This is a genomic window from Collinsella sp. TF08-11AT (genome assembly GCF_003437035.1).
Classification (GTDB): domain Bacteria; phylum Actinomycetota; class Coriobacteriia; order Coriobacteriales; family Coriobacteriaceae; genus Collinsella.
The window spans coordinates 1-57671 of record NZ_QSRL01000007.1; the positions used below are offsets into that span (position 1 = coordinate 1).

Annotated in this window: 46 protein-coding genes and 1 tRNA gene (1 of these 47 running past the window's edge); 18 read left to right on the forward strand and 29 right to left on the reverse strand. The window is 60.6% G+C overall.

From position 1 onward, the window contains the following. Window positions 1-306: 306 nt before the first annotated feature. The 9 genes from rplT to recJ form a co-directional block, all read right to left on the reverse strand. Window positions 307-666 carry a 50S ribosomal protein L20 gene (gene rplT / locus DXC79_RS05775; protein ID WP_006234421.1) on the reverse strand — a complete coding sequence of 120 codons (360 nt, stop codon included), beginning with the start codon at window positions 664-666 and terminating at the stop codon, window positions 307-309. Window positions 667-712: 46 nt separating this feature from the next. Further along, window positions 713-904: a 50S ribosomal protein L35 gene (rpmI, locus tag DXC79_RS05780; protein ID WP_006234422.1), complete on the reverse strand. Its 192-nt coding sequence runs from the start codon at window positions 902-904 to the stop codon at window positions 713-715. A 32-nt stretch (window positions 905-936) separates the two neighbouring features. Continuing rightward, window positions 937-1506, reverse strand: coding sequence for a translation initiation factor IF-3 (gene infC, locus DXC79_RS05785; protein ID WP_117635460.1), 570 nt, complete (start codon window positions 1504-1506; stop codon window positions 937-939). A gap of 431 nt (window positions 1507-1937) precedes the next feature. Then, window positions 1938-2024: transfer RNA gene (locus DXC79_RS05790), tRNA-Leu, on the reverse strand. 39 nt (window positions 2025-2063) lie between these two features. Beyond that, a complete protein-coding gene (locus DXC79_RS05795) occupies window positions 2064-3497 on the reverse strand; it encodes a transglutaminase-like domain-containing protein (protein WP_117635461.1) in 1434 nt (477 codons plus the stop codon). 352 nt (window positions 3498-3849) lie between these two features. Beyond that, window positions 3850-4716 (reverse strand): class II fructose-1,6-bisphosphate aldolase, encoded by an 867-nt coding sequence (gene fba / locus DXC79_RS05800; RefSeq protein WP_035137086.1) that lies wholly within the window; start codon window positions 4714-4716, stop codon window positions 3850-3852. 194 nt (window positions 4717-4910) lie between these two features. Next, entirely contained in the window at window positions 4911-5594 is a 684-nt protein-coding gene (locus DXC79_RS05805) for an MBL fold metallo-hydrolase (RefSeq protein WP_117635462.1), read from the reverse strand. A gap of 84 nt (window positions 5595-5678) precedes the next feature. Further along, entirely contained in the window at window positions 5679-8039 is a 2361-nt protein-coding gene (locus tag DXC79_RS05810; RefSeq protein WP_117635463.1) for a bifunctional (p)ppGpp synthetase/guanosine-3',5'-bis(diphosphate) 3'-pyrophosphohydrolase, read from the reverse strand. 15 nt (window positions 8040-8054) lie between these two features. After that, window positions 8055-11342, reverse strand: a complete 3288-nt coding sequence (gene recJ / locus DXC79_RS05815; protein ID WP_117635464.1) for a single-stranded-DNA-specific exonuclease RecJ — start codon at window positions 11340-11342, stop codon at window positions 8055-8057. A 275-nt stretch (window positions 11343-11617) separates the two neighbouring features. On the opposite strand from recJ, the gene DXC79_RS05820 reads away from it, so the two are divergent. Then, window positions 11618-12616: a bile acid:sodium symporter family protein gene (locus DXC79_RS05820; RefSeq protein ID WP_117635465.1), complete on the forward strand. Its 999-nt coding sequence runs from the start codon at window positions 11618-11620 to the stop codon at window positions 12614-12616. 30 nt (window positions 12617-12646) lie between these two features. On the opposite strand, the gene DXC79_RS05825 is transcribed toward DXC79_RS05820, so the two are convergent. The 8 genes from DXC79_RS05825 to DXC79_RS05860 form a co-directional block, all read right to left on the reverse strand. Further along, the gene (locus DXC79_RS05825; protein WP_117635466.1) at window positions 12647-13444 is read right to left on the reverse strand and encodes a DUF4931 domain-containing protein; all 798 of its coding nucleotides are present in this window, start codon (window positions 13442-13444) and stop codon (window positions 12647-12649) included. Window positions 13445-13447: 3 nt separating this feature from the next. Continuing rightward, on the reverse strand, window positions 13448-14125 hold the full coding sequence (locus tag DXC79_RS05830; RefSeq protein WP_117635467.1) for a copper homeostasis protein CutC: 678 nt from the start codon (window positions 14123-14125) through the stop codon (window positions 13448-13450). A gap of 325 nt (window positions 14126-14450) precedes the next feature. Next, window positions 14451-15152 (reverse strand): ABC transporter ATP-binding protein, encoded by a 702-nt coding sequence (locus DXC79_RS05835; protein WP_117635538.1) that lies wholly within the window; start codon window positions 15150-15152, stop codon window positions 14451-14453. A 12-nt stretch (window positions 15153-15164) separates the two neighbouring features. Further along, window positions 15165-16025 carry an ABC transporter ATP-binding protein gene (locus DXC79_RS05840; protein ID WP_117635468.1) on the reverse strand — a complete coding sequence of 287 codons (861 nt, stop codon included), beginning with the start codon at window positions 16023-16025 and terminating at the stop codon, window positions 15165-15167. Continuing rightward, entirely contained in the window at window positions 16015-17094 is a 1080-nt protein-coding gene (locus tag DXC79_RS05845; RefSeq protein WP_117635469.1) for a branched-chain amino acid ABC transporter permease, read from the reverse strand. The genes DXC79_RS05840 and DXC79_RS05845 overlap by 11 nt, the downstream gene beginning before the upstream one ends. A 9-nt stretch (window positions 17095-17103) precedes the next feature. Further along, complete coding sequence (locus DXC79_RS05850) at window positions 17104-17985, reverse strand: branched-chain amino acid ABC transporter permease (RefSeq protein ID WP_117635470.1); 882 nt, start codon at window positions 17983-17985, stop codon at window positions 17104-17106. A gap of 139 nt (window positions 17986-18124) precedes the next feature. Beyond that, complete coding sequence (locus tag DXC79_RS05855; protein WP_117635471.1) at window positions 18125-19312, reverse strand: ABC transporter substrate-binding protein; 1188 nt, start codon at window positions 19310-19312, stop codon at window positions 18125-18127. A 271-nt stretch (window positions 19313-19583) separates the two neighbouring features. After that, a complete protein-coding gene (locus DXC79_RS05860; protein ID WP_117635472.1) occupies window positions 19584-20750 on the reverse strand; it encodes an ABC transporter substrate-binding protein in 1167 nt (388 codons plus the stop codon). A gap of 250 nt (window positions 20751-21000) precedes the next feature. Here DXC79_RS05860 and DXC79_RS05865 point away from each other — a divergent pair, with 250 nt between their 5' ends. Continuing rightward, a complete protein-coding gene (locus DXC79_RS05865; protein ID WP_117635473.1) occupies window positions 21001-22344 on the forward strand; it encodes a homoserine dehydrogenase in 1344 nt (447 codons plus the stop codon). A gap of 223 nt (window positions 22345-22567) precedes the next feature. Then, entirely contained in the window at window positions 22568-23317 is a 750-nt protein-coding gene (locus tag DXC79_RS05870; RefSeq protein WP_117635474.1) for an SDR family NAD(P)-dependent oxidoreductase, read from the forward strand. A 121-nt stretch (window positions 23318-23438) separates the two neighbouring features. Here DXC79_RS05870 and DXC79_RS05875 read toward each other — a convergent pair whose 3' ends face one another. Beyond that, window positions 23439-25001: a cation:proton antiporter gene (locus tag DXC79_RS05875; protein WP_117635475.1), complete on the reverse strand. Its 1563-nt coding sequence runs from the start codon at window positions 24999-25001 to the stop codon at window positions 23439-23441. 184 nt (window positions 25002-25185) lie between these two features. Between DXC79_RS05875 and DXC79_RS05880 the strand changes: the two genes are divergently transcribed. Both DXC79_RS05880 and DXC79_RS05885 read left to right on the forward strand, forming a co-directional pair. After that, complete coding sequence (locus DXC79_RS05880) at window positions 25186-28932, forward strand: phosphoribosylformylglycinamidine synthase (RefSeq protein WP_117635476.1); 3747 nt, start codon at window positions 25186-25188, stop codon at window positions 28930-28932. Between the two features lie 99 nt (window positions 28933-29031). Continuing rightward, the gene (locus tag DXC79_RS05885; RefSeq protein WP_117635477.1) at window positions 29032-29967 is read left to right on the forward strand and encodes a DMT family transporter; all 936 of its coding nucleotides are present in this window, start codon (window positions 29032-29034) and stop codon (window positions 29965-29967) included. A 99-nt stretch (window positions 29968-30066) separates the two neighbouring features. On the opposite strand, the gene DXC79_RS05890 is transcribed toward DXC79_RS05885, so the two are convergent. The 4 genes from DXC79_RS05890 to DXC79_RS05905 form a co-directional block, all read right to left on the reverse strand. Then, window positions 30067-31203, reverse strand: a complete 1137-nt coding sequence (locus DXC79_RS05890; RefSeq protein WP_158550976.1) for a diguanylate cyclase — start codon at window positions 31201-31203, stop codon at window positions 30067-30069. A 190-nt stretch (window positions 31204-31393) separates the two neighbouring features. Further along, window positions 31394-32416 carry a 2-keto-3-deoxygluconate permease gene (locus DXC79_RS05895; protein WP_117635479.1) on the reverse strand — a complete coding sequence of 341 codons (1023 nt, stop codon included), beginning with the start codon at window positions 32414-32416 and terminating at the stop codon, window positions 31394-31396. Between the two features lie 150 nt (window positions 32417-32566). Then, on the reverse strand, window positions 32567-32890 hold the full coding sequence (locus tag DXC79_RS05900; protein ID WP_117635480.1) for an AzlD domain-containing protein: 324 nt from the start codon (window positions 32888-32890) through the stop codon (window positions 32567-32569). Continuing rightward, the gene (locus DXC79_RS05905) at window positions 32880-33572 is read right to left on the reverse strand and encodes an AzlC family ABC transporter permease (RefSeq protein WP_117635481.1); all 693 of its coding nucleotides are present in this window, start codon (window positions 33570-33572) and stop codon (window positions 32880-32882) included. The genes DXC79_RS05900 and DXC79_RS05905 overlap by 11 nt, the downstream gene beginning before the upstream one ends. 126 nt (window positions 33573-33698) lie before the next feature. Here DXC79_RS05905 and DXC79_RS05910 point away from each other — a divergent pair, with 126 nt between their 5' ends. Continuing rightward, the gene (locus DXC79_RS05910) at window positions 33699-34511 is read left to right on the forward strand and encodes an HD domain-containing protein (RefSeq protein WP_117635482.1); all 813 of its coding nucleotides are present in this window, start codon (window positions 33699-33701) and stop codon (window positions 34509-34511) included. Here DXC79_RS05910 and DXC79_RS05915 read toward each other — a convergent pair. Genes DXC79_RS05915 through DXC79_RS05925 form a run of 3 tightly spaced genes read right to left on the reverse strand, consistent with a single transcriptional unit; the run spans window position 34508 to window position 38133 of the window. Further along, window positions 34508-35713, reverse strand: coding sequence for an electron transfer flavoprotein subunit alpha (locus DXC79_RS05915; protein WP_117635483.1), 1206 nt, complete (start codon window positions 35711-35713; stop codon window positions 34508-34510). The two genes, DXC79_RS05910 and DXC79_RS05915, sit on opposite strands and share 4 nt — an antisense overlap. Beyond that, window positions 35714-36529: an electron transfer flavoprotein subunit beta/FixA family protein gene (locus DXC79_RS05920; protein WP_117635484.1), complete on the reverse strand. Its 816-nt coding sequence runs from the start codon at window positions 36527-36529 to the stop codon at window positions 35714-35716. Between the two features lie 2 nt (window positions 36530-36531). Continuing rightward, entirely contained in the window at window positions 36532-38133 is a 1602-nt protein-coding gene (locus tag DXC79_RS05925; protein ID WP_117635485.1) for an FAD-binding oxidoreductase, read from the reverse strand. A gap of 346 nt (window positions 38134-38479) precedes the next feature. On the opposite strand from DXC79_RS05925, the gene DXC79_RS05935 reads away from it, so the two are divergent. The 9 genes from DXC79_RS05935 (at window position 38480) to DXC79_RS05975 (ending at window position 48222) form a co-directional block, all read left to right on the forward strand. Next, window positions 38480-38776, forward strand: coding sequence for a hypothetical protein (locus DXC79_RS05935; protein WP_117635486.1), 297 nt, complete (start codon window positions 38480-38482; stop codon window positions 38774-38776). After that, window positions 38773-39282: a hypothetical protein gene (locus tag DXC79_RS05940; protein ID WP_099431401.1), complete on the forward strand. Its 510-nt coding sequence runs from the start codon at window positions 38773-38775 to the stop codon at window positions 39280-39282. The genes DXC79_RS05935 and DXC79_RS05940 overlap by 4 nt, the downstream gene beginning before the upstream one ends. A 90-nt stretch (window positions 39283-39372) precedes the next feature. Further along, window positions 39373-39972, forward strand: coding sequence for a hypothetical protein (locus DXC79_RS05945; RefSeq protein ID WP_117635487.1), 600 nt, complete (start codon window positions 39373-39375; stop codon window positions 39970-39972). Further along, window positions 39956-40237 (forward strand): hypothetical protein, encoded by a 282-nt coding sequence (locus DXC79_RS05950; RefSeq protein ID WP_117635488.1) that lies wholly within the window; start codon window positions 39956-39958, stop codon window positions 40235-40237. Before DXC79_RS05945 ends, DXC79_RS05950 begins: the two co-directional genes overlap by 17 nt. 18 nt (window positions 40238-40255) lie before the next feature. Further along, complete coding sequence (locus DXC79_RS05955; RefSeq protein ID WP_117635489.1) at window positions 40256-41686, forward strand: hypothetical protein; 1431 nt, start codon at window positions 40256-40258, stop codon at window positions 41684-41686. 118 nt (window positions 41687-41804) lie between these two features. Continuing rightward, window positions 41805-42521 carry a DUF554 domain-containing protein gene (locus DXC79_RS05960; RefSeq protein ID WP_199408654.1) on the forward strand — a complete coding sequence of 239 codons (717 nt, stop codon included), beginning with the start codon at window positions 41805-41807 and terminating at the stop codon, window positions 42519-42521. Window positions 42522-42609: 88 nt separating this feature from the next. Next, window positions 42610-44364: a TerB N-terminal domain-containing protein gene (locus DXC79_RS05965; protein ID WP_233503024.1), complete on the forward strand. Its 1755-nt coding sequence runs from the start codon at window positions 42610-42612 to the stop codon at window positions 44362-44364. Further along, the gene (locus DXC79_RS05970; RefSeq protein WP_117635490.1) at window positions 44357-45661 is read left to right on the forward strand and encodes an ATP-binding protein; all 1305 of its coding nucleotides are present in this window, start codon (window positions 44357-44359) and stop codon (window positions 45659-45661) included. Before DXC79_RS05965 ends, DXC79_RS05970 begins: the two co-directional genes overlap by 8 nt. Before the next feature lie 116 nt (window positions 45662-45777). Continuing rightward, window positions 45778-48222, forward strand: coding sequence for a DEAD/DEAH box helicase (locus DXC79_RS05975; protein ID WP_117635491.1), 2445 nt, complete (start codon window positions 45778-45780; stop codon window positions 48220-48222). Between the two features lie 27 nt (window positions 48223-48249). Here the strand turns inward: DXC79_RS05975 and DXC79_RS05980 are convergent, their stop codons facing one another. The 4 genes from DXC79_RS05980 to DXC79_RS05995 all read right to left on the reverse strand — a co-directional run bounded on the left by DXC79_RS05980 (window position 48250) and on the right by DXC79_RS05995 (window position 52749). After that, a complete protein-coding gene (locus DXC79_RS05980) occupies window positions 48250-49128 on the reverse strand; it encodes a spermidine synthase (RefSeq protein WP_117635492.1) in 879 nt (292 codons plus the stop codon). Next, window positions 49129-51036 (reverse strand): elongator complex protein 3, encoded by a 1908-nt coding sequence (locus DXC79_RS05985; protein ID WP_117635493.1) that lies wholly within the window; start codon window positions 51034-51036, stop codon window positions 49129-49131. It lies immediately after the preceding gene. Between the two features lie 97 nt (window positions 51037-51133). Further along, the gene (locus tag DXC79_RS05990) at window positions 51134-52033 is read right to left on the reverse strand and encodes a DUF4097 family beta strand repeat-containing protein (RefSeq protein ID WP_158550977.1); all 900 of its coding nucleotides are present in this window, start codon (window positions 52031-52033) and stop codon (window positions 51134-51136) included. Further along, a complete protein-coding gene (locus tag DXC79_RS05995; protein WP_117635495.1) occupies window positions 52033-52749 on the reverse strand; it encodes a helix-turn-helix domain-containing protein in 717 nt (238 codons plus the stop codon). Before DXC79_RS05995 ends, DXC79_RS05990 begins: the two co-directional genes overlap by 1 nt. A gap of 267 nt (window positions 52750-53016) precedes the next feature. On the opposite strand from DXC79_RS05995, the gene DXC79_RS06000 reads away from it, so the two are divergent. From DXC79_RS06000 to DXC79_RS06010, 3 genes are all read left to right on the forward strand, one after another. Further along, complete coding sequence (locus tag DXC79_RS06000; protein ID WP_117635496.1) at window positions 53017-53889, forward strand: class I SAM-dependent methyltransferase; 873 nt, start codon at window positions 53017-53019, stop codon at window positions 53887-53889. A gap of 120 nt (window positions 53890-54009) precedes the next feature. Continuing rightward, window positions 54010-54849, forward strand: coding sequence for a tRNA (guanosine(46)-N(7))-methyltransferase TrmB (locus tag DXC79_RS06005; protein WP_117635497.1), 840 nt, complete (start codon window positions 54010-54012; stop codon window positions 54847-54849). Between the two features lie 309 nt (window positions 54850-55158). Then, on the forward strand, window positions 55159-57671 hold the 5' portion of the coding sequence (locus tag DXC79_RS06010; RefSeq protein WP_117635498.1) for an RNA helicase. 169 nt of this gene lie beyond the right edge of the window; 2513 of the gene's 2682 nt are visible here — the first part of the coding sequence; its start codon is at window positions 55159-55161; the stop codon falls past the right edge of the window.

The following is a 57671-nucleotide window of genomic DNA, read 5'->3' on the forward strand; positions in this document are numbered from 1 at the left end:
CGGCTGATCCGGTCCGACCGGGCCGCGCGGCAAGGAGATATATTGCCAGACCGCGAAGCCCTGTGGGACGTCAATTCCACTCTTCACAAGTCCTACACAACATATCGCTTTCTATAGCTAATAGAAAGACTGGTGCGGATCTTCCGCACGTATCAGATGATGACCCTTTGGTTCAGGAATATATAGAGATCGGTCACCTGTAAGTGTCTATCTACCCGCGCTTTTAGCAATGTAAACCGCGCTTCAGATAAAAAGAGGGAGCGCCGCGCACAACGCGACACTCCCCTAGCGATTCAAGAGAATCTATTAGGCCTCGAGAGCCTTCTTGGCGATGGTAGCCAGCTCGTTGAAGGACTCGATGTCCTCGTAAGCCATCTGAGCCAGGACCTTGCGGTCGAGCTCGATGCCAGCAACCTTCAGGCCGTGCATGAACTGAGAGTAAGAAATATCGTTCAGGCGAGCAGCAGCGTTGATACGAGTGATCCAGAGAGAACGGATCTCGCGCTTCTTGTTGCGGCGATCACGATACTGATACTGCAGGGAGTGCTGGACCTGCTCTTTAGCATGCTTGTAAGTACGCGAAGCGGCACCGTAGTAACCCTTCGCACGGTGCATAACGGTACGGCGCTTCTTCTTGGCGGCAACAGCGCGCTTAATACGTGCCATGTTCTATCAACTCCTAGACGGTAAAACGAAAAACGGGAACGCGAACTTAGGCGAGACGCGACTTGATGACCTTGCGGTCGGCAGCGGCGATCTCGGTCTCCTGACGGAAGCCACGCTTACGCTTGGTGGACTTCTTGCTCAGGATGTGGCTCTTGAAAGCCTTGGCGCGCATAAGCTTGCCGGTACCAGTCTTGCGGAAACGCTTCTTGGTGCCGCTGTGGGACTTCATCTTAGGCATGAAATACTCCTTAATCGGTTACAGAACACTAGTTACTTGCTATCGCTTGCCGCTTTATCCTCATCGAAGGCGCCCTTAATCGGGGCGAGCAGCATAAGCATGTTACGGCCTTCCATCTTAGGCTTGGACTCGACCGTAGCGTAAGACTTGAGATCCTCGGCGAGACGCTCGAGAACGTTAAGGCCCTGCTCCGGGTGAGCCATCTCACGGCCGCGGAACATGATGGTGATCTTAACGCGTGCGCCCTTCTTGAGGAAACGCAGAACGTGGCCCTTCTTGGTCTCGTAGTCGCCAACGTCGATCTTGGGTCGGAACTTCATTTCCTTGACCTCGACCTTGGACTGGTTCTTACGAGCAGCCTTGGCCTTCATGGCCTGCTGGTACTTGAACTTACCGTAGTCCATGACCTTGCAGACCGGCGGCTCCGCGTTGGGAGCGATCTCGACCAGGTCGAGACCCTGATCGTCGGCGACGCGCTGGGCATCGCGGATGGCGAACAGGCCGAGCTGAGAGCCATCGACGCCAATCAAACGACACGAAGATGCAGTGATCTCGTCGTTGATGCGGGTGTCATCAGACTTAGCTATTTTCCCTACCTCCATTCATAAAAAAATAACCCGGCGCTTCTCAGCAACCAGGTCGTACACATAGACTTCCTCGATTTGAGGAAGGGAATCTAAGTTGTATGACCAGTCAGCTGCTCATTGACGCCAAAAGGTGGGAACCCTCAGGTTCCTCTTCAGGGCATTGCGGGAACAACGCCTTGCGAATAATAACACGTACAGCGCGTTATCACATTACGTACACGAAAAAGGGGCCTTGACCCCCTTGAACACTCGCTTGTATGTATGGTGCCCGAGGCGAGACTCGAAGGGCCTTCGCTTCGCGAAGCCCCGGGCTTCGGGCGCGTGGCGCCCTCGCCACGCTCCGCTACAAACAGGCCACAAGCCTGTTTGCTTAACGCTTCGCGCGCTCACGCGAGTTCGGCACGAAAAAGGGGGCCGCAACCCCCTTGAACGCTCGCTTGCATGAATGGTGCCCGAGGCGAGACTCGAACTCGCACGTTGTTGCCAACGGTGGATTTTGAGTCCACTGCGTCTGCCAATTCCGCCACTCGGGCACACAATGCGTGAGTTAGTTTATCACAGCTTTCTACCGATTAGTCCGAAAATGGAACTTCGAGCATTTCGATGAGTTCGACCGTGCGGAGCATCTCGCGCCAACGGCATCCGCGACCGTCAACCGAAGCCTCACCCATCTGGTTATCGTAAGGGTCCTCGCGCATGCCGTCGAAAGAGGGCTCAAACTCTGCCTGGAATCGATTGTTGGCCACCATACGCCACGGGTCGAGATTGCCAAAGTAGTGACGGCGGCGCCACTCCTCCCCCATCCTGCGAGCAGAAGATCCAAATGACACGTCGGCGTTGAGCCAACCGGTCTGCGGCGTATAGAACTCTGCCCAGTCGTGCGACCCCACCGAATCGGGCGCAACATACAGGCCGCTCTGCCAACGGGCAGGCACGCCCGCGATACGGCACATGGTGATAAACGTGAGCGCCATAACGCCGCAATCGCCGCGGAGCGAATGCGCGCAGTCATCGGCAATAGATCCCAAAAGCAAGTACGGCGGCTGATAGCGATAGTCGATATACTGCGTCAGGTAATCATAGATAGCACGGGCGCGATCGAGCGGATCCTCGAGCCCGTCAATGACACGGGCCGTCAGCTGCTGCAGATACGGCGTGAATGCAATGTGCGGACGGTCCTCGGAAATATCCTCGGGCAGAGGCGCATCCATAAGCGGGTGAACCGGAAGTGTGCCACCGTAGACATCACAATAAGCAGCATCGATGTGATAACGATAGGTCACCGAAAATAAGTGCTCGCTCGAGGAAGACCACGAGACGGTACGCGCCGAAGCATTCGCGGGAGCAACAGCACCCTCCGGCGTCATGTCGAGAATCTCGACCCGAGACTGCTGACGGCAGGCAGCCGCGACGGGAAGCCAAGCGCAAACGGCCTCCCCTTCCAGAGCGCCGGGGACAGACACGGACGCTTTAAGCGTAATGACGCGAGCCAATCCGTTTTGCGACTCCATCTCCTTGAGCATCTCGTTGCGCAGTGCTATTCCGTCCGCAGAATCGGGCCGCATGCCGGGAACCTCTTTGGGATATACGCGAAGCGAATCGAGGAAGTTGTCGAGAACGAACAGCTCACCATCGATAAAGCGCCAGTCAATACGCTTACGATTAATCAGGTCATCAAACTGCTCTTCGGTAAACTCTGGCCACTCCTCGCGAATCATCGCAATAGCCTGATCGCGAGACACCGAAAAATGAAGCGGCGTCTCGAGCATGCGATACCGCTCGGCACGAACACAAGCAGCCAGCGAAGGCTCGGGGTTCTGCTCCAAAAGGCGATCGCAGGCAGCAACAGCCTGCGTCAAATACCCGGCATCCTTAAGACGAAGAATCTCGGGCGGCAGTCCAACATCGAGATGACGAAAGTCATCACAGCAAACATCAACAGAGCAACCAACAGGACCCTCGTCAATAACCTTCCCATCCGAAGGCAGTACATTAATAACAGCCATACCAAAACTCCAAGTCACTAGAACGCTTGAAACCCATTGTAGCGAGATAAAAAGAAAGCCCCAACAAGGGAGCCATCAACACCGCTGAACGGTAGTCAAATAAATAATTCAGCCTCGTAACCCTGCGGCGTTAAACGAAGGAAGCCCCGTCCCCCGGAACTGCTTCCTTGGCGCGACTTCTGGCAAAGCCAGTAGCCATCTTAATTCAGCCCAGTAACCCTGTAGCGAGTTAACGAAGGAGGCCCCGTTTCCCCGGAGCTGATTCCGTCGCGCGACTTCTGGCGAAGCCAGGTGAGCGCGAGGGAAACAGCGTAGGGGAAACGGGGCCTCCGGCGGGAAGTTAAACCGCTACTTACGCCTTGTTGACGGAGCCAAACTCCTCCATGAGCTCCTTGGTGCGGGCAACGATGTTGTCACGACCAGGCTTGAGGAGCTTGCGGGGGTCAAAGCCCTTGCCCTGCTGATCCTTGCCAGCCTCGATGTACTCGCGGACGCCCTTGGCGAAGACGAGCTGCAGGTCGGTGTTGACGTTGATCTTGGAGATGCCCAGGGAGATGGCCTTCTTGATCTGATCCTCTGGGATGCCGGTGCCACCGTGCAGGACGAGGGGCAGGTCGCCGGTCTGGGCCTTGATCTCGCCCAGGCGCTCGAAGGAAAGGCCAGCCCAGTCGGCGGGGTACACGCCGTGGATGTTGCCGATGCCGCAGGCGAGGAAGTCGACACCCAGGTCAGCGATCTGCTTGCACTCAGCAGGATCAGCGAGCTCGCCGCTGGAGGTCACGCCGTCCTCGGTGCCGCCGATGCCGCCGACCTCGGCCTCGATGGACATGCCCTTGGAGTGGGCAAGCTCAACGAGCTCCTTGGTGCGGTCGAGGTTAAGCTGGAAGGTCTCCTCGTGAGAGCCGTCATACATGATGGACGTGAAGCCGGCCTCGATGCACTTGAAGCAGTCCTCGTAAGAACCGTGATCGAGGTGAAGGGCGACGGGAACGGTAACGCCCGTGGCCTCGACGGCAGCCTTGACCATGTCGGCGCAGACCTTGAAACCGCCCATCCACTTAGCGGCACCAGCGGTGCACTGAAGGATCAGCGGAGACTTGGCCTCCTCGGCGGCCTGGAGAATAGCCAGGGTCCACTCGAGGTTGTTGGTGTTGAAGGCACCAAGACCGTACTTGCCGGCCTCGGCCTTCTTGAGCATGTCTGCTGCGTTGACGAGCATAAAAGAAACCTCCTGTAAGGTTGCTCCGATAACGCCTGAGATTTTACCACGGCGCACCCGAGCATAAACGTTCGTTTGTTCACGAATATCGTCCAAACAGACTTTTTTGACCGTTTGCCCTACGAAATCGACCCGTTGGGGAAAAATAGCTTGACGTTTGGACGCTTCTCGTGCTTCAAAAGCCGACTATTAAGCTAAATCTGCATGAAAGGGTTCTGCATGAGCTCGCGTGCCATGGTGGTCGAATCGCCATGACCGGTTAGGCAAACGGTATCGGGCGGGAGAAGCCGGGCGAGCTTGGAGAGCGAGCGCAGAATCGCCGCCTCGTCTCCTCCAGAAAGATCGGTGCGGCCGTGCCCACCCGGAAACAGGGTGTCGCCCACAAAGGCAATGTTCCCCTGCTCGGTGGCAGCAAACAAGACGATCCCGCCCGGCGTATGCCCTGGCGTCTCGATCACCTGCAGGTAGATATCGCCCACCTCGATAGTATCTCCCTCGGCGAGCAGGTGCGTCGGCTCCCCGGGGTCAGGCGTCTCAATGCCCCACATAGCTCGCTGTTCCTCGATGTTCGCATGCGGCACCGCCACATCCTTAGCACACAGCTCATACTGGCAGCCCTCGCCAACGGTGGTTCGCACGCCTGCAACACCACCAACATGATCGGCATGGCCATGAGTGCATACGGCGCCAAACACGCGTACGCCGGGATGCTCGGCTCGAATATGCTCCACCAGGCGTTCGCCTTCCCATGCGGGATCGATAATCACGCACTCATTGTCCGAAATAACAGCATAGCTATTGGTCTGAATGGGACCGTTTACGAGCGTCTCGATCTCGACCGTTCCCTTGGGAGTTAAATCCAAGGACACAGCACTCATGTCCCTCTCCTCTCTATAGAACTCGAGGCATCAAACGATGCCTCGAGTGTAGCGAATATCGATAATGTGACTCGTTCGTCGCGACTAAACGCGGCGCTTAAGCTGGGCTCCACCCTCACCGGGCATCAGGCGGCGCGCGTCGTAGACCGAGTCAACGCTGCTGATGGAGGCCAGCAGCGGATCCAGACCACTCGCGTCCGAGATCTCGACCATAAAGCGCAGGGTCGCAATGCCCTCGCGGTTGGTCGACGTGGCGGCAGAAAGGATATTGCCGCCCGCATCGCCAATGGCAATGGTGACATCCTTGAGCAGGCCCATGCGGTCCAGGCACTCGACCACGATCTCGACCTGGAAAAGCGTATCGGCAGCACCATCCCACTCTACGTCAATCATGCGCTCGGGATGCTCCATAAGACCCTTGACGTTGGGACAGTTGGCGCGATGCACCGAAACGCCACGACCGCGCGTGATGAAGCCGACGATGTCGTCGCCCGTCACGGGGTTGCAGCAATGAGCCAGACGGACCAGTAGGCCGCTGTTGCTCTCGCCCTTGACGATAATGCCGTTACTGGCGCTCTTGCCGCGCTTTTGCGGCTTGCGGTTGGAGCCGCGAGCAGGCTGCTTCACGACCTCGGCGATAGCCTCGGCCTTGGTGAGCTGTTCATCGGGCTTGGGGTCCAAGATTTGCTCGACCTTATTGCCCACAGCGCGCGGGGCAACCTTGCCGGCGCCGACGGCGGCAAACAGGTCCTCGAGCTGCTTGAAGTTAAACTGCTCCGCCACGGCGTTGAGCGCACGCGTCGAACGCGGCGTAGAAATGCCATAGCCACGCTTGCGCAGGTCCTTAGCCAGCATATCGCGACCAGCAGCAGCGTCGTCGTCCTTGGTCGCAGCGGCAAAATAGCGGCGGATCTTTGACTTGGCGGAAGGTGTCTTAACGATCTTGAGCCAATCACGCGACGGCTTGGAACTCTTGTTAGTCAGAATCTCGACACGGTCACCCGTCTTAATCTCGTGCGTGAGCGGAGCCACCGCACCGTTGATTTTGGCGCCGACGCAATGGTTTCCCACCTCGGTGTGAACGGCGTAGGCAAAGTCGAGCGGCGTGGAGCCGGCACGAAGCGCCATGACCTCGCCCTTGGGCGTAAAGACAAAGATCTCCTGATCGAAGAGGTCGACCTTCAGCGAATGCAGGTATTCCTTGGCATCGGTGATCTCGTCGGAAGCCGCCCAATCGAGCGAATGCTTGAGCCAGTTGATCTGGTCGTCCAAACGTTGAGCGTCATTGGTCTTGGAAGCAGACGATCCGCCCGACTTCTTATATAGCCAGTGGGCGGCAATGCCGTACTCGGCCTGCTCATGCATCTCATAGGTTCGAATCTGAATCTCGAGCGGGCGGGCCGTGGGGCCGATAACCGTCGTATGGAGCGACTGGTAGTTATTGACCTTGGGCATGGCGATATAATCTTTAAAGCGACCGGGCATGGGGTGCCACAGCGTATGCACCGCGCCGAGCGTGGAGTAGCAATCGCGCACCGAATGCGTGATGACGCGCAGTGCCACCAGGTCGTAGATCTCGGAGAATTCCTTGCCCTTGCGCTTCATCTTTTGGTAGATGGACCAATAGTGCTTGGAACGGCCGTTGATCTGGAAGTCCTCTAGACCAATGCGGTTGAGCTCATCGGTAAGCGTCTTGATGGTCTCGGCAAGGTAGCGCTCGCGGACCTCGCGCGACTCAGCCACCATGCGCGCGATGCGCTGGTAGGCATCGGGCTCCAGGTAGAAGAAGGACAGGTCCTCGAGTTCCCACTTAATAGAGCTCATGCCCAGGCGGTCGGCCAAGGGCGCGTACACGTCCATGGTCTCGCGCGCCTTAAACAGGCGACGGTCCTCACGCAAGGCCGCAAGGGTGCGCATGTTGTGCAGACGGTCGGCAAGCTTAACGATGATGACGCGGATGTCCTTGGACATGGCGAGGAACATCTTTCGCAGCGTGAGCGCCTGTTTCTCGTCCATGCTGTCGACTTCGATGTTGGTGAGCTTGGTCACGCCATCGACGAGCTCGGCCACCGTATCGCCAAACAGGCCGGAAACATCGGCAAGCGAGGTCTCGGTATCCTCGACGGTATCGTGTAGCAGCGCGGCGCACACCACGTCACAGTCCATCTTGAGATCGGCCAAAATGATGGCCACCTCGACGGGATGGTTGATGTACATCTCACCCGAGCGGCGCTTTTGGTTGCAGTGCTTCTCGGCAGCAAAGCAATAGGCCTGCTCCACCTTAGAAAAGTCGTCCTCATTCATATATTTGAGGCACAGGCGCTCCAGCTTGTCGTAGCTGTCCGCCATAATCTCGGGCGGCAGCTCATCGGCATGCTTATAGTGCTCCATCTCCGAGAACGGCTGGAGGGCGGAATCATGGGCGGTACGGGCTGCGGCATCCATCGAGGTCCCCTTCCCCTAGGCCCGCGGTACGATCGGGCGGTTAACTTTGGCTAGCATATCAGAAGCGCACGAATCGAGCGCCCAACTCCGGAAAGCCGAGAACTCCATGCGCGAGCGCAAGCCCTCCAAATAGCGAATCGACCTGCTCAATTGCACGCGGCCGGGGTTTTCGGCCATCGCGATGCGACGGGTGTCGTCAAACCCCGAAACGCGACAGAAACCAAGCTCTTCGAAGATTCCCAGGCCGCTTTCCACCGAGCGCTCGTCAACCGGCGTGCGAGCATCGATGGCAAGACACATCTGAGCGATGTCGATATCGCTCGCGCTAAAGGAATCGTCCCCGGTCTTGCCGCGGTTGGAGCGCCACATGGTCTGCAACGCGCGATAGAGCGTGACGAGTTCGTCGCGCTCGGGCGCATAGCAGTCGAGTAGGCGCTCGTTAATGCGGGCGTCGCGCGACGAATAGAGCAGATGGATCACGGCGGGCTGGCCATCGCGACCGGCGCGGCCGCTCATCTGGTTAAACTCAATGCCGCCAAACGGCATGTGGTAGAGCACGACATGGCGGATATCGGGCAGGTTCACGCCCTCACCAAAGGCAGATGTCGAAACGATGCAACTGAGGCTTCCGTCACGAAACGCTTCCTCGACACGGCGACGATCGGAGCGCGCAAGCCCCGCGTTATAGAACGCGATGCGGGTCGCGCAATCGGGTACCCGCTTGCGCAGCGTCTTAGCAAGCGCCACGGACTGATCACGCGAATTGACGTAGATGACGGTCTTCTCCCCCGTCGCGACGATGGACACCAGGCGGTTTTCGCGGCTCGCAAGATCGCGGTCGTCCTCGAGCTGCAAGTTCTCGCGCACGGTCTCGTCGACCACCGTACGGGTAATCGGCAACACGCGGGCAAGCTCCGCCACGACCGGAGCCGTCGCGGTGGCCGTCGCCGCCATAACGACCGGATCGCCCAGGGCCTTGAGGATATCGGGCATGTCGAGGTATGCGCTACGGTCGCCGCCCTTGGCAAGACCGGCATGATGCGCCTCGTCGATAACGACAAACCCGATACGACCCGAGCGAGCAAAGCGGTCGCGGTGAATAGACAGGAACTCAGGCGTCGTGAGCACGATGCCGGTGCGGCCCGAAGCCAAGCCGGCAAACACGTCATCGCGCGCCGCCTCCACGGTCTCGCCGGTCAGCACGCCTACGCCAATGCCGAGCGCAGCCATCGTCGACGAGAGGTGATAGGCCTGGTCGGCAACGAGCGCACGCAGCGGATAGACAAAGATACTCGCACGCCCGCGAAGGACCGCCTCGCGCGCGGCGTGCACATGGAAGATAAGAGACTTTCCGCGCCCCGTTCCCATAACGGCCAGAACACTTTGGTGATCGGCCAGGGCATCGAGCGCTTCGACCTGCGCGCGGTGCGGCTGGTTCGAGCCGATAAAGCTATGGATAAGCGAGCGCGTGAGCTCGGTATAAGAAAGTTGGGCGAGCGTTTGGCGCTTTCGGGACTCCAGGCGCAGGCCGGAATCCGCCGGCTGCACGCCACGACGAAGCTCGCATGCCGGATCGTCGACGCTGGGCAGCGTGGTATCGCGGACCAGAACATCCTTGATCATGAGCTTGGGCTTTACGCGACCTTGCCAATGCTCGGCCACGGCCTCGAACACCAAGTCGACGGCGCTATCACAATTGATGAGCTTATCGATCTGCGGCACGCGGAACATAATGGCCGGCACACTCGCGGCGCCATCGGTCGCCACGAAGCGCATGTGCTCGCCGGTTTTGCCCACCACGGCGCGATCGCACATTGTCACGCCCTCGGCCGCCAACAGCGGCACCTTGTTGCCCTGGCCAAACGGCTCAAGACGGGAGATCTGCTCGATGGTCTCAATATTCAGCTCGGAAAGGTCGACGGTGGCGGCGACCTCGTCGGTGTCTTCAAAGTCCTCGGCGGGAAGCTCCGATAGCACGGCGGAAAGGCGGCGGCGGAACTCATCGAGCTTGGATGCCTCGATGGTCACACCCACCGCACCGGCATGTCCGCCGCGACGAATCAGCAGGTCGGAACAGCGCTCGACGGCGTCAAACAGGTTAACTTTGCCCACCGAGCGGCCCGATCCGCGTGCAACGCCGTCCTCGATCGAGAAGAGCAGCGCCGGCACGTGATAGCGATTGGTCAGGCGGCTCGCCACGATGCCCTTGACGCCCTCGTGCCAGCCCTCGCCACCCACGACGATTGCGCGTCCGCCGTCATAGGTCTTCTCGACCTTTGCCATGGCATCGCGCGTGAGCTCCGCCTCGATCTCACGGCGCTGGCGGTTGATTTCCTCGAGCTCAGCCGCCAGCGCGCTTGCTTCGATGGGATCGCGGGCAAGCAGCAGGTCGAGCGCCAGCTTGGGATCGGCCATGCGACCGGCAGCGTTTAAGCGGGGAATGAGCGAGAACGATAGGCCATCCGCCGTAATGCTCGAAAGGTCCGCCTTGGCGAGCGCGGCAAGCGCGATATAGCCGGGACGAGCGGTTACGCGCATCTGCTGGATGCCCTCGGCAACCAGCGCGCGGTTCTCGGGCGTGAGCGGCATCATGTCGGACACGGTGCCCAGCGCCGCGACCTCGATTAGCGAACGCCAATACGACGGCTTGCCCAAGCGCTCACCCAGGACTTGCACCAGCTTGAGCGCCACACCAGCACCGGCAAGTTCACGCGAGGGTCCCTCATCCTCGAGCTTGGGGTCGGTCAGGGGCACGCCCTGCGGCACCTGGTCGGAGGGCTCGTGATGGTCCGTAACCACCAGATCGATTCCCAGGCTCTCCAGATAGGAAACCTCTTCCTTGGCGGCAATGCCGTTATCGACGGTCACGATCAACTGGGGGCGAGCGAGCTCGTTGACGCGGTCGAGCGCTGCACGCGAAAGACCGTAGCCCTCGTCAAAGCGATGCGGGATAAACGGCGTGACGTTGGCGCCAAACGAACGTAGCGCCTCGGTCAACAGACAAGTCGACGTAATGCCGTCGACGTCAAAATCGCCAAAGACGGCGATGCGCTCGTGGCTGCGAATAGCACGCTCAACACGGTCAGCGACGACCGCCATGCCCGGAATAACGAGCGGATTCGCCCAGTCGCGATCGAGCGAAGGCGTCAAAAACAGCTGGCCTTCCTCGATGGATGTAATGCCGTGCGCAACCATAATGCGCGCCACCAGCCCGGGTATGCCCAGGCCAGCCGAAAGCTCCTTTTCGAGCTCGGGGTTTTGCCGAGCGACCGCCCAGCGATGCGTCGTCTTAAGCGATGACATAGGCGCCCACCCCCGATAGGGGCAGGTCGCCGCGATACCTCTCACGGTTCATAGCGATGAGTCCTCTGTGTATACCCGCTTCGGCAGGCAGATCTGTTGAACGGATTTATTATACCGTGCAGCGCGGACGCACAACGTCCAGCACGCCGCGGTTTCGATAAACGAGGGCGGTAATACCCTCGAAATAATCGAGCGTTTCTAACGCACGGACGCATGCAAGCGTCTAGCATATCCATTCAAAACGGATTCACGAGCAAAGGGAGTCACAAGAGCATATGAAGAAATGGGTTGGACTGGGCAAGTTTCTCGCGGGGCACATGCAGGTCATCGTTCCGATTTGCGTGACGCTCGGCGTGCTCTTTCCCCAGCAGATCGGCGTGCTCAAGCCCATCGTTCCCGCCTTGTTTGCCTTTATGACGTTTCAGGGTGCGCTCAGCAACACCTTTCACCAGGTGGCCGAGGTGTTCCGCCGTCCCCTACATTTGATTTTGGCGTTATTTGTCTCGGCCGTGCTCATCCCCATCGCGGCGTATGCCATGGGCTCACTGTTCTTTGGTTCCAACCCAAACCTTGTCTGCGGCATCGTGCTCGAGTACAGCGTACCCGTGGCAGTCACCGCCTTTATGTGGATCAGCATGTTCGGCGGCAACGGCCCGCTCGCGCTCACCATCATCCTGACGTCCTCGGTCATCTCGCCCGTCACGATTCCGCTCACGCTTAAGCTCCTGCTGGGTGCCACCGTTGCAATCGATGTTACGGGCATGATGCAGAACATGGCCTTTATGATCGCCATCCCCGCCGTGCTCGGCATCGTGATCAACGAGTTCACGCGCGGATGGGGACACGAGAAACTCTCCCCCGCGCTTTCGCCCGCCTGCAAGTTTATGATGATGGGTGTCATCGCCTCCAACTCCACCGCCATGAGCGAGTACGTGCTACACATGAATGCGGTGCGCCTGGAAGTCGCCCTCTTTATTTTGACCTTCGCCATCAGCGGCTTTGTCGTCGGCATTCTGGTCGCCCGCGCGTTGCACCTGCCGTATAGCGAGACGACCACCATGTGCTTTACCTGCGGCATGCGCAATATCTCTTCGGGCGCCGTCATCGCCACGCAGTATTTTCCCGGCGAGGTCGTGTTTCCCGTCATGTGCGGAACGCTGTTTCAGCAGGTGCTCGCCTCGGTTATCGGACATCTCTTTGAGCGACTGACCGGCGAGGAGCGCGCCGCCCAGCGCAAGCGCGTCGAGGCCGGCCGCGACGCCATGGGACGCTAGACTGTCCGCATTACGCGGGTGATAGTCTTGCTATACGAGCGTTTCCAGATGCGCACGCAGGCGCTCTGCATCGATATCGAGCGTGGTCTCGGCATTGACCTGGGCCAAACGATAACCGACAAAGTAGGGCGAAACCACCCAACGCGGCAACACCTTGGCAATGGTCCGGCCGTCCATGTGGTAGAAGAACAAGTTGTACGACTCCGCGCGGCCGCCGTGGTGCTCGTGCAGGATATAGTGCAGGGCCACCTGAATCGCATCGGCAAACAGGTCCGCTTCGGCTTGGTCGCGGGCGTCGTCGCTGGCGGCGATTCCCTGTGGAGCCGAGACGTTAACCTCAAAGAATCCCATAATCGGTTCGGTTGAGATGTTGACCGAGATTCTCCCCTGTTGCCAAACATTGATGCCTTCGAAATTGGCGGAAGCCAGCGAAGCATAGCCGTCTTCCTGCTCCAAGCCCACAATCTGCATGTGTGGATGGACGAGGCTGCCGCCCGAAAGCGGGCCTTTGTTCTTGTACAGGAGCACACTGCGGTACTGTTGGGAATCGAGCATCTGCTGCCAACAGCCCAGGGCAAACCGCATCACATGATGCAGCTCATCCGGTTCATAGGTCGCCAGGTCGGCGTCGTGATTGGCAGACTCGATCAATACGGTCTGACGGGTGGCCCGCAAGGTCTTGAACTTATTCTCGAGCCAGATGCAGTCACCATCGCGCTGGATGACGCTGGCGAGCCCCTCCGTATCACAAAAGGGGCACGCGGTGCCAGGGCGACGATTATCGTCGGGCTTACCGCTCGCCTGCTGAACGTCAAATACCAGTGCCACAGGTTACACCTCCAGCGGCACGATCTTGGTGCCATGCAGCTCGGAGACGCCAAGTGCTGCCGCCACGGCATCGCGGTTGGCCGTGGTAATGCCGCCGCCAGGAAGGATGGTCAGACGGTCGCCCGCGTACTCGATCAAGCGGACCAGGTTTTCGAAGTTGCCCTCGATCGACGTACCGGCAGCGCCGCCATGCGTGAGGATGCGCGTAACGCCGCAGTCGGCAAGTGTATCAATCGCATCGAGCTGAGCCTCGGGCGAGAGCTGGTCAAACGCCATGTGGAAGGTGATGTCAAGGGACTCGCGCTTGCACTCCTCGGCCGCACACCCCGCAGCCATCACCAAGGCACCGAGCGTGAGTTCGTCGAGCGCCCATCCGCCAGCACAAGGCTTGCAACAGCCAAAGACCAGACCATCGACGCCGGCGCTTACGGCAAGGCCCAGATCCATCTCCATCATGCGCAGCTCGTCCTGGTTGTAATGAAAGTCCCCGCCGCGCGGACGAATCATGCACATCACGCGCGCATCGTGCTCGTGAGCGTAGCTGACCGTAGCGCTGATAACGCCGGCGGAAGGTGTGGTGCCGCCAACGGCAAGGTTGTCGCACAGCTCAATACGACTCGCACCGGCCTTAATGGCCGCCGGCACCCGCTCAAAGTTCTCGGCACAAAACTCGTACAGCATAGATAGACCCCCGAAGACAGCAGATGTTTTCCGACGGGCATTGTCACACACCCCCATGAAGTTGCGGTGGAATAAGGACTCTTTTGGCCTCTGAGGCTCCCATTTAGTCCCTATTCCACCGCAACTTAAAGGGGTAGTCGTTGGCATCTGCCACAACGTCGATGTTTTGACAACGACAGCGAAAACCCGCCAGAGCGAGCAAGGTGCCTTGAAACGAGGCGGCATTGCCCTTCTGGTCATGCCGCCGAAGTTGAAAGGCAGATTGCCGCTCTGGCGGGCTTGCAGCGTCGAGCCGTTACGCGGTTTGGTAAAACCGCGTAACTAGTTAACCGCCCAGGTAGGCTTTGCGGACGTTATCGTCGTGCAGGAGCTCTTGGCCGGTGCCGGTCATGGTGATCTTGCCGGTCTCGAGCACGTAGCCGCGCGTGGCGATTGAAAGCGCCATCTGGGCGTTCTGCTCGACCAGAAGCACCGTGGTACCGGCCTTGTGCAGGTCCTCGACAATCTGGAAGATCTGCTCAATCAGAATCGGCGCCAGACCCATGGAAGGCTCATCGAGCATGAGCAGCTTGGGGTTGCTCATAAGGGCGCGCCCCATAACGAGCATCTGCTGTTCGCCGCCCGAAAGGGTGCCGGCGACCTGGCGACGGCGCTCCTTAAGGCGCGGGAACTGCTCGTAGACGCGCTCAAGGCCCGGAGTCACCGTGGACTTGGGCTGCGTGTAGGCGCCCATCTCCAGGTTCTCCTCGACCGTCATCTGCAAAAAGGCGCGACGGCCCTCGGGAACCTGGGCCAGGCCCTTGCCCACCAGTTTATCGGCAGGCGTATGGGTAATGTCCTCGCCCATAAACTTGATGGAGCCGGTCTTGGAACGCAGCAGGCCCGAGATGGTTTTAAGCGTCGTGGACTTACCGGCGCCGTTCGCGCCGATCAGGGCCACGATCTCGCCCTCGTTGACGTTAAAGGAGATGTCCTTGATGGCGTGGATAGCGCCGTACCAGACGTTGATGTTGTAGACGGAAAGCATCGGCTCTGCCATTTAGTTCTCCCCCTTATCCTGCTTGCCCAGATATGCCTCAATTACGGCATCGTTGTTCTGGATCTCCTCGGCCGTGCCCTTGGCGATGACCTTACCAAAGTTGAGCACGCAGATGCCCTCGCAGATGTTCATGACGAGCGACATATCATGCTCGATAAGCATAATGGCGATGCCAAAGGTGTCGCGGATCTTGACGATGTTCTCCATGAGCTCCGCGGTCTCGGACGGGTTCATGCCGGCGGCAGGCTCGTCGAGCAGCAGCAGTTTGGGGTTGGTGGCAAGCGCGCGGACGATCTCCAGACGACGCTGGGCGCCGTAAGGCAGCGAGCCGGCCTGCTCGTTTGCCAGGTGCTCCATATCAAAAATGGACAGCAGCTCCATGGCGCGCTCGTGGGCGGCCTTCTCGTGCTTCCAATACGTCGGCAGGCGCAGCACGCCCTCAAAGCCGGAGTAGCGCTCCTGGTTATGCAGGCCGATCTTAACGTTATCCTCCACCGTCATGGTGTTAAACAGGCGGATGTTTTGGAAGGTGCGGGCAATACCCATGCGGTTGACCTGGTAGACCGACTTGCCCGAGGTGTCCTCACCGTCGAGCAGGATGGTGCCGTGCGTGGGCTGGTACACCTTGGTGAGCAGGTTGAAGACCGTGGTCTTACCGGCACCATTGGGGCCGATCAGGCCGGCGATCTCGGTCTTGCCGATAGTCAGGCTAAAGTCGTCGACTGCCTTAAGGCCACCGAACTCAATGCCCAGGTGGATGCACTCGAGCGCCGGGCGCTGGCCCAGGTCGCGATCGGGAACGATGGCGCCAGAAGGATACGGGACCATCTTGCCCTTGTTGAACTCAAATTTACTGGGCATCGGCTGCCACCTCCTTCTTGGAAGCAAAACGGTCCTTGACGCGACCGAAGAACGCCTTGAGCTGCGGGTTGTTGGTAAAGATCATGACCAGGATCAGCACGATGGCGTAGATGAGCATGCGGTAGTCCGAGAACTGACGGAGCAGCTCAGGAAGCACCGTGAGCAACGCCGCCGCGATGACGGAGCCGCGCATGTTGCCCAGACCGCCCAGGACCACGAACACCAGGATGAGGATCGACGTGTTGAAGTCGAACTTGGTGGCGGAGAGCTGCGAGAAGTTACCGCCGAAGAGAGCTCCGGCAGCACCGGCGAGGGCAGCGGAAACCACGAAGGCGATCATGCGGTACTCGGTGACGGAGATGCCTACGGACTCGGCTGCAATCTTGTTATCGCGCACGGCCATGATGGCACGGCCGGTACGGCTGCGCACCAGGTTGAGTACAATCACGAGCGCGACCATGACCAGGATGGCACCGGCGAGGAAGGTCGAGTACGTCGACACGCCCGAGGCACCCTGGGCGCCCTTGATGATGGCGGTGCCGTCCTCGAGCAGGTGCAGGTCGTCGATCGTGGAGTTGCCCGTGATGTTAAAGATCACATGCAGGCCGCGGGAGTCGACACCCACAATGAGGCAGGTGACGATCTCTTTGATGATCTCGCCAAAAGCCAGGGTCACGATGGCCAGATAGTCGCCGCTCAGGCGCAGGACCGGGATACCGATCAAGAAGCCCAAGATGGCAGCGGCGATAGCGCCGACCACAATGCTGATGACAAGACGTATTGGATCGGAGGGGACGGCGCTCTCGAGGGCAACCGCGGTAACGATGCCCGTATAGGCGCCGACGCTCATAAAGCCCGCGTGGCCCAGCGACAAGTCGCCCGCGATGCCGACAACGAGGTTGAGCGAGATGGCCATAACGATGTAGGCCGTGATGGGAACCAACTGGCCGGCGATCATGCGCGGGATCATATGGTTGGACTGCATAAAGAACACGATGGCGAATGCCACGATGCACATGGCGTACGTGACAAAGTCGTGACGCGTCTGCTTGTCTTTAAGGAACTTCATAACGCTCACCTACACCTTCTCGGGGACGTACTTGCCCAAGAGGCCGGCAGGCTTGACGAGCAGGACGATGATCAAAACACCAAAGACGATGGAGTTGGCAAGGCTCGTGGAAATGTAAGCCTGCGCCATCGCTTCGATGATGCCGATGAGAATGCCACCGACAAAGGCACCGGGGATGGAGCCGATGCCGCCGAAGACGGCGGCGTCGAAGGCCTTAATGCCAGGCATGGCGCCCGTGGTGGGCTGCAGGACCGGCGAGTAGGAGCACAGGAGCACGCCGGCGATGGCGGCAAGGGCGGAGCCGATGGCAAAGGTCATCGAAATAGTGCGGTTGACGTTGATGCCCATGAGCTGAGCGGCGGACTTGTCCTCGGACACGGCGCGCATGGCCTTGCCCATCTTGGTCTTACCTGTAAAGAACATCAGACCGGCCATGATAACCAGGCAGGCGACGATGGTGACGAGCGAAACGGCGCTTACGTTGAACTTGGCCAAGAACTCCGGCACCGGGAAGGTGACGAGCGAAGTGAAGTTCTTGGGCGTGGCGCCCCACAGGAGCTGCGCGGCGTTCTGCAGGAAGTAGGACACGCCGATGGCCGTGATCAGAACGGCCAGCGGGCCCGCCTGACGCAGCGGCTTGTATGCCAGACCCTCGATGAGAACACCGAGAACCGTGCAGACCACACAAGAGAGAACTACAGATGCCCAGCCCGGGAGGCCGAGATACGACGTGGCGCAGAACGAGACATAGGCACCGACCATGATGACGTCGCCGTGAGCGAAGTTGAGCATCTTGGCGATACCGTAGACCATGGTGTAGCCCAACGCGATGATGGCGTAGACGCTGCCCATGGACAGGCCGTTGACCAGGTATTGGATAAAGACCGTCATGTTCCACATCCCCCTTTCGAATAGGTTTCCAGTTGATGTATGAAACAGGGACGTTACATCGTCCCTAGATACCAAGCAAGCAGGGAAGGCCAAAACCTCCCCTGCTTGGGATCAAAACCGCTCTATGTAAGGCGGCCTATTAGGCCTGTACGTACTTGCCGTCGGTAATGACGTACGCCGTCGGGTCCTTCTGGACCTGACCCTTGTCGTTCCAGGAGAGCTTGCCAGTCAGGCCGTCAACAGTAATCTTGAGCATAGCCTTAGGCAGCTTCTCGGCAACCTCGGTGGGGTCGGCGTCGACGCCCAGGCCGGCCTCCTTGAGAGCCTCGACCACAGCATGCACGCCGTCGTAGGCGTCGGCGGCAAACTGGTCGGGGGTATCACCGTACTTATCCTTGTAAGCGTTGACGAAGTCGGCGTTCTTCTCGTCGTCGGCGGAGAACGGGGTCATAAGCAGCAGGCCCTCGGCAAGAGAGGTGTCGAAGCCCTCAACGCCCAGGATGCCGTCCATGCCGTCGCAGCCCATCATCTTGACGTCGTAGCCCATGTCCTTGGCGTTCTTGAGCAGGACGGACGCCGGCGTGTAGTAGATCGGCGCAAAGATCATGGTGGCGCCTGCCTGCTTGGCCTTGGTTAGCTGGTTGGTAAAGCTCGTGGCGGAGTCGTCCTTAAAGGTCTCCTCGTCGACAATCTCAAGCTTAGACTTAGCGGCCTGGGCCTTAAAGGAATCTGCGATGCCCGAAGAATAGGCATCGCCGGAGTTATAGAACAGCACGAACTTCTCGTTCGCATACTTCTCTGCCAGGAACTTGGCAGCGTTGACACCTTGGTTGGGGTCGGTAAAGCAAACCTGGAAGACGCAATCCTTGCCCTTGGTAACGTCCTCGGAGGACGCGGACGGGGTGATCATGAACGTCTCGGGGTCGTTGCCGCACTCGGCGGCAACGGCGACCGACGCACCCGTGGTGGTCGGACCGACGAGGGCCTGCATGCCCCAGTCGAGCAGGGTGTTGAAGGCGTTGACGGCCTTCTCGCCGTCAGCCTGGTCGTCCTCGGCCTTGCTGACAAGCGGCAGCTCCTTGGTCGAGAAATCCTTGCAGCCAAGCTCGACAGCCTGTGTAACGGACTTGCCGTAGGACGCGTTGGCGCCGGTCAGCGGGCCGATGGTGCCGATCTTAAACGAAGCGTCGCCCGACGCGGAACCGCTGTCGCCGCCGTTGGAGGAGCAGCCAGCTAGAATGGACATCGCCCCCAGACCTGCTGCGCTCGCGATAACGCTCCTGCGATTCATAACAGGGTTCAATGACTTACCGGTGAGGCTCGACATGCGGCTCTCCTCTCAAATCTCGTCGGGTTTTGGTTGCCCGACAGGCCATCCTTCGCCGTGTTCGGCGTTCGCAAAATAGTAGACGCTTTAGTTAGGAAAAGTGGCGATTATTTCAACTTTTCTTTGGATTTGTTCATTTATCCATATTTCTGTGTATTTCTATTATTTTATGCAGTAATGCCACTTTATTGTGTAAAAGTAATGTTTCCATTCTGTTACAGGCGTCCCCGCCCTGAATAAAACAGCCTCACCGGTAGCGTTTTATGCGCACTTAGGCGGCGATGTACTTGCCGTCCTGGATCACATAGGCCGTAGCGGGCTTTTCGACCTGGCCCTCGTCATTCCACGTCAGCTCGCCCGTCAGGCCCTCGATCTTGATCTTGCGCATGGCGCGGGCAAGGTCGTCGGCAATGTCGGCACCGTCAGCCGTAATGTCGATGCCCGCTTTATCGATAGCCTCGGCAATCGCATGGACGCAGTCATAGGCATCGGCGGCAAACTGATTGGGCGTCTCGTCGTAGGCGTCCTTATAGGCCTTGACGAAGTCGGCGTTCTTCTCATCGTCAGCAGAGAACGGGGTCATGAGCAGCACGCCCTCGGCAAGAGAGGTATCGAAGCCCTCAACGGAGAGCAGGCCGTCCATGCCGTCGGTGCCCATAAGCGTCATGTCGTACCCCATGTCCTTGGCGTTCTTGAGCAGGACGGACGCCGGCGTGTAATAGATCGGAGCAAAAATAAGCGTGGCGCCGGCCTCCTTGGCCTTGGTGAGCTGGTTGGTAAAGCTCGTGGAAGAGTCGTCCTTAAAGGTCTCGGTATCGACGACATCGAGCTTGGATGCCTTGGCCTGCTCGGCAAAGGCGTCGGCAACGCCCGAGCTGTACGTATCGCCGGAGTTGTAGAACAGGGCGATCTTGGCGTCCGCGTACTTCTCGGCCAAGAACTTCGCGGCGCTGGCGCCCATGGTGGAGTCGGTGAAGCAAACCTGAAAGACCGTGGTCTTTCCCTTGGTGACATCGAGCGACGAGGCCGAAGGCGTGACCATGAGCATATCGTCGGCGATCTCGCCCGAGACGGCGACGGCGGCGCCGGTGGTAACGGGGCCGACAAGCGCCTGCATGCCCCAGTCGCACAAGGTATTGAAGGCGTTGATGGCCTTCTCGCCGTCGGCGACGTCGTCCTCGGACTTAAGCGAGAGTTTGAGGTCCTTGGTCGAGAAATCCTCGGCGGCGAGCTTGGCACCCTTCTCGGCCGAAACGCCATAGGTTGCCGCGGCGCCGGTCAGAGGGCCGATAACACCGATCTTGAAGGTCTTGCCGTCATCGGCGGAGCCGCCGTCAGAGCCACTCGAAGAGCAGCCAGCGAGCGCGGCGGTGCTGCCGAGCGCCGCGGCTCCTGCCAAGAAACTCCTACGGCTCAGTGCGTTGTTGATACTAAACATGGTGTCCCCCTTTTCGCTGGCCGCGGTGCGGCTGTTTTGCGGTACGGGGCAAACCTTATGGCGCAAACGTTGACAGTTTGTTACGGAAGTTCATTTGTAGCGAGCATGTTTCCAATGTTTCCGCAGCGTTTCGGGGGTGCCGTTTTGTGCGACTCCTGTTGCCTGGCGAGCATGCGCCCTCGGTTCACGCTAGAATGCACTCAACCTTTAAGCGGTTAATCCATCCATAAGATGCACGAAGGAGCTATCTATGAGCGAATCCCTGCGCACCGTGAACGTCGGTCTGATCGGTCTGGGGACCGTCGGCGGCGGCGTGGCCCGTCTGATCAAGAGCCACCACGATGAGTACCTGGCCGCCTACGGCATCGACCTTAAGCTGACCCGCGCCTGCGCGCTTGCCTGGGAGCAGGCCGAGGCAGCCGGTATTGAGCGCGAGGCCTTTACGAGTGACTGGCACGATGTCGTCACCGACCCCGCCGTCGACATCGTCGTCGAGCTGATCGGCGGCGAGCACCCCGCGACCGAAATCTTCACTACCGCCTTCGAGAACGGCAAGCATGTCGTCTCTGCCAACAAGGCCCTGCTGGGCCGTCATGTCGAGACGCTCGCCGAGAAGGCGCGCGCGTGCGGCGTGCAGATTAAGTGCGAGGCCAGCTGCGGCGGTGGCATCCCCATTGTCAGCACGCTCGAGCACGACCTGGTGGGCAACAAGATCCTGACCATCGCCGGCATTCTCAACGGTACCACCAACTATATCCTGTCGCGCATGGACGCCGAGGGCGCCGATTACGCCGACGTGCTTGCCGACGCGCAGGCCAAGGGCTATGCCGAGGCCGACCCGTCCGCCGACGTCGACGGCTTCGACGCCGCCAGCAAGACGGCGATCCTCGCCTCCATCGGCTTTGGCACCCGCGTTACCACCGACGATGTGTACCAGCAGGGTATCCGTACCATCGGCGCCGAGGACATCGCCCAGGCCCGCGAGCTCGGCTACACCATTAAGCTGCTGGGCATCGCACGCAACACCGACACCGGCGTCGACGTCCGCGTGCATCCCACGCTGATCCCCGCCGATCACATGCTTGCCAAGGTCAACGGCGCCATGAACGCCGTCTACGTGGTGGGTGACGCCGTGGGCGAGACCATGTTCTACGGCGCGGGCGCGGGCTCCTTCCCCACCGCGAGTGCCGTCGTGGGCGATATCCTGTCGCTCTCCGAGCAGATCAGCCGCGGCGTGGCCCCGCTGCCCGAGATTGAGCCCTATGGTCACAACCTCGCCTTTAAGCCCATGGACGAGCTCCAGACCAAGTACTATGTGCGTCTGAAGGTCGCCGACCGCGTGGGCGCCCTGTCCGAGACGGTCGACATCTTTGCCAAGCACAACATCTCGATCTCGCTCATCAACCAGGTCGAGGACGGCAAGTCGGGCGTCAGCGATGCCTGCTCGGTCATCTTCCTGACGCACCGCGCGCTCGAGAAGAATGTCCAGGCTGCCGCCGCCGAGCTTGCCAGCGTCGACTGCGTGGCCGAGGTCGCCAACGTCCTGCGCATCGAGGACGTTGAGGCTTGGACCGAAGGCGTCATGGCGAACTAGTTCGGTTTACACCCCACAACGCATTTGCTCGAAGGGCTCCCGTCTAGTCTTGGACGGGAGCCCTTTCATTTGCACGCTCGGGGTGCATTGACACGATCCGCGTTTGAGCAATTTGACCGTTCGGTGTCAACCAGGGGTACCGCTTACCGATAAGCAGGCATGTTTGTTTTTGTCTGCCGCTATCCTGTGCTGCGTACGTCCACCCCCGAAGAATGGAGGCACCATGTTGCTCGAGGGCAAGAAAGCAATCATCACCGGAGGCACACGCGGTATCGGCTATGCCATCGCCTGCCGTTTTATCGAGGAAGGCGCTGCCGTCACCGTCTTTGGCTCGCGCCAGGAGACTGCCGACGCGGCCGTTGAGAAGCTAGCAGCCGCCTATCCTAACGCCAAGGTCTGGGGCCGCTCCTGCGACCTCACCTCGCTCGAAGCCGTAACCGAGGCCTTTACCCAGGCCGCCGCCGATATGGGCGGCTTGGATACAGTCGTCAACAATGCCGGCATCTCCCAGCGCTCGCCCCTTTTGGATTACACGGCCGAAGAGTTTGCAAAGGTCATGGACCTCAATGTCGTCGCCGTCTTTAATGGTCACCAGGCTGCCGCCAAGATCATGACCGAGGCCGGCCACGGCGGCACCATCACCACCACGAGCTCAATGGTCGCCAAGTATGGCCAGCCCTCCGGCGTCGGCTATCCTACGTCCAAGTTTGCCGTCAACGGCATGGTCCAGTCGCTCTCGCGCGAGCTCGCCCCCATGGGTATTCGCGTCAACGCCGTCGCGCCTGGCGTAACCAAGACCGATATGGTCGCCAACCTGCCCGAAGAGGTTATTAAGCCCATCATCGCCACCATTCCGCTGGGTCGCATGGGCGAGCCCGAGGATGTCGCCAACGCCTTTGTTTTCCTGGCGAGCGACATGTCCGCCTACGTCACGGGCGCGGTGCTCCCCGTCGACGGAGCCGCCCGCTCCTAAAGGTCGCGAACCACGGCTTCGAGTCTCAACGAAGCCCAACGCAAAAGGCGCGCTGTCTGCATCAACCGCAGGCAGCGCGCCTTCAATTATTTGGACGGAACCCGTATCCCGACATTCCTTGCTACCTGCCGTCGTCGTCCTGAGCTTCATCGCGCGCATAGAGTTCCAGCATGCGACGACGGTATTCGCGCACGGCGAGCTTGGCGCGCTCCAGGCGGCGACGCTCATGCGGAGTCAGCTCGGACGTGTCAATCTCATCACCATAAGTCTTATCGGCAAGCAGGTGCGCCGCGTCCACGATGCGGGCATCGATGTGGCCGCTCGCTGCCTCGGCGGAAAGACGCTCGGCAATCGTATCGAGCGTAGGCAGGCCCTCGAATACGCGACCATGGCCATGCGAGGTCAGCAGCTCGTGCTCGCGCGCGAGCAAGCTCGCTAGGTCGTGGTGGGCGCGCAAGATGTCGAGCGCATCGGATGGATGCTCGGCAACCTCTGCCACGGCGGCGACCGGTGCGGCATCCACCACGCGGTAGAAGAGCTGCGCGAGCAATGGCATCAAGAACACCGTGATGGCACCGGCGGCAACCATGACCGACGCAATATCTTGCGACAGCGCGCCCGCGTTGACGGCAACGCTCGTAACGGCAACGATGATCGGCAGCGCCGTGGTGCAGTACAGGGCCACGGTAATGCGACCATACGCCGACACATCGCGCGTCGCAGGACAAATGCTCATGGAAATAAGAATGGGCACGGCACGAATAATCAACAACGCCACGATAAAGCCCACGAGCAGACCCGGGCGCGACGCCACGGCCGTCAGATCGATCTTTGCGCCCGATACGGTAAAGAACACCGGAATCAAAAAACCGTAGGCCAGACCGTCGAGCTTGGTCTCGAGCGTATGGTTGCCCTCGGGGATGATATAGCGCAGGACAAAGCCGGCGGCAAAAGAACCCAACACGATGTCGAGATCAAAGACAGCCGAGAATGCCACGAGCGTGACCAGGATGAGCACCGTCAGGCGCACGAAGGTCTGCGACGTGGTATCGGCGCGCTCCTCAACAAATGCAAAGAAGCGGCTGCCGACGCGCTTGGAGCGGCTCGGGACCACGGCCAGCAACACGCAAACCACCGCAAACAAGCCAAGGATAACGAGCGTTTGGATACCAGTGCGGGCAGACAACAGCACCGACATGGCGAGCACGGGACCGAGCTCGCCCCAAGTGCCATACGCGAGAATCGAGTCGCCCACGCGCGTGCCGGTGAGCGAGCGCTCACGCATGATGGGCACAAGCGTACCGAGCGCCGTCGAAGTGAGGGCAAGCGTCACGGCGATACCGTCGAAATGACTGACTGAGAACCACGGGGTAAAGCGCACGGCAAGCCAGGCGATACCAAACGTGACGACCCACGTCGCCAAGCCGTAGCGCCCCTCGACGCCTGTGATGCTCTTGGGGTCGATCTCAAAGCCGGCAAGCAGGAACAAAAAGGCCAGGCCCAGCTCGGACACAAGCGAGACCTCAGCATCTACATGGATGACGCCGAGCATATGGGGTCCCAGTACCGCGCCGAGCACGAGCAAAAAGACCGTCTCGGGAACGGGTTTTCCGGGAATCGCCGAGGCGATAAAAGGACTCGCAAAGGCCACGAGTGCGATGATGGCGAGCGAAACGAATGCCATGTGATGCCTTTCTCTTGTTTGCGCTTCACTGTAGCACCCTCGCCGTCCTCAACGCGCCGCGAGCTGTCGTATCATAGTGAGGTTTACAAACATGTGGCTCAAGGCGACCGCAGGGCAGACCCCGCAAACCGACCGCTGCCGCATACCGTACCGTACGCCCAACCGATCAGGAAGGCAGGAACCAATGGTCTCTCGTATCTACGTGGAGAAGAAACCCGGGTTCGACGTCGAGGCTCAGCAGCTCAAGGGCGAGCTGACCGAAATTCTCGGCATCAAGGGCATCGAGGCCCTGAGGATTATCAACCGCTACGACGTCGAGGGCATCGACAAGGAGCTTTTCCGGTCCTGCGTGCCGACCGTCTTTAGCGAGCCCCAGGTCGATGTGACCTACGACGAGCTCCCCGCAAGCGATGGCGCCGTCTTTGCCGTCGAATTCCTGCCTGGCCAGTTTGACCAGCGCGCCGACTCCGCCAGCGAGTGCGTGCAGCTCATCAGCCAGGGCGAGCGCCCCGCCGTGCGCTCCGCCAAGGTCTATATGATCTCGGGCGCTCTGGACGAGGCCGCCATCGATGCCATCAAGCACTACGTGGTGAACCCCGTCGAGGCGCGCATCGCCTCACTCGACCTGCCCGAGACGCTGTACATGGAGACCCCCGAGCCCCAGCCCGTCGAGGTGCTCGACGGTTTCCGCGAGCTCGACGAAGCCGGCCTTGCCGCCTTTATCTCCGAGCGCGGCCTTGCCATGGACGAGGCGGACATCGCCTTCTGCCAGCAGTACTTCCGCGATGAGGACCGCGACCCCACCATCACCGAGATCCGCGTAATCGACACCTATTGGTCCGACCACTGCCGCCACACCACCTTCGGCACCGTCCTGGATGATGTGACGATCGATGACGCCGTGGTGCAGCAGGCCTTCGACCGCTACATGGAGATGCGCCACGAACTCGGTCGCGACGCCAAGCCCGTCTGCCTCATGGACATGGGCACCATCGGCGCCAAGTATCTCAAGAAGACCGGCGTCATGACCGATGTCGATGAGTCCGAGGAGATCAACGCCTGCACCGTCAAGGTAAAGGTCGATGTCGACGGCGAGGACCAGGACTGGCTGTTCCTGTTTAAGAACGAGACCCACAACCACCCGACCGAGATCGAGCCCTTCGGCGGTGCCGCCACCTGCGTGGGCGGTGCCATCCGCGACCCGCTGTCGGGCCGCAGCTACGTGTACCAGGCCATGCGTGTCACCGGCGCCGGCGACCCCACCGTCCCCGTGTCCGAGACGCTCGAGGGCAAGCTGCCGCAGCGCAAGCTCGTAACCACCGCCGCCGCCGGCTACTCCAGCTACGGCAACCAGATCGGCCTTGCCACCGGCCAGGTCAACGAGCTCTATCACCCCGGCTACGTGGCCAAGCGCATGGAGGTCGGCGCCGTCGTGGGCGCCACCCCGGCAAACCACGTGCGTCGCGAGTGCCCCGCCCCCACCGACAAGATCATCCTGCTGGGCGGCCGCACCGGCCGTGACGGCATCGGCGGCGCCACCGGCTCCTCCAAGACCCAGAACACCGAGTCCATCGAGACCTCGGGCGCCGAGGTCCAGAAGGGCAACGCCCCGGTCGAGCGCAAGCTGCAGCGTCTGTTCCGCCGCGGCGACGCCTGCCGCCTGATCAAGCGCTGCAACGACTTTGGCGCCGGCGGCGTCTCGGTCGCCGTGGGCGAACTTGCCGACGGCCTGTATGTCGACCTGGACACCGTGACCAAGAAGTACGACGGCCTGGACGGCACCGAGCTTGCCATCTCCGAGTCCCAGGAGCGTATGGCCTGCGCCGTCGCCGACGGTGACGTCGAGGAGTTCATGGGCTACGCCGCCGAGGAGAACCTGGAGGCGACCGTAATCGCCGAGGTTACCGCCGAGCCGCGCATGCGCATGGCCTGGAACGGCGTCGCCATCGTCGACCTATCCCGCGAGTTCCTCAACTCTAACGGCGCGCCCAAGCACCAGGTCGCCCACGTGTGCGCCCGCAGCGTGTGGCAGCCCAGCTGGGCCGGCACCACGCTTGCCGAGCGCATGACCTCGCTTGTCACCGACCTCAACGTCGCCTCCAACAAGGGCCTTTCCGAGCGCTTCGACTCCACCATCGGTGCCGCAACCGTGCTCATGCCCTTTGGTGGCAAGACGCAACTCACCCCGAGCTCGGCCATGGTCGCCAAGTTCCCCGTGGACGGCGAGACCACCACGGCAAGCGCCATGGCATGGGGCTTCAACCCCTACCTGATGGAGGCCGACCAGTTTGCTGGCGCCTACCTGTCTGTGGTCGAGTCCATCGCCAAGCTCGTGGCCGCCGGCTTTGAGCACAAGCGCGCCTACCTCTCCTTCCAGGAGTACTTCGAGCGACTGCGCACCGAGGCCGAGCGCTGGGGCAAGCCCACGGCTGCCGTCCTGGGTGCCCTCATGGCCCAAGTCGACCTGGGCGCCGGCGCCATCGGCGGCAAGGACTCCATGAGCGGTTCGTTTGAGGACGAGGCCGGCGAGCTCAACGTTCCGCCGACCCTGATCAGCTTCGCTGTGGCCGTGGGCAAGGCCGCCCGTGCCGTCTCGCCCGAGTTCAAGGGTCTGACGCACCGCGTCGTCCGTATCGCCCCCGCCACCTATGGCGAAGACTACCGCCCCGACGCCCAGCAGCTGCTCGCCGCGTTTGACGCCGTCGAGGCGCTCACTGCTACCGGCGACGCCCTGGCCGTCTCCACGCCCGGCTACGGCTGCGGCGCCGAGAGCCTCTTTAAGATGTGCGTCGGCAACCAGATCGGTATCGAGCTTGCCGAGGATGTGGACGTGGAGAGCCTCTTCACCCCGCTCTACGGCAGCTTTATCGTCGAGCTCGCCGATGACGCCGAGCTGCCCGAGGTCGCCGACGGCGTTGTCGTCGAGCCCCTGGGCACCACCGTCGAGGGCTATGTCATCGATACCGGCTCCGAGGTCATCGAGCTCTCCGAGCTCCAGGAGGCCTGGGAGAGCGGCATCGAGGGCGTCTTTGCCTACCGCAGCGCCGGCGAGACCCCCGAGGTCGAGACCATCGACTTCCGCGCCAAGGATATCCACGTGTACGGCGGCGCCAAGATCGCCCGTCCGCGCGTGATTATCCCGGTGTTCCCCGGCAACAACTGCGAGTACGACAGCGCCCGCGCCTTCCGTGCCGCCGGTGCCGAGGCCGACACCTTCGTGATCAACAACCTCACGCCCGAGGCCGTCGCCGAGAGCACCCACGAGCTTGCCCGCCGCATCCGTGCAAGCCAGATCGTCATGATCCCCGGTGGCTTCTCGGGCGGTGACGAGCCCGACGGCTCCGCCAAGTTCATCACGGCGTTCTTCCGCGCTCCCGAGGTCACCGAGGCAGTCCGCGACCTGCTCAAGGCCCGCGACGGCCTGATGCTGGGCATCTGCAACGGCTTCCAGGCTCTGGTCAAGCTCGGCCTGGTGCCCTACGGCGATATCGTCGACGCCACGCCCGATGCGCCCACGCTGACGTTCAACACCATCGGTCGCCACCAGAGCCGTCTGGTGCGCACCCGTATCTCGTCCAACCTGTCCCCGTGGCTTTCGCAGTGCAGCCTGGACGACCCCTACACCGTCGCCATCAGCCACGGCGAGGGCCGCTTTGTCGCCAATGACGAGGTGCTCGCCCAGCTGATCGCCAACGGCCAGGTCGCCACGCAGTACGTGGGTGAAGACGGAAAGCCCAGCATGGATCTTTCCGTCAACCCCAACGGCTCCGCACTCGCCATCGAGGGCATCACGAGCCCCGACGGCCGCGTCCTGGGCAAGATGGGCCATGCCGAGCGTCGCGGCGACAACCTGTACCGCAACGTGCCCGAGCATGTCCCCGGCGATAAGTTCATGCCGATCTTTGAGAGCGGCGTGGCCTACTTCGCTTAAACCTTTCCCATCGGGTACAATCCCCTCGGGTAACAACACCCGCCACCGACACATCCGGTGGCGGGTTCTTTTTTGCTTCGCGCATGCAGGAAGGACATCATGGAAAGCCGCAAGCCGTATCTCGCCACCCTGCCCGGACTCATCCTGGGCTGTCTTGTTTGCTGTGCACTCTGGGGATCGGCCTTTCCCTGCATCAAGATCGGCTACGCACTCTTTGGGATCCCGGCGCACGATAGCGCCTCGCAGCTACTCTTTGCAGGTTTGCGCTTCACGCTTGCCGGCATCCTGGTTATCGTCGGTATGAGCACAGCTCAGCGCCGCCCGCTCGTCCCACAGGTACGCGATATCAAGCCCATCTGCATCCTGTCACTCTTCCAGACTATCGGGCAGTACTTCTTTTTCTACCTTGGTCTCTCCCGTGCAAGCGCTATGTCGAGCTCTATCATCGAGGCCAGCGCCAACTTCCTCGCAATCCTCTTTGCCGCCCTGGCGTTTCGCACCGAAAAGCTCGATGCGGCCAAGGTGCTTGGCTGTGTGCTGGGCTTTGCCGGCGTTGCGCTCGTCAACCTTTCAGGCGCGGATGGCACCTTTGGTTTTACACTCGGCGGCGAGGGATTTATCTTGGCTTCCACCGTTGCGGGTGCCCTATCGACCTGCCTCATTGGCATATTCTCGCGCGAGCATGACGGCGTCTTGCTCGCCGGCTGGCAGTTTTTAGTCGGAGGTTTGGTCCTTACCGCCATCGGGTTTTTGATGGGCGGCGTGCTCTCCCCCACCGCGATCATCCCCGCCATCGCGCTCATTATCTATATGGCACTCATTTCCGCCGTCGCGTACTCGCTATGGTCGCGTCTGCTTGCCCTCAACCCCGTCAGCCGTGTGTCGGTCTTTGGCTTTATGAATCCAGTCTTTGGCGTACTGTTGAGCGCTCTGCTGCTCGGCGAGGGCGCTGGCACGAGCCCTGTTACCGTACTTGTTGCCCTGCTGTTGGTCTGTGGCGGCATCATCATCGTCAACAGGCCCAAAAAGGCCTAGCGAGCTCACCTTTTTAGGGAGGATGTTCGCACACTTTAGCTTAATGGAGTACATCGGAGAGCCGAGGGCCGCCATGCACGCAAGCTTGCACCCCTTTATCTAGCGTATCTGGATGCCAGCTTTCTCGGCCTTGACACGGTAGAGCTCCGCATCGGCAGCGCGAAGCAAGTCTTGCCAGGTATCGACGCCATCACCAACCCTTGCGTAGCCGATGGACATCCGCAACAGATACGGCACCTCGGCGCGCGCGAGCTCGTCGTTGATTGCCGCGCACAGATGCATGATATTCTGCTCCGCCGTCGCCTTTTGAAGCACCACGAACTCATCGCCGCCATAACGTGCGATAAAGCCACCAGACGCCGAGCAGACTTCTTTGAGCGCAGCGGATATGACCTGAAGAGCGTGGTCGCCCTCCACATGCCCATAGCGATCGTTAATCTGCTTAAAGCCGTCGGCGTCCATCATAAGCAGATATACATCTTCGGCCTGATCCACATTTGAGAAGAGCGACAGCATATAGGTCTCAAAACGGTTGCGATTGTTAAGTCCAGTCAACGGGTCGGTCGAGATGAGCTGCTCCTGGTAGATGATGTAGAGCAGCAACATGCTAATCATTATGCCGACACAAAGGCCGGGCACCGAGTATACGACCTGAAAGGTACCGCCCACCAGGGCTGGAATGGCGAAAAATGCCAAGGTTCGATAGATGGCCTTCGTCTGCAGGCTCTCGACCCTGCGAGATTGCACAAACGCATGCAGGGACGTATGTATAACGTAACAGTAGCTGACGATGGGCTGGATCATATAGGCAAAGCCGCGACGATATACGCCCTGCGCATCGATATAGAACATAGTGTGCGTCCAGTAGCTGGTAAATGCCAGCACGACCACCAGAGCCGTAGGCAACGCTACAAGCACCACCCTATAGCGCGAGGTCAAAAGGCGAGAACCCTGCACCGTCTCGGAATAGATAAACCAAATGAGACACGCGATAGCAAAGAGCGAAAACGAAACCGCGTTGGAAATCCAGTTGGCAGCAATGCCCAACGTGCCGTCCACACCGTCCGAAAGCGTCCAGATCATATCGAATAATATGTACGCGGCAGAGGTGTAGCCAAGCATGCTAAACAATAGCTGCTGGGTGCTCGAGAACAAGGAGCGACGACTTCGCACGGCAAGCCCGATAAGAACAATCATGCATAGCACGAATATCTCAATCTTGAGTGCCTTAACCACTAGCGCCATCCCTTCAATACCCAAGTGGTCAGAATCGCCCAATTCGAATCAGGGCAATAAACACCCCTTTACTCCGCAGGGGTAAAGGGGATAATAGCAGAGCGCCCGAACATCACTGCAAAACAGTTTCTGTTCGGGCGCCCATACGGCGCGAATTGCACACGCCGGCATCATTGATGGGTATCGATTGCTACTCGCCATCGATGTCAGTCGCGACGGCCTCCTCTATGGCCTCGACACCGACAGGCGACAGATCCTCCTTGCCTTGGCAGAACTTCTTGTCGACCCAGCCAGTCAGAATCGGAGCCATAATCGCCGTGATGATAACGGCGGTGGCGATCTGCGCATACGCGGTGGGCGCAAGCTCGGCATAGCGCGGCGCGACCTCAGCAAGAGCAACCGGCGTGGTCATAGCCGTGCCGGCGATGGTGGAGCAAGCAACGGCGGCCTTGCCGTTGCCGCCGCACAAGCGCTCGAAGGCAAAGGTGATGGGGCCAACGATAAAGAGGGTGATGAGGCCCAGAAGGATGCCCGAGATGCCGCCGGTGATGAAGCTCGAAAGGCTCATGGACGCACCGAGCTGAAATCCGATGACGGCAATCGCGGGATTGGCACCGGGAACCAGCAGGTTCTTGATAAACGGGAACAGGTTGCCCAGAACCATGCCAATAACGAGTGGCAAGATGGAGCCGATAATGGTGCCAATGGGAATGTTGGCGAGGCCGGAAACACCGAGGATGATCATCGTGACGGCGGGGCCAGCCGTAAAGAACAGGATACCGACGGCGCCCTGCTCGGACTCATCGCCGAACTCGCCCATGATGCCCGTATAGAGCGCCATGTTGCAAAACGTGATGCCGCCGATGATAGACACGGAGCTCAGACCCAGGAAGTTGTCGTTAAAGAAATATGCCACGCCCAGGCCGAGAGCCGCTGCGACGACCAGCTTGGGGATCAGCACAACGATACCGGTCTTGATAGCGCCCGGCGTGGACTTAAAGCTGATGCCGGCGCCCACAAACAGCAGGATCGCGGCGACGATGGTATTGGAGCCACCGCGGCAGGCAGCCGTAAAGAATCCGCCGATCTCAAAAACCTGCGGGCAGAAGGTGTTGAGCAAAAGACCGACGATCATCGGATAGATCATGATGTCGCCCGGGATGCGCGGGACCTTGAATTTCTTTTGCTCGTTGGCGGTCGCTTCCTGTGCCATGAAACCACCATTTCCGCTGACGGGGTACAAAAGCCCACGTCACGCTTTGCTACAGTAAAGTTTGACCATGGTACCAGAAGAAATAGACCAGCTCGGTGAAAAATTCGACAAGTTGGGATGGAACGAGATTCGGCGCCCGCGACGCCACCCCTATATAAGGCTCAAGACGATATAGAGTACGATGCCCGAGACGCAGCACCAAAGCATCGATTTTGTCTTGACCGCCACGGCCACGACGCCGGCAGCCGCAATCCAGGGAACCAAGGCAGGCCAGGGTCCCGCGTCGAACGCGCCGGGGCTCGCCAAGTCGTTGGCGACCAGCGCGGCAAAGGCAGCGGGCGGGATATAACCCAGGGCCTCGGTAATGCGGGGCGACAGGGTCCGCCCGCGCAAGGCAAACGCCGGCGCGATGCGAAAGAACGCGATAGCAGCCCACGACGACAGCCACAGAACCAAGAACTCGTTAGCGGGCATGGCGGGCACCTCTTCCGTCTAATACAGCATCGCACGCCAGCGCAATGGCAATGCCGACCACGACGCTTGCCGGCACGGCAATATTCGTGAGGCCCAAGAACTTGCATACGGCGACGGACACCGCGCCCGAAACCGCCGCGACAACGTTGCCGCGCGACAGTCGCTGCGAAAAGAGCAGGCAGATAAAGAGCGAGGTGCAGACAAAACCTGCAAGAGCGGTGGGGACATCGACAACGGCACCGACAACGGCGCCCATTGTGCACGAGACGCCCCATGTTGCGATGAGAATCACGTTGAGCGCAAAGGACTCGCGCGGGCCCCAATCCTCCCCTTCAACCAACTTGGCAAGCGAGATGCCGTATGCCTCCTCGGTAAGTGTCGCGGCAACAGCCAACGTCTGACGCTTCGAGGCACCCGTCAGATGCGGCGCGATCGATGCCGAGTAAAGCGCAAAACGCGAGGAGATGGCGGCAACGCTCGCGATAATCGAAGGTGCCGGTACGCCCGCCAGCCAAAGATTGCAGATCATAAACTGGCCGCTGCCCGTCACAAACGTGCTGCTCAGGGCAAAGACCATCCAGGGCTCCATTCCCGTCTGCCCCATGATCATTCCGCACGGCGCGCCTATTGCAACATAGGTAAGCATCACTGGCCAGACGGTTCTAACGATTTTGAGCACCATACGCTTCTCATCCTGACAAGGTCTCCGAGCCGCATGTAGCGACACGGCAGAATCATCATCCGACAGCAACCGAGTTCACCTACAATTGCCACCGGATCGAAAGACACAACTTTTTAGGAAGTCATTATGACAGCTATCGATCGAGACCGAGCGCGCGCGGCCTTCAAAAGCTACACCGATGCCTACGACGCCACCAACCCACGCATCGCGCTCAAAATCGAGCATACGTACCACGTGGCCGAGGCATGCGATGCCGTAGCGCGCGAGCAGGGCTGGTCGTCAGAAGATATTGACCTGGCATGGCTTTGCGGTCTGCTACACGATATGGGCCGCTTTGAGCAGCTGCGACGCTGGGACACCTTTAAGGACGCCGAGAGCATGAGCCATGCGGCGCTGGGCATCGAGGTCCTCTTTGGCGAGAATCCCGCCGATGCACCCGCCGCAACGAGCATTCGCGACTTTATCGATGACCCGGCAGAAGATGAACTCATCCGAGCGAGCATTGCCTATCACAGCGATTTCCGTCTACCCGCACAGCTCGACGAGCGCACGCGGAGCTTCTGCGACATCGTGCGCGATGGCGACAAGATCGACATTATGCGCACCATCGCCGACAGCACTGTCGACACTATCCTCAAAGTGGATGAGGACACGTTTCTAGCCAGTCGCTTCTCGGCGCCGACGCTTGCCGCCTTTGACGAGCACCGCTGCGTCGCGCGTGACGAGCGCAACGAGCCCGCAGACTACCTGGTGGGACTCATCTGCTTTATGTTTGAGCTCGTCTATCCAGCAAGCCGCGCGCTGGCGCGCGAACGGGGCGATATCCACCGCCTGCTCGACGCGCCCTTTGGCATTACGCGGCCCTTTACCGACCCCGCCACGCAGGCAACCTGGAGCCGCCTAAAGGACGAGATGCGCGACTGGCTGGCGCGCGCCTAGCGCTCAAGCTGGGCCAGCAGCTCCTCGACGACCTCGACGGCGTCCCCAACAACCTTGTACTGGGCAGCACCGAAAATGGGGGCATCCGGGTCCTCGTTGATGGCGATAATGCACTCCGCCCCACCGATGCCGGCAAGATGCTGGATGGCGCCCGAAACACCGATACTCACGAGAAGCTTAGGCGAAACCGATACGCCGGTCTGGCCAATCTGATGGCGATACTCCAACCAGCCGGCCTCCACGACAGGTCGCGTGCAGCCAAGCTCGGCTCCCAGAGCCTCGGCGAGCCTTCGCATCAGGGGCAGGTTTTTCTTGGAACCAATGCCGCGACCCACCACGACCAGACGCTCGGCATCGGCAATTGAGGCCTGCTGTCCCCACTCCTCGGCGGGAATCGAGATCTCGACACGGGCCTTAACGTCCTCCGCAAGCATCACCTGGGTGATCGTGCCGGAGCGGCCGTAGTCAAAGTCGGGTGCCTTAAAGATGCCGGGACGAACCGTTGCCATCTGAGGACGATGATTGGGGCAGACGATGGTGGCCATCAGGTTGCCGCCAAACGCCGGACGCGTCTGTTGCAGCAGTCCCGTCTCCGTATCCATCGAAAGTACGGTGCAGTCAGCCGTAAGGCCCGTCTGCAAGCGCACGGCAACGCCGGGTGCCAGTTCGCGGCCAAAAGCGGTCGCACCGTATAGGATGGCCTCGGGTTTGCGTTCGGCTACCAAATCGCAGATCAAGCGGGCGTAGACCTCCGCATCGTTTTGGCGCAGGCGCTCGTCGCGACAGACCAGGACTTCGTCGGCGCCCGCGCAAACCAGATACTCCAGGTCACCGAGAGAACCCTCGGGGGCCATACCGGCCAGTGCCACCAGACGGCAGCCGCGAGCATCGGCAAGCTCGCGGCCCTTGCCCATAAGCTCATAGGCAACGGGAGTCACCGTATCGTGCTCGTCGGTCTGCACGAATACCCAAATGTCTCGATATGCATCAAGGTCCACCGCACCAGCGGCCTCATCACGCTCGATCGAGATAGCGCTGACAGGGCAGGCGTCGACGCACCCACCGCATAGGATGCAGCCGTCGGTTACGTGGGCGCATCGGTTGGGTCGCTCGCCTTCCACTACGATGCCGCCCGAGGCACAGGCGCGAACGCAGCGACCGCAGCCGATACAGGCTTCGCTATCGATAATCAGTCCGCTCATCTATGCCATCCCCTCGATAATCTTGGCAAGTTCTACCGCCTGCTCGGACGCCGTCCCCTCAACGGCCTTGCACGTTTGGTCACGGTCGGGCACAAACGAGCGCACGACCTGTGTCGGCGACCCGGCAAGACCGCAACGCGCGGGGTCGGCGTTCACGTCGGCGGCACTGACCACGCGCACGTCCGTCTCCTCCGCCGCGCGAATACCGGCAATACTCGGCATACGCAACTGGCCAATCTCCTTGGCAGTCGTCATCGCGCACGGCATCTCAAGATAGACCGTCTCCTCGCCGGCATCGCATCCGTGAACGAGCGCCAGCGAGCCACACGTCGTAAAGCCCGCGCTTTGCACGCAGCTCACGTCGGTCACGCAGGGAATCTCAAAGGCACCGGCAAGCTCGGGACCAATCTGGGCCGTATCGCCATCCACCGCCATCTTGCCGCAGATGAGCAGGTCGAAGTCCTCGTCGAGCGCCTCGATGCCGCATTTGAGAGCATAGGTGGTCGCCAGGGTATCGGCACCTGCAAAGGCGCGATCGGTCAGCAGCAGTGCGTCATCGGCGCCACGGGCGATGCAGTCGCGCAATAGCGATTCGGTCGCGGGGATGCCCATCGACACCACCGTTACGCGCACGTCCATGCCAAAGCCGATAAAGTCATCCTTCAGCGCCAGCGCGCATTCCAAAGCGCTCGCATCGAACGGGTTAATGACCGCCTGCTTGCCATCGCGCACGATGGTATTGGTCTTGGGGTCCATCTTGACCTCGGTGCTGCCCGGCACCGCCTTGACGCACACCACCATATGGAAATCACTCATCTTCACGCGCCCCCTTTCTGGACGAGCTCATCCAAGAACTTCTCCGAAAACAGGTTACCGCGACCCAATTGCCCGGCAGGATCGAGCTGGAACTTGAGCCGCGCCGACTCGACCATGGCCTCGTGACCGTACATCGTCTCCAAGAAGCCCGCCTTGATCTTGCCGACGCCGTGTTCGGCGGAGACGGCGCCGCCCATGGCCGTGACCTCGGAAGCCCACTGGGCAAAGAGTTCTCCACCGCGACGGTAGTCCTGCGCATCGCGCGGCAGGATGTTCACATGCAGATGGTTGTTACCGATGTGCCCCCAGGCAGCAGATTCAAGCCCGCTTTCGGCCAGTGTGCGGCGATAGAGGGCCACGACATCGGCAAGGCGTGCATTGGGCACCGACATGTCCGAACCCAGTTTGGTGATGGTGGGATCCGTGCGGCGACGCTCGTCGATAAGCATATTGACGCTCTCGGGGACCGCATGGCGGAAGAACCGCTGGCACTCGCGATCAACCTCGGTGCGCGCGACCCATGTCGCATCGTCGCGGCCACCCGCAAACTCGAGCACCCATCCCAGGTGGTACAGTTCCTCGGTCGCCTGCGCCTCGTCGTCGCAGTCGAGCTCCACGTAGACACAGACCTTGGCCTCTTTGTCGAGCGCCGGCAGCGAGGCAAACGCCGTCGACTGCTCGCGCTGGCGACGTAGAATATCCAGGGCGCCAGCGTCGAAGTACTCGATGGCAGCCGCATGGGACAGGACGGGGCGCACGGAATCAGTAAAGGACACGGCCTTGTCTTCGCTATCGAAAAAGCAGCTCACACCCCAAACGACCGCAGGCGCCGCCTGCAGGGCAATCTCGAGCTCGGTGATAACGCCGAGCGTGCCGCAAGCACCGATAAAGAGGTCGATGGCGTCCATTTCGTCCGCAACGAAATAGCCTGAGGCATTTTTTGTCTTGGGCATGGTATAGCCGGGAAGATCGAGCTCGAGCGTACGGTCCGCTGCCGTCACGAGCGACAGGTGGCGGCCCTGGGCAAAAGCCTCGCCGCGCTGAAGCTCAAGCAAATCGCCATCAACCAGCGCGACGTGGAGTCCCGTGATATACGGGCGCATGGGGCCGTAAGCGTAGCTGCGGGCACCAGAGGCGTTACATGCCGCCATGCCGCCCAGACAGGCAGATGCCTCGGTGGGATCGGTGGGAAAGAACTGCTCGGGGGCCTCTTGAAACTCATCGTAGGCCTTAAGCGATGCCTGGTCCCAGCCAGCGACCGGCAGTACCTTCTTGCCCAGCTGCTTGCGCAGTTCCGAAAGCACAACGCCCGGCTCCACGCGCAGCAGAAATTGGCCTTGTTCATCGCGGCGAAGGCCCAAGTAGCGATTCATGCGGGAAGTATTGAGAATGTGACCGCCATGAGGCACGGCGCCGGCGGCAAGGCCGGTTCGGGCGCCCTGAACCGTTACCGGGACACGCTCGGCATGGAGCTTTTTCAAAATGGCGCGGACCTCGTCTTCCGTTGACGGAAACGAGATGCTCGAGGCCTCGCCCGATGTGCGAGACTCATCGCGACCATACTCTTCGAACTCGTCGGTGAAGGGTTTAATGGTTGCAGACACGCGAACTCCCCCTTTAGCTAACTACAGTGTTTGCAGGGAGATGTTACCGCATCGTTTCGTCGACGTGTTCGAGACCGTCTCCATAATTGGCGTTTTTTACGTTCGTGCAATTCGGCGAACGGCAAGGCTTCCTCGGCAGACGATGCTTTTGACACATATGGCCCCGCCGTCGCCGATCGCTCGATTGTCGCTCGAAAAAAGTTGAAGTAATTTTTGCTGCCTTTTACCTGCGGAGACACCAATCCGTCAAGCATTTGGTCAGAAATTGGTCAAGTAGCGGCTGATACGGTCGGCGTCGACAGCCAAAACCGATAGAAGTTTTGGCCCCAGAAGCAGGGAGGTTCCCATGGCATATTACTGGCCCCAGTACGGCGTCGCCATCGAGGTCGACGACGATCCCTATCTCCTGCCTTTCGACGAAGAGGCGTTCCCCGATACGGCGGTCTACCACGTCACCACCGATGTTATCTGCGACCCCGAGTCGTTCTCGGCGCTCGCCCACCGTATCGCGCGTATCCACGACATCGAGCTCTCTCACGACTTCGACGAGCTCATCTATTCGCGCCGCCTGATGCTTCACATGCTCTTTGGAGCGGACCCGTCCACGTTCGCACGTGTCTACACCACCAAGGATGCCGCATGAGTGCGAAGAAGCCGCCCCGCCTCGCAGGACTGGGGCGTCGCAAGAAACTCGTCGTTGTCTGCCTGGCTATCGTCTGCGCCCTCATCGCCGTAGGGCTATACGCCTGGCAGTCGCAGCCCGTGCCCGAAGCGGGCGCCTCAGTCACGACGGCAGAGGGTAAATCGCGCCAAGAAATCCAAGATGAGCTCGATGCCATCGTCCGCGACAACATGATGACGATTTCGGTCGCGCCGGTCGCTCAGCTACAGGAGGACGGCAAGCTGCGCGTCAACGTGCAAAACGTCCAAGACAATAAATTTCCCCAGCGATTCCGCGTCATCCAAAACGACGAGACCATGTACGAATCCGGTGTGGTCGAGACCGGCAAGACAATCGAGACGTGCCCCGCCGGCGACATCAAAGAAGGCGAGGCATACATCGAGATCCAGGCACTCGATGCCAAGACCCTCGACAGCCACGGCAATCCGACACGTGTCAAGGTACGGGTTGAGCAAGCCGAGAACTAGCTTTTTCGACCGACGCGGCACCGCACGCAATTCACCAGCATTCGTCCAATCATCGCGGGGACGGCCCGCGGCGAATAGAAAGGAACGACCATGGACATCACCAGGAACATGAACGGAGCCAGAGCGCTCGTCGTGGGCGCAGGGCTCGCGCTCGCGCTCGCAATGGGCGCCGCCCCGACGCCAGCTCTGGCAGCCGGGCGCGTTGGAACCACGAAGGTAATGGTCAGGACCGAGATCGACAACGTTGAGTTCAAAGTTCCGACGGTTATTCCCTTCGTCGCCAAGGCCGACGGCACGCTTCAGGGCCCCTCAGAAGACGCGACCACCATCGACAATCATTCGGCCTACGGCATCCATGTCACCAACATGAAGATCGACGCCATGAACACCTGGACCATTGCCGCCGACGCCAAGGCCGGAACCGCGCAGAACTCCATCGACTTTAAGGTCGGCCCCGACGGCGCGCTCCAGAACGCCAGCGCCGCAATGCAGGGGACGGGCCTCGATCTTTCCAAGAATGCAGCCTTCGACATGAGCTACCAGGGCATTGCCGGTGGCACGGACAAAATCAAGCTCAAGACAAGCGGAAACGTCGCCCGCGTCACGCGCGACATCTTCCGCGTAACCGGCGAAGGCGATCAGGTTGCGACGATCACCTGGACGGTCGAGCCCGGTGCGCACACGGCATAAGGCCGTCGCCCTGGCCGCCGCCGTCGGCATCCTAGCGTTTGGGCCAGCCATGGCCTTTGCCCAGCAAGAACAGGCGCAGGCCGCCACGCAAGTGACGGTCGACCTCTCGGAGCTCGACCGCGGCGACCGCGAGGAACCGTTGGCGCAGACAGGCGACAGACGATGGCTCTTGGCAGCAGGCGCCACAGCAGCAGGCGCAGGAACCGCCGGCCTCGGTCTGCACATCAAACGCAGCCAGAAACAAGACATGGACAGGCCGCACTAAATTAGCTAAGGAGACCCCATGGCATCGAAGAACCTTTTGCCCGTCGTCGCACTTTGCGGCGCGCTCGCAACCGGAACGCCTGTCGCCGCTTGGGCGACTCCCGTCATGGCAGACTCCTTACCAGCAGCCCTAAGTTCCGCCCCAAATCCGTCGAGCGCCATTGCGTGCAAGCGTTTTTCGATCGCACAGGCCGCGATCTCAACCTCGGGATGCCTTCGTCGTAATACGGACGGCTCGATAGTCGTGGATATCAATCGTTCGAACAAGGCAAACGGCTCCCAGGCGGGGTGCGCCGTCTGCACGTGGCGCTCGGTTGTGCTCGATGCAGATGGCGATCCATGCAATTTAGAGCTGCGCATCGACATCGCTTCGGTCGATGACTCGGCGAACGGAGCGAAGGTCGTCTTCGACGGTGCGTTTTTCGAGAAAGGAGGCGGTATATGTCTGGGCTGCGCCGCCGCGAATGCAGACGACACGCAGCCCACCCTCTCATTCACGGCATCGTTGCAGCTGACCAAAGCCGGCACCGATGCCGTCGCGGCGGGAGAAGCGTCCCTGCTGTTCTACGCCGTCAGCACCAAAGACACAGACATTCATTTCGAGAAGCCGGCCGGATCGCTCAGCCTTACGCGCGGGACGGAGGCAGGCCCTATTGCGATCGATACCCACACGCTAGGCAGGCAACGCATTCTTGCCGACCCGGCGCTTCTCGAGATGGAGTGGAACGGATCCGGAGCCGTCGGGATTGTCCCCTCCGCGCTTAACGCCAAGACGCTCCCCTCAAACGACGAACCCATCAACGCAACCATACAAGAAGAAAGCGCGGACAAAGAAGCAGGTGCGGGCGACACGCCGTCGCCGACAAACAGCGCCCCAGCTTCTTTCGAAGCACCGAATGAGCCCGCTGCCGATCCAAACGATCCCGAGCTCGCGGACAGTCTGGGGCTTGCTGATCCTCAGGAGATCGATGAAGGTAACTGCTGCGTGCTTGCCGCCCTCGACCACACAGAGGTCATCGACGCCGCGAGCATCGAAGTTGCCGCCGCCAATCAGCCCGTCCGCAAGTCGGCCATCATCGCATTTCCCGAATCCATCGAAGTCGTCTTTTTGCCATCGGGCGAGGTCGTGGCCCCAACACTGCTCACCTTGTTGGGCGCCAAGAATACTCGAAACGAAATTAAAAAGGTCACGGTTGTCGACCCTGCAACCACCGCTAAACTGCGTCTATACGCCGTTGCCCCAGACGGAGGCAAGACCTTGGAATTCGATGGCGACACACTCCTAGCCTGGCGACGTCTGGACATTATGCAAGACGTCTCGTATCAGATCGAACTCGAAGGGTTTGATCGTACCCGCGATGCCAATATCATCGCCGCGGCTATTGAATCCCCACAGCGGCTTATGACACTGCGCTTTGACTACTATCCCTATGTCCCGACAACCACCTGAGGCTTAAATACTGCGCGTCGTTGCTAATACCACTTATATAACGTATTAGATGAGTCGCGATGTGTCTCGCATTCCATTCTGCTACGATTGCCACGTTGGCATCAATACAGGAGGGCTCATGCCGGGCTTGGGAACAATCATCAACGTTGTCCTTTTAGTTGCGGGCGGTCTTTTGGGATTAGCGGGCGGTCGCTTTATCACACCGCGTATCCAAGACACGCTCATGAAAGCGTCGGGGCTGTGCGTCTTGTTTATCGGACTGGGCGGTACCATGCAAAAGATGCTCGTCATTGACGGGAAAGCGCTGGCGACCACCGGCACCACCATGCTCATCGTCTCGTTTGCCCTTGGCTCGCTCATCGGCGAGGCCATAAACCTGGAAACCGACATCGAAAACCTGGGCGAATGGCTCAAGCGCAAAACCGGCAGCGAGCAAGACAACGAGTTCACCAATGCCTTTGTCTCGACATCGCTCACCGTCTGCATCGGTGCCATGGCTATCGTGGGATCAATCCAAGACGGCCTACTCGGCGACTGGTCCACGCTCGCCCTCAAGGGAGCGCTGGACTGCATCATCGTCTGCACCATGACGGCTTCGCTCGGCCGCGGCTGCATCTTCTCCGCCCTGCCCGTTGCCGTGTTCCAAGGAACGATTACGCTCTGTGCCGGCGCGCTCTCCCCCATCATGACCGCCGCCGCCCTCGACAGCCTATCGCTCGTGGGCTCTATGCTCATCTTCTGCGTCGGAGTCAACCTCATCCGTCCTCAGACCTTCCGCACGGCCAATATGCTCCCCTCCGTTGTCATAGCCGTCATCTACGCCCTCCTGTTCTAAACCTACCTACATAACGGTATCTCGAACACTTGTTTGATGCTGTGCTATGATATGAGGTCACCGAAGCTGCGTTAGGAGAGGAGAAGCGGTGGCCGACCAGGACATTAAAATGCTCATCGAGCGCATTATGGCCGAGGCCCGGACCCATCAGTCAGCCCGCTTCTCAAATGAGATCTACGCAGACGAGCCGATTCTCAAGACCGGCCGGCAGATGCAGAACTTCCTCCCCGACCAGTACCGCAAGATGCGTGAGATATCGCGTTGGCAAGACGACCCCAAGGGCGGCGCGGGTCGCTGGCTTTCGGAAGCCGAGCTTTTCTACCGCCAAGGCCTGCTGATGGCCGACTTTGAGGACGACTGCCCCTACAACGGTACGTTCAAGTCGTACTTTCCCACCTACAACGCCATGAGCGATCGGCAGCTGCGCGGCTATTTTACCTGGCGTGCCCAAGTGCGCCGCGGAACCGTCGAGGAAACGTCTACGTCCTTTGCCTTTCTGTATCTCTATGAGCTGATTTGCGGCATTGGCGTAGATAATCCACTCGATGGTTTTAACAAGATCAAGGCTTTTTGGGATGTCTATCGCGCCTTCGAGCCCGGCATCGACCGGTTTGCGCGCGTGTGGCTGCAAGATTACGCCGTGTTCCACGGGCTCGACCCCAAGCTGCTTCGCGACTCTAAAACCGTCATATTCGATAACGCCCTTATCGAGCTGCGGCGCGCGGCACGAGACCTTGTACCAGCACCGTCCGGCCAGACCCCTAAGCGTCGCAAAACCTCCGAGCCCACGCTCCCCCTTCCGCCCGATGAGGTGCGCGAGGAGCGACTCATGGCCGCCATCAACGCCCTCTCCACGTACAACCTAAGTAGCTCGCGGCTCGACCGCAGCCACCACCGCGATCTGCGCCACGTGGCGTGCGCCGTGTATGTCCGCATGGCGCGCTACTATGACACGCACCGAAAGACCGGCATCGTGGCAAGTTTATTTGGGGAGGAGACGGCAATGCCCTACACCATGTTTGCCTCGGCCGTATTCTTTGCGCCCGAGCGCCACGAGGACTGCGAATACCGTCTGGACCCCATCCATATCTACCGTTGCCAAAACGGCTTTTGGGAATGCATGCGTATCCACGGTAGTAGGCAAAAGAGCAGCAAGCTCGGTGAAATGATGCGCGCCTGCGACCAACGCCTGCGCCTGGCGCTGGACCCTGCCCATCCCCTTAAGGAAGAAAAGGTCCCCAAATATCTGGCCAAGATTATCGATGACGAGATTGTGGCATGGCTTTCGTGGGACGCCGCACACCAGCCCGTCAAGATCGATATCGATCTGAGTCAGCTGGGGCATATTCGGAGCGCCGCCGCACAAACGCGCGAGGCGCTTTTGATTGACGAGGAACGCGAGGACGGCGCGTCCGCAGAAGCCGAGGCAGCGGACTCAGGGCAACCGGAAGCCGAGCCCGTAGCCGACGCGATGGTCGAGGCGGTCGCGGCGGCTGCAGGGCAGGACGAGTCCGACGAGCCGACCATATCCACCGAACAGTTTGGTGTCGTGGCACCGCTTCTCGCGCCGACGCCCGCGTTCGCAGCTGCTACGCCCGCTGACGCCACAAACGAACTCGCGCCCGCCGCAGACGCCTATCTCCGCGCGCTGCTCGAGCACAACGCAGTACAGGCGGAATCGGCGGTAGTGCAATCGGAGCAGAGCGAGGACATGCTCGTCGATACCATCAACGAGGCGCTCTTTGACCTGGTGGGCGACACCGTAATTGAATTTAGCGCGGCAGGGCCGCAGATTATCGAGGACTACGAAGCAGACGTGAGAGGATACCTAGACCATGAGTGATACCGCATCCGCAGCACCTCGCGTGCCCAAGCGCGTCGCTGCCGTCATTCTCAACTCGCTCAAGGGCGGTGTGGTCCCGCGCATCGGCCTTCCTTACATCACCGTAGGGCGCGAGGTCGAGATCCGCGCCCTGCTCACCGATCTGAGTCTCATCGCCGACGGTGGCGCGAGCTTCCGCTTTCTGGTCGGTCGTTACGGCGCCGGCAAGAGCTTTTTGCTCCAGACTATCCGCACGCACGCCATGGGCGAGGGATTCGTCGTCGCTGATGCCGACCTGTCGCCCGAGCGCCGCCTGCAGGGCGGTCAGGGACAGGGCCTTGCCACCTACCGCGAGCTCATCCGCAATATATCGACCAAGACGCGCCCCGAGGGCGGTGCGCTCAACCTTATTCTGGATCGCTGGGTCGCCTCGTGTGCCGACGTCGACGAGTCGATCGTCAATGCCCAACTGGCCCCGCTCGAGGAGATGGTCCACGGCTTCGACTTCACCCGCATGCTCCGCCGCTATCGCATGGCCGCATCCGGGGGCGACGAAGAGGCCATGAGCCGCGTGACCAAATGGATTCGCGGCGAATACCGCACCAAGAGCGAGGCACGCGCCGAGCTGGGCTCCTCGACCATCATCAGCGATGACGACTGGTACGACTACGCTAAGCTCATTGCGCGCTTTTTGGTCTGCAGCGGCTACAAGGGCATGCTGGTGCTCATCGACGAACTCGTGAATCTGTATAAGATTCCCAACGCCATCACGCGCCAATACAACTACGAGAAGATCCTGACCATGTACAACGACACGCTCCAAGGCAAGGCGCAGTACCTGGGCATGATCATGGGCGGCACGCCAACCTCCATCGAAGACCGCCGCCGCGGCGTGTTCTCCTACGAGGCCCTGCGCAGCCGACTCGCTCAGGGCCGCTTTGCGCGCGAAGACCTTAAGGACATGCTCGCGCCCATCATCCGCCTGCAGCCACTCACCTACGAGGAGCTGCTGGTGCTCATCGAAAAGCTCATGCAAATTCACGCCGGCTACTTTGGCTGGACGCCCACGCTTACCGAGAACGACTTGGTGGACTTCCTCAAGATCGAGTTCGGTCGCGTGGGAGCCGACACGCATCTGACGCCGCGTGAAGTCATTCGTGACTTTATCGAGCTGCTCGACATCCTATGCCAAAACCCCGACGCCAACGTGGCCGAGCTGCTGCAAAGCGTCGGCGGCGACGCGTTGGCGCCGGCAACCGCAACAGGCGACACCGATACCGCAGGCGGCGACCGTAACTTCGCCGAATTCACCATCTAACCTGCCAATAAGGGACAGGTTTATTTTGGCAGGTTTTATCTGGGCAAACGTTGAGACTGTAATGCAGCAAGCCGTTGTCGGCAGCGTTGAGAAATTCGTTTTTGAGAGGAGGCCCCGTGAACGCCTTTGACCGCTACGCCCCGTTTATCCAAGACTTCATCTACTCCCACGATTGGGAGAGCCTGCGCTCCATCCAGGTTGCGGCGGCAGATGCCATCTTTAACACGCAAGATAATGTGCTCTTGACGGCATCCACGGCATCTGGCAAAACTGAGGCGGCCTTCTTTCCCATCCTGACCGAGTTTTGGGAGAATCCGCCCGCGAGCGTGGGCGCCCTCTACATCGGCCCCCTCAAAGCGCTCATCAATGATCAGTTCGTCCGCCTCAACGACCTCTGCGAAGAGGCCGATATCCCTGTCTGGCACTGGCATGGCGATGTCTCGCAATCACACAAGGCCAAACTCATCAAAAAACCGAGCGGCATCCTACAGATTACGCCCGAGTCGCTCGAGGCGCTCCTGATCCATAAGCACATGGCGATCCCGCGCATGTTTTGCGACCTGCGCTATGTGGTTATCGACGAAGTCCATTCGCTCATGCGCGGCGACCGCGGCGGGCAGACGCTCTGTCTTATCGAGCGCCTCTCGCGCATGGCAGGCGTGCAGCCCCGCCGCATTGGCCTTTCGGCCACCATCGGCGACCCCGAGCGCACGGGCGCCTTTCTCTCGCAGGGAACGGGGCGCGACTGCGTTATCCCCCGCTTTGAGGGACCGCGCCGCGTGTGGCGCATCTCCATGGAGCACTTCTACAACTCGGGCCCCCAGGCTCAGCAGCGAGGATTCGAGAGCGCAGGTCCACAAGAAGCCGAGGTGCTTGCTTGCGAGCGTATTGAGACGGCGGCGCCCGCGGCGCTGCCCGCATCCGGACAAGACATGTGCCACAGCGGACAGCTTACACAGGAAGAACACCGTCAACGTCGTGAGCAGGCGCGGGACAAGGCCGCTCCCAAAGACCGTCGCACTTCCTCGGCCCCCGAGGGCGAAGTCGACATCCCGCGAGCGACCGAGCAGGCGCTTCTCAACCCCACCGACACGGCGCCCGACAACGCCGACCCCGGCATGGGCTATATCTTTGAGCATACGCGCGGCCGCAAATGCCTGGTCTTTGCCAACTCGCGCGAGGAGGCAGAGGCCGTGTGCTCCATGCTGCGCAGCTACTGCGAGAGCCGGCACGAGCCCGACCGTTTTCTCATCCATCACGGCAATCTTTCGGCATCGCTACGCGAGACGGCCGAGGAGCTCATGCGCGACGAGGAGCAGACGCAGACAACCGTCACCACCTCTACGTTGGAGCTCGGTATCGATATCGGCCGCCTGGAGCGCGCCTTCCAGATTGACGCGCCGTTTACCGTCAGCTCCTTTTTGCAGCGCATGGGGCGCACAGGCCGTCGCGATCTTCCGCCCGAGATGTGGTTTGTCATGCGCGAGGAAGAGCCCGAGCCGCGCACGATGATGCCCGAAACCATTCCCTGGAAGCTCCTGCAGGGTATCGCGCTCGTACAACTCTATCGCGAGGAAAAGTGGGTCGAGCCACCCGAGCTCGATCGTCTCCCCTACAGCCTGCTCTATCACCAGACTATGTCGACCCTCGCCAGCACCGGCGAGCTCACGCCGGCCGAACTTGCCCAGCGCGTGCTCACGCTCAGCTATTTCCACCGTGTCTCGGCAGACGATTACCGTGTGCTGCTACGTCACCTCATTAAGATCGACCATATCCAGGTCACCGAAGGTGGCGGGCTCATCGTGGGTCTCGCGGGCGAGCGCATCATCAACAACTTTAAGTTCTACGCCGTGTTCCAGGAAAACGAGGAGTTTACCGTCCGGAGCGAATCTGCTGAGCTGGGCACGATCGTTAATCCGCCCCCGCCCGGTGAGCGCATCGCCATCGCCGGACACTGCTGGATTGTCGAGGAAGTGGACTGGAAGCGCCACACTGTCTTTGCCACGCAGGTCAAGGGCCGGGTGCCGGCCTACTTTGGCGACTGCCCCGGCGACATTAACACGCATGTGCTCGAGCGTATGCGCCAAGCGCTCACTGAGCACGCAGTATATCCGTACCTTATGGGTAACGCACGGGCTCGCTTGGCGCAGGCTCGTCATACCGCCGAGATTTCGGGCGCGGGAACTAAGCCGCTCATCAACCTGGGTGGCGACACCTGGGTGCTCTTCCCCTGGTTGGGCAGCTACGCCTTCCTAGCACTCGAGCGCATGCTTAAAATCAAATGCGCCGCTGAGCTGGGCCTTCGCGGACTCGACCCGTCACGCCCGTACTTTATGCAGTTTAAGATGAAGGCCGACGAGGAGACGTTCTTTGAGGTGCTCGCCGCCGAGGCCGAAAAGGACTTCGATCCCATCGAGCTCGTCTATCCTGGCGAGGTGCCTTACTTTGACCGCTACGACGAGTTTGTTCCCGAAGAGCTCGTGCGCAAGGGCTTTGCCGAAGGCGTGCTCGACATAGAGGGCATGAAGCAGCGCGTTCACGGCTGGCGCGACCACGCCTAAGACCAGTCTTTTTTGGGACGGGGAGACTTACTTGTCGTGAAGGACGGTGCCGAGGAAGTCGGTGTCGAAGGGCACGGCTTCGGCAAAGGCGTAGTCGCCGTCGCTGGCGATGAGCAGGTAGTTTTCCTCGCCGCTGAACTTCGCATCGCCACATGGGACCACCCAGGCGTGGACGAATACCTCGAGTGCCGTGGCAGCGCAGTCGCGAAGGAACGTCACATCGCTCCCCTCGTTTGCGCTCACGATATTGGCCACGTAGATACCCCCGGGGTTCAGGCTGCCCCGCACCAGGCGCAGCGCCTCAACGGTCGCCAGCTCGCGCACGGGCTCGGCACCGCCAAAGCAGTCGCTCACAACGACGTCGTAGCGACGATGGCCCACGCTCGTCACACCCAGATACGAGCGAGCCTCGGCGGTAATCACCCGCAGGCGATCGCCCACCGCGTGCTCCAGTTCATCCAGATAGAACCAACGGCGCGCCAAGCGCGTTATCTCTCCGTCATACTCGATGACGTCCATGCGCAGGCCCTCGTGCGACATCAGCGCAAACTTGGGATAGGCAAACCCGCCGCCGCCCAGCATAAGCATGCGGTCGATACCATGCCCGTAAGCATCACGCATTGCGTCCTCAGCCTCAAACACATCGTCAAATGCACGATAGTACGCAAAGACTGGCTCCGCCCAACGATCGCCAACATAGCTCGCGCTTTGGTAGACGCCGCCCTGTACGAGCACGCGGACCTCGTCACCGCTCTCGTCGTGCACACGCTTCACACGTGCCAACCCGTTGCGGGTCCTCGCGACCTGCAGACAGGCAGCACGAACAGCGACAGCGGCCGCACCAAGCGCCGCGGCTCCCAGAGCAACGCCGGCAACGACGCCGGCAGAAACACTCGGCTTGTTCATCTAGAGCTCCTTTTGCAGATAAAGGCCATGGTCATAAAATCCAAGATGGCGATAGTACTCGCGCGTACCGATCGCGCTGATCACGTTGATGTGCGTATACCCCGCATCCCGAGCAATCTGGCACGCACGCTCCACGAGCAGACGCCCCAGGCCGTGATGCTGAGCCGCCTGGCCCTGATCGCCCACACGTGCCGCCATACCATAAACGTGCACCTCGCGAATCATCGCCTCCTCCGGCCCCGTCGGCAGCTCGTCCGCGTGCGCGGCAACAAACGAACGGTCGGGCAGCGACAGGCGCAAAAAGCCGGCGATCTTGCCTTCGGGCGTCACCCACTGCAAAAAGCGTTCGCGCGTCACCGGCGTCTCGTACGCCACCTCCTCGTCAAGGATCAGCTCATCCAAGTCGGCACCCGCCGTGCTGATCTCGCGATAGCGAATCTCACGCACCGTCGCGCCTTCTCCACGAGCCGACAAGCGGTTCTCGACGAGCTGACGTAGGTTGGGCTTCTTGTTGCCCACCATGATGTCGTCGGAGCTAAAGTCGCGAATCATGCGACTGATGCGGCAGAACGCCGGCGTCACCACGATGTCGTCGGCCAACACATCGAGCAGCTCGTCCTCGGTATAGGGGCGCCACTCGCCACGCTCGTAACAGCCCACCAGACGCGAGCCCTCGATGAGCGCACACGGGTAGACTTTGACCTCGTCGGGCATAAAGGCCCCCTCGGTCATAAAGCGCTCGTAGTCGCGCTTGTCCCCCTCGGGTGTGGCGCCCAGCAAGTTGAGCATAAAATGCGCATGGATCTTAAAGCCAAACAGGCGCGCAAGCGAAAACGCCCGCTCAATCTGCGCCACCGAAATGCGACGCTCGTTGACATCGAGTAGATGCTGGTCAAGGCTTTGGATGCCCATCTGTATCTTGGTGCAGCCCAGGCGGCGGATGAGCATGAGGGCCTGCGGCGTTACAGCATCGGGGCGCGTCTCGATAACGAGCCCCACCACGCGATGCTTCGCCGTCTCGTTGATGCGCTGCTGGCGCTCGAGCTCCTCCATCGTTGCCGTCTGCCACTCGGTGACCTCGCCCCACGGCGTACCGGGGCCGTACAGACGACGCACCGCGCGGTTATAGCCGCCCACGGCAGCATCCACACGCTCCTGCTCGTCGGCAACGCCGGCAGCGAGCTTGGCCTCGTCTGTCGCAATGCCGGCAGCCCGATAGCACTCGCGGCGCTCTGTTACCACCGGCGGCAGGGCATCGGCGGGAGCGTCATCGAGCAGGCGCCCCGCCTCGGCACGGCTGATGCCCGGACGCGCCAACATGGGGTTTGCCGCCACGCCGGCGACGGCATCGTCATTGAGCGCACGGAAAAGCTCGGACATAAACCACGTCTGATACCCTTGCGGATAGTCGCTCCAGGTGCCACCGAGCACGATAAGCTCGATCTTGTCGGTCGCATGCCCCATCTGCGAAAGTGCGGTCAGGCGAGCGCTCACCTGCAAATACGGGTCAAAGCAGTTTTGCTCCGCACGGGCGCATGCCGGCTCGGCATGCAGATAGCTTTTGGGCATGCGCAGATCGTTGGGGCAAAACAGGCAATCGCCCGAACAGGGCCACGGCTTGGCGATGACGGTAATGGTCGCCACGCCCGAAGCCGTGCGGCGCGGCTTCATGCGCAGCACCTGCAGCAGCTGACGCTCCAGCTCGGCATCGACATTCCATCCAGCCCAACGAGCCGGCTTCTCACGTTTAACCCGCTGGTAGAACGGCAGCAGACGGCGCTTGGCCAGATCTCGTTTGTCGGCACCCTCACGGCGCGCCTCGGCATGTATCAGTTTGACGAGCGCCTTGTCGTCCACGGTCTCACCGCGACGCAGAGCCTCGAGTATGTTCAAAATAATCTGTTCCATGCCCCCATTGTAAAGGCAAAGGCGCCGGAGCCAGTCACGGCCCCGACGCCTCCATCAAAGAGCATGCCTATATGCACCGATCTCCGAAAACCGCATGTCACTCCGGATCGAACGACATGTCGCCCGAACCGACCTTAAAACGATACGTGGCAGACTTATCACCGTTGTCGAATTCAAGATTCAATATGGTCTCGCCATCGTAGCCAAGCGGAAGGAAACCGCTCTCGAAGTCGCCGCTGCCCACGGTGAGGCTCGCCGTAAAGCCCGTAGAGTTCGGAACCGTTATCTCCACATCGCCCGAGTCCACGCTTACGTCCATCGACTTCGCGGGGGCCTGGTAGAGCTCGAACGTCACATCGCCCGAACCGACCTCAGCACTGAGCGCATCAGTCACGCTGCCCGTAAACTCTACATCTCCCGCACCCAGGAAAAGGTCAAGACCATCACAGATGACACCGGCAATCTGCAGATCACCCGAGCCCACGTGTGCGTTGATCCCCTTCAGATGTTCGGCAACACGGCGTGGCAGCTCAACCGTAACCGAGCGGTCAATTGCCTTACCGTCATCACTTCCAGATCGGGAAACCTTGAGCGTCGAGTCCTCAACGGATGCGATGTTTTGCGTCGCGGCCTTGGAGGCATCCACGCCCTTGGCAACGCGTCCCCGCTCGATAACACGGACCTTGTTGTCATCAACAACCTTGACGTCCACCGTAGCCGCGGCGATATCGAAATCGAGGTAGCGAAATTGATCGGCATCAAAGGTCGCACTCGAAAGCTGCTGAGGCTGAGCGGAATATTTACCGCCATCGTTCATAAAATCGTCGTCGTCAACCACATCGTCCATACTGGACAAGCCGGATACAACATCGTCGAGATCCCACGGACCATCAAAATGAATCAATGTCCGCGAAATGCCAAAGACAAGCCCGATGATGAGCACAAACGCTCCGACGCCAACGCCCAAGCGCACCTTGGATTCATGCGAAAGCTTCATCATTCATCACCCTCTTTGGAAATCGGCTCGGCGGTGGCCGCGGTGGCCACGTCAGCGTCAACCGCAGCGGAAACATTCTGAGCCCTAGCTGCCACCGACGCCGAACCAACCTGAATATCCCCGCGCGCCCAATCACCATCGAGTGCACGCGCCACCCAGTGATAGATGGGAATCGTAAAGAAGATCAGCGCGGCAAAGGGGCCGGCACCAAACGGGAACATCAGCAAAAAGAACAGCAGCCAACACACAGCCCAATACGGGAACGACTGGAACGGACCTTTCACCGGAGTCGGATTGACCGCACCGGCGTTCGTCGCTTGCGCCGTCGCGGCGTTAGCCGCCTGCGCGCTCCAGCTTGCCGCCTGCGCCGCCTTGGCTGCCGCGTCACTTGCCTGCGTTGCCGCCTCGGTGGCGCGTGCCGCCGCCTCATGGGTACGTGCACGCTCTGCCGCCTCGGCCTCGCGCTGACGGGCGCGGTCCTCGTTCTCAAACTCGATATCGTCCTCGATCTCATCGCTCGGATTGAGTAGCTCGTCCAGGCTCACACCATAGAGGTTGGCGAGCGAGATCAGGTTCTCGGTATCAGGCGAGCTCTCCGCACGCTCCCATTTACTGACCGCCTGGCGCGACAGCCCCAGCTTTCGCGCCAGCCCTTCTTGGCTAAAGCCTTTGCTGCGGCGAAGGTCGGCAAGCCGCTGTGCAGTTTCTACATTCATGGTTCCTCCTATGTGATGCCAGCCGTGCCGCCGGACCGTTTTTGTTCTTAAGGCGCCTTGCACAGTTAAAAATCTATCCGCCACCGCCAAAAGCATGCCACCTATTCTAGTGAGATTTTTGACAACCGGCGGTTGCGGGCACATATGAGCTGCGGAAATGTGTCCAAACAAAGCAATGACCCGCGGCTCAGTTGTCCCCGCTGCGGCGTTAACGGTAGTATGGTCGTACTGTTTATTCCGCACCGCCAACGGAGGGAGTTCCGCGCCGTGAACCGCGATTTCGCCTCATCGCTCATCCAGCTCAACAATACGTTCTATCGCGAGCACTCCGCCTCCTTTTCCGATACGCGCCAGGCCCCGTGGCCCGGCTGGGTGCGCACCATGGACATCGCGCTCGAGCAGCTCGATGCGGCCACGATCGAGCATCCCGTCCGCGTCTTCGACCTTGCCTGCGGCAATATGCGATTCGAGAACTTTGCCGCCGGCGGGGCACTTGCCGCCAAGGGCGTCGACGGCGCAAACCCCTCGGCAGATGCCAGCTGCCCGTTTGAGTTCTATGGTGTCGACTCGTGCCAAGATCTGGCAATAGACGCCCACGGCCACGCCCTGCGCATTCCCAACCTGCACTTCCAGGAACTCGATGCGCTCGACGCCCTCATGAAGCTCAACCCCGCCGAGACGCCCGATGTGCTTTTCGATGCCCCGCTCGCCGATATCTCGGTGTGCTTTGGCTTTATGCACCACGTGCCGTCGTGCGAATACCGTGTGCGTGTGCTCGACGCCCTGGTGCGCCAGACACGCCCGGGTGGCATCATCGCCATCAGCTTTTGGGAGTTTATGAACGACGAGCGTATGGCACGCAAGGCCGTTCGAGCCGAAGCCCGCGCCGAGCTCACCCCACCGTTTGAGGGTTACGATTCCGCGCAGTTTGAAGCCGGCGACCACCTCATTGGCTGGCAAAACGACCGCCACGCCTACCGCTATTGCCATCACTTTGACGATCAGCAGATCACCGACCTGGTGCGCGGCGTCCGCACGTTCTACAAGAGCGGCGAGGTCCCCGTGCGTGAGCTTGAGCGCTTCCATGCCGACGGTCGCAGCGGCGAGCTCAACCGCTATGTGATTCTCAAGCGTCTGTAGGCACCGACGACTCGCCGCCGAGCCGCACCGCAGCGTTCGGGCAAACTATGCCCATCTTTTTCCAACCCATTGACGGAACGCGCCTGCAATGTGTTCCATACGTATGACCAAGGAGCCCTCATGGGAGCCGTCCACGTTCGCACGCCTAAGAATTTTGTGCTCGAGGAGCGCCTGGAGCGCTACACCGATGCGATTGAGACGAACCCCGAGGCATATGCCGGAGATTGGCGCGAGGCCTGTGCGCCCGCAGGCAGCAAGCCCTTCGAACACCTTCACCTGGATCTGGGCTGTGGCAAGGGAACGTACCTTGTAGAGCGCGCTCGCCGTGAGCCCAACACGCTCTTTATCGGCATGGACCAGGAACCCATCTGCATCGCCTATGCCGCACAGAAAATCTGCGAGCAGAAACTGACCAACGCACTCGTCCTGCCCCGAGGCGCCGCATCACTGCCGCAGCTGTTTGCCGCAGGCGAGCTCGATGCCATCACCATCAACTTTCCCACGCCGCAGCCCAAGGCCAAGTACGCCAAAAAGCGGCTCGTCCATGTCGACCATCTGATGCTCTACCGCCCGCTCTTTGCAGCCGGCGCCACCGTCACGCTGCGCACCGACAGCAAGCCGCTGCGCGACTACGCCTTGGGGCAGTTTGCTGCGGCCGGCTATGACACGCTTTGGGTAAGCGACGACGTCCGCCGCGACCATCCCGAGCACCCCGAGACCGAATACGAGCGCCGCACGCGCGAGATGGGTGCCGTCGTCTATGGCATTTGCGCCACACCCGGCGCACATCCCAGTGACGATGTGCTCACGGCGGGTCACATGCAGGAGCAAAGTCTTGCCTGCTACCTGCCCGATAACCTCGATGAGCTCACCTATGTGCCTCTGGGCATGGAAGAAGCCGTCGAGAACTTTAAAAACCGCGCCCGCAAGGGCAAGAAGCGCTTACCGCAGGAGTCCTAGGGGCTTCTGATGGTCGCGGCATCGGCAAACAAGCGCAAATAAGCGCCAGCGAACGGTCCTCAAACCTAAGTGAGTAGACTATTTAGCAATAGCCAAGCACAACCCGCATAGCGAAAACTAAAACCGCAGGTAGAGCCCTTGCGCAAAAGCCATGTGCTCGCGATATCGCAAAAAGTCTACTCACTTAGCTGGCTACTGCACCAAACGGCTGGGCAGAACGCCCATTTCCTGCATTTTCCCGCGCGCTAGCACCCCGCGCCGCCGCTACGCCATAATGGATGGCGGACAAACGCGAGAGAAAGCAACCACATGGCACAGACCACGACAGATACCGCCGCCAGCACCGTCTCCGGCGCCGGCGCTGCCAGCTCATTCTCGGGCGGCACGGGAACCGAGGCAGAGTTCGGCTCGCTCGGCGCGCTCTCCCCCGCTTGGTGGGAGCCCGAGGATGGCAGCGAGCCCGAACCATGGCTCACGCCCGACCAGGCTTTCGAGCGCTTCTTTGAATGGACGAGCGATCGCGGTATTGAGCTGTGGGACCACCAAGAAGAGTCCCTCATGGACCTGGCTGCCGGCGATCACGTCATTTTAGGCACACCGACCGGATCGGGCAAATCGCTCGTCGCGCTGGGCATGCTCTTTATGGGCATGGCGCAGGGCAAGCGCTGCTATTACACGGCCCCCATCAAGGCCTTGGTCAGCGAAAAGTTCTTCGACCTGGTACAGGTGCTCGGCCGCGATAACGTCGGTATGATCACCGGCGACACGCATATCAATACCAAAGCGCCCGTCATCTGCTGCACGGCAGAGATCCTTGCTAACGACGCACTGCGCGAGGGCGAAGATGCCGATGTGGGCTGCGTCGCCATGGACGAGTTCCACTACTTTGCCGACCCCGATCGCGGTTGGGCCTGGCAGGTACCGCTGCTCACCCTGCCTCACACACAATTCATGCTCATGAGCGCCACGCTCGGCGATGTCACCGCGATCGCCGCCTCACTCGAGGAGCACACCGGCGCCGCGTGCGATCTGGTCGTCGATGCCCCACGCCCCGTGCCGCTGAGCTACGACTACGTGACGACCTCGCTCGAGGGCACCGTCGAGCTCGCAATGCGCCGCGGCGAGGCCCCGCTCTACATCGTGCACTTTAGCCAGGACGCCGCACTTGCGACGGCGCAATCCCTCGCCAACTTTGGTATTGCCAGCAAGGAGCAGCGCGAGGCCATCAAGGAGGCGGCCAAGGGCACGAGCTTCTCGACGGCCTTTGGCAAGATTCTTAAGCGCTTGCTCGGATGCGGCGTCGGCGTGCACCATGCTGGCATGTTGCCGCGCTATCGTCTGCTGGTCGAGCGCTTGGCACAACAGGGCCTGTTGCCCGTCATCTGCGGCACCGATACGCTCGGCGTCGGCATCAACGTGCCCATCCATACCGTGGTGCTCACCGCGCTCACCAAGTTCGACGGCTACAAGATGCGTCGTCTGCGCGCCCGCGAGTTTCATCAGATTGCCGGTCGCGCCGGCCGCTCGGGCTTCGATACCGAGGGCATGGTGATTGCCGAGGCACCCGAGCACGAGATCGAGAATGCCAAGCTCATGGCCAAGGCGGGCGACGACCCCAAGAAGCTCCGCAAGATTAAAAAGAAGAAGGCCCCCGAGGGCTTTGTCACCTGGAACAAGCAGACCTTTGAGCGCCTGATCGAGACGCAGCCCGAAACGCTCAAGCCGCGCCTTCGCATCACACACTCCATGGTGATTAGCGTGGTCGAACAGGGCGGCGATGCCCGCGCCCGCGTGCACGACCTCATCGAGACAAGCCTGCAGACCCCCGAGGAAAAGTCCAAGCTCGAGGTTCGCGCCGATGAGATTTTCGCCACGCTCATCGATTCCGGCGTCGTCGTGCGCACCGAGGTGCCGCCCGCGCCCGACGCCCCGACCGACGCCGCATCAGACATCGACTATGCGCTGACGGTCGATCTGCCCGAGGACTTCGCGCTCGATCAGCCGCTCTCGCCGTTCTTGCTCGCCGCGTTGGAGCTGCTCGATCCCGAGAGCGAGACCTATACCATGGATTTAATCTCAATGGTCGAGGCGACGCTCGAAGATCCCAAGCAAGTGCTGCGTGCGCAGGAGCGTGCCGCACGCGATCGAGCTATGGCCGAGATGAAGGCCGACGGCATCGAGTATGAGGAGCGTCTGGAGCGCATTCAAGACGTCACGTACGAAAAACCGCTCGAGGATTTGCTCGACGCCGCCTTTGACAAGTACTGCCAGGAAGTACCCTGGGCCAACGACTACCAGCTCTCGCCCAAGAGTGTCCTGCGCGACATGCTGGAAAGCGCGAGTGACTTTAAGGGTTACATTCAAAAGCTCGGCATCGCCCGCTCCGAGGGCATTTTGCTGCGTTACCTGGCAGAGGCCTACCGTTCGCTCGACCGCACCGTGCCCATCGAGAAGCGCGACGAGCGTCTGCGCGACATTATCTCGTGGCTCGGCTTTGTGGTGCGCTCGGTGGACTCGAGCCTGGTGGACGAGTGGGAGAACGCCGGCAACCCGGCAGCCCTCGATGCTGCGCCGCCGCAGGGCATCGACGAGGTCGTGGCGGACCGCCGCGGCTGCACGCTGTTGGTGCGCAACGCGCTCTTCCGCCGCGTGACCCTTGCCGCCCGCGAGCACGTTCGCGACCTGGGCGAGCTCGACGACGACTGGGGCATGAGCGAGATCCGCTGGCAAAAAGCACTCGACGCTTACCACGAGCAGCACGAGGAAATCCTCACCGACGGAGATGCCCGCAGCGCCGCGATGTTCTCCATCGACGAGTCCGA

Bases quoted from the DNA above. Each gene is read 5' to 3' on its own strand.
- DXC79_RS05880 (WP_117635476.1), top strand. From the start codon at position 25,186: ATGGTCTCTCGTATCTACGTGGAGAAGAAACCCGGGTTCGACGTCGAG.
- DXC79_RS05860 (WP_117635472.1), bottom strand. From the start codon at position 20,750: ATGTTTAGTATCAACAACGCACTGAGCCGTAGGAGTTTCTTGGCAGGA.
- DXC79_RS05990 (WP_158550977.1), bottom strand. From the start codon at position 52,033: ATGAAGCTTTCGCATGAATCCAAGGTGCGCTTGGGCGTTGGCGTCGGA.
- DXC79_RS05795 (WP_117635461.1), bottom strand. From the start codon at position 3,497: ATGGCTGTTATTAATGTACTGCCTTCGGATGGGAAGGTTATTGACGAG.
- DXC79_RS05840 (WP_117635468.1), bottom strand. From the start codon at position 16,025: ATGCCCAGTAAATTTGAGTTCAACAAGGGCAAGATGGTCCCGTATCCT.
- recJ (WP_117635464.1), bottom strand. From the start codon at position 11,342: ATGTCATCGCTTAAGACGACGCATCGCTGGGCGGTCGCTCGGCAAAAC.
- DXC79_RS05985 (WP_117635493.1), bottom strand. From the start codon at position 51,036: ATGGAACAGATTATTTTGAACATACTCGAGGCTCTGCGTCGCGGTGAG.
- infC (WP_117635460.1), bottom strand. From the start codon at position 1,506: ATGGAGGTAGGGAAAATAGCTAAGTCTGATGACACCCGCATCAACGAC.
- DXC79_RS05845 (WP_117635469.1), bottom strand. From the start codon at position 17,094: ATGAAGTTCCTTAAAGACAAGCAGACGCGTCACGACTTTGTCACGTAC.
- DXC79_RS05935 (WP_117635486.1), top strand. From the start codon at position 38,480: ATGGCATATTACTGGCCCCAGTACGGCGTCGCCATCGAGGTCGACGAC.
- DXC79_RS05855 (WP_117635471.1), bottom strand. From the start codon at position 19,312: ATGTCGAGCCTCACCGGTAAGTCATTGAACCCTGTTATGAATCGCAGG.
- fba (WP_035137086.1), bottom strand. From the start codon at position 4,716: ATGCTCGTCAACGCAGCAGACATGCTCAAGAAGGCCGAGGCCGGCAAG.
- DXC79_RS05850 (WP_117635470.1), bottom strand. From the start codon at position 17,985: ATGACGGTCTTTATCCAATACCTGGTCAACGGCCTGTCCATGGGCAGC.
- rplT (WP_006234421.1), bottom strand. From the start codon at position 666: ATGGCACGTATTAAGCGCGCTGTTGCCGCCAAGAAGAAGCGCCGTACC.
- DXC79_RS05940 (WP_099431401.1), top strand. From the start codon at position 38,773: ATGAGTGCGAAGAAGCCGCCCCGCCTCGCAGGACTGGGGCGTCGCAAG.
- DXC79_RS05885 (WP_117635477.1), top strand. From the start codon at position 29,032: ATGGAAAGCCGCAAGCCGTATCTCGCCACCCTGCCCGGACTCATCCTG.
- DXC79_RS05875 (WP_117635475.1), bottom strand. From the start codon at position 25,001: ATGGCATTCGTTTCGCTCGCCATCATCGCACTCGTGGCCTTTGCGAGT.
- DXC79_RS05835 (WP_117635538.1), bottom strand. From the start codon at position 15,152: ATGCTTTCCGTCTACAACATCAACGTCTGGTACGGCGCTATCCACGCC.
- DXC79_RS05805 (WP_117635462.1), bottom strand. From the start codon at position 5,594: ATGAGTGCTGTGTCCTTGGATTTAACTCCCAAGGGAACGGTCGAGATC.
- DXC79_RS05820 (WP_117635465.1), top strand. From the start codon at position 11,618: ATGAAGAAATGGGTTGGACTGGGCAAGTTTCTCGCGGGGCACATGCAG.
- DXC79_RS05970 (WP_117635490.1), top strand. From the start codon at position 44,357: ATGAGTGATACCGCATCCGCAGCACCTCGCGTGCCCAAGCGCGTCGCT.
- DXC79_RS05900 (WP_117635480.1), bottom strand. From the start codon at position 32,890: ATGCCCGCTAACGAGTTCTTGGTTCTGTGGCTGTCGTCGTGGGCTGCT.
- DXC79_RS05810 (WP_117635463.1), bottom strand. From the start codon at position 8,039: ATGGATGCCGCAGCCCGTACCGCCCATGATTCCGCCCTCCAGCCGTTC.
- DXC79_RS05955 (WP_117635489.1), top strand. From the start codon at position 40,256: ATGGCATCGAAGAACCTTTTGCCCGTCGTCGCACTTTGCGGCGCGCTC.
- DXC79_RS05865 (WP_117635473.1), top strand. From the start codon at position 21,001: ATGAGCGAATCCCTGCGCACCGTGAACGTCGGTCTGATCGGTCTGGGG.
- DXC79_RS05945 (WP_117635487.1), top strand. From the start codon at position 39,373: ATGGACATCACCAGGAACATGAACGGAGCCAGAGCGCTCGTCGTGGGC.
- DXC79_RS06005 (WP_117635497.1), top strand. From the start codon at position 54,010: ATGGGAGCCGTCCACGTTCGCACGCCTAAGAATTTTGTGCTCGAGGAG.
- DXC79_RS05905 (WP_117635481.1), bottom strand. From the start codon at position 33,572: ATGGTGCTCAAAATCGTTAGAACCGTCTGGCCAGTGATGCTTACCTAT.
- DXC79_RS05910 (WP_117635482.1), top strand. From the start codon at position 33,699: ATGACAGCTATCGATCGAGACCGAGCGCGCGCGGCCTTCAAAAGCTAC.
- DXC79_RS05870 (WP_117635474.1), top strand. From the start codon at position 22,568: ATGTTGCTCGAGGGCAAGAAAGCAATCATCACCGGAGGCACACGCGGT.
- DXC79_RS05830 (WP_117635467.1), bottom strand. From the start codon at position 14,125: ATGCTGTACGAGTTTTGTGCCGAGAACTTTGAGCGGGTGCCGGCGGCC.
- DXC79_RS05960 (WP_199408654.1), top strand. From the start codon at position 41,805: ATGCCGGGCTTGGGAACAATCATCAACGTTGTCCTTTTAGTTGCGGGC.
- DXC79_RS05995 (WP_117635495.1), bottom strand. From the start codon at position 52,749: ATGAATGTAGAAACTGCACAGCGGCTTGCCGACCTTCGCCGCAGCAAA.
- rpmI (WP_006234422.1), bottom strand. From the start codon at position 904: ATGCCTAAGATGAAGTCCCACAGCGGCACCAAGAAGCGTTTCCGCAAG.
- DXC79_RS05895 (WP_117635479.1), bottom strand. From the start codon at position 32,416: ATGGCACAGGAAGCGACCGCCAACGAGCAAAAGAAATTCAAGGTCCCG.
- DXC79_RS05920 (WP_117635484.1), bottom strand. From the start codon at position 36,529: ATGAGTGATTTCCATATGGTGGTGTGCGTCAAGGCGGTGCCGGGCAGC.
- DXC79_RS05915 (WP_117635483.1), bottom strand. From the start codon at position 35,713: ATGAGCGGACTGATTATCGATAGCGAAGCCTGTATCGGCTGCGGTCGC.
- DXC79_RS05980 (WP_117635492.1), bottom strand. From the start codon at position 49,128: ATGAACAAGCCGAGTGTTTCTGCCGGCGTCGTTGCCGGCGTTGCTCTG.